Below are 57,671 nucleotides of genomic sequence, written 5' to 3'. Positions count from 1 at the left end.
CTCGTTGTAGATCGCACCCGATTCGAAGCCCATGAACGCGGCGATCGAGAACGCCAGCGCGGCTCCCACACCGGGAGCGAAGAGCTGATCGACCATGAGACCGTCGGCCGTGACGCCTTCGGGGCTGTGGATGAGGCCGATGAGGTCGAAGACGATGACGACGAGGAATTCGGCACCGACGACGATGCCGAGCACCTTCGCGGAGAAGTCGACGCGGAGGACACCCATGACGCCGACGATGACCCAGCCGATGAGGGCGCAGAGCCACCAGGAGACCTGCAGTCCGAATAGGGTGTCGAGGAACGAGGAGAAGACGAACCCGAACATTCCGGCGATGCCGATCTGCATCGCGTTGTAGGCGACCAACGCGGTCAGAGCCGCACCCATGCCGACCGGCTTGCCCAGCCCCTTGGAGATGTAGGCGAAGAAGGCGCCGGCGTTGTGCACGTGCCTGCTCATCGCGGCATAGCCGATGGCGAAGAGGATGAGGACGATGCCGAGGACGACGAAGGAGAGCGGAATCCCCGTCAGCGAGGTGACGGCGAAGTTGCTCGGCACTCCGCCGGCGACGACCGTCAACGGCGCCGAGGCGGCGATGATCATGAAGACGAGCGCGGGCACCCCGATGCGCCGCGAATCGAGACCCGCAGTGACCGCGTGCGTGGAGGGTTCCGTCGTTGGCGGGGCCTCTGCGCCCCGGGGATTCAGACCGTCATTGGTCGAATCCGAACTGAGAATGCTCATGTGATCCACCTCATAGTGATGACTGTTGCCAGTCTGGATCACCGAGGGGTGCGGAGTCTTGGCTTTGCAGGCGGAGTTCTTGACGATCGGCGCAGGCGACCGTCCACGGCCGCCCGGGCCGACGTCAATCGCGCAGGGCGCTCCGCCGGAATCCGGCAGGCGGCTGCCCGACGACGCTGCGGAAGAGTCGTGAGAAGTGTGCCGGATCGCCGAGCCCCCAGCGGGCGCCGATGGCGGCCACGGGCACCTGCCGCTGCAGCGGGTCGGCGAGGTCTTGGCGGCATCTCTCGATCCGACGGCGGCGGATCTCGCCGGACACCGACTCCCCCGAGCCCTCGAAGATCTGGTGAAGGGTGCGCACCGACATGAAGTGGGCGGCCGCGATGGTCGAGGGTGAGAGCTGCGGGTCGGCGAGGTTCGATTCGATGTGGTCGATGACCTCGGCGCGCAGGATCTGCTTCTCCTCCGGCGCGCCCGAGCCGGAGAGTTCGTCGGCCATGACGGTGGTGAGCAGGTCGACGACGTTGCCGGCCAACCGTACTCCGACCGATCGGCTGAGCGTCGGCAGCATCGCCCCCGCCTGCGAGATGACCTGGGCGGCCACGGCGCCGAGGCGGTGGTCGGCACCGATGGGCGTGGCGGTGAGCTGACTGACGATGTCGACGGGCATCGTCACCCGCGAGCGCGGGAACATCATCACATAGGAGGAGAAGTCGGAGTCGAAGCTGAGCGTGTACGGCCGTGAGGTGTCGTAGATGGCCAGCGAGCCCGGGGCGAGCGCCATCTCGCGGCCGTCCTGGATGAGCAGACCGTGGCCTTCGAGCTGGAGGGAGACCTTGAAGTAGTCGTCGCCGGCATGCACGGCATCACTGCGGGAGATGAGTCCCGGCGTGCGCAGCACCGCGTGCGGATCGGCTCTGATGTGCGACATCACGACCGCGTCGTAGTCGCGGGCGCTGATGCGTCCGGTGAAGCCGCCTCGGCGCTGGGGTTCGGTGTCGAGCGGCACGAAGGAGTCCGAGACCAGGCTCTGCCAGCCGTCGAAGTCCGAGGCGGTCCCTTCAAGCAACATGAACGTCCTTAGCGATTCCCTTGACCGCCGACCCCTGCGTCGGCGATCACCGTGCGGCCACTCTATCCCCAACCGGGCGGCCAGTCACGACCATCCGACGAATTACCGACTATTCGGTCGTTTTTTACCGCATGGCGCGTTGTCTCGTGTTCAGGCGCCGGCGCCCGGGTCTCCAGGCGCCCGAGCCCGTAGTCGAGCTGGGCACGGAATCCGTCGAAGTCGAAACGGCCACCGCCGACGATCGCCATCGTCTGCGCGCCGAGCAGGTAGGTGAGCAGAACATCGGCCTCCCGGGCCACATCGACCTCGGCGCGGAGGGAACCATCCTCACGCGCCTCGCTCAGCCACGCGACGATCCACCCCTCCCACAGCTCCATGGTCACCGCGGTCGTGCGCGCATGATCGGGATTCTGGGCCACCTCGGCGAGGTAGGACAGCACCACCCTCGCCTCCTCATGGGTCTCCTCGGTGACAGGCAGGACCTCACCGACGAATGCCCGCAAAGCGGCCATTCCGCGCAGACCGGCGGTGGATTCCTCCACCCGACGATTCGTCGCCTCGAACACGTCGAGGTAGGTCGCGGCGAGCAGATCGGACTTCGCACCGAAGTAGGTCTTGATGACACCGTTGGCGAATCCCGCCTCGGCGGCGATATCGCGCATCGTCGCTCCCGAGAGCCCCTGTCGCACGATGATCCGGCGGGTCGCGAGCACGAGGTCGCGGCGACGCTGGTCGTGATCGACGATCTTGGGCATGGCTCCTCCGGTTCGGTCGGTGTCAGTGTTTTGTCGGTGTCGGGTTCAGGGTCGGTGCCAGGGTTGCCGTCATTGTCGCAAATCGCACCACCGTCGACTGCGTAGTCCGAGGCGACCCCTTGACTTTATTTTCTACGAGTGTAGCTTTTAACATGAAACGAATCACAGACTCCGTTGCAAAGGTGCACCATGTCCTGTCACACGACCCCTCACGCCGCCACGGCCGAGACCCCCACGACGACGCCTTTCTCGCTGGCCTCAGAAGCCGAGATCACCGCCGTCACCGCGACCCTGCGCGAAGCCGGTCACTTCCCCGACACCGCCCGGATGGCCTACCTCGGCCTGCTCGATCCGGTTCGCGGAACCGAGCGATCCCCGGACGTCGTCGACCGTCGATTTCGCGCTCTCGTTCTCGACAAGACCGCCGGAACGGCGCTCGACATCGTTGTCTCCGTCACCCGCGGCACCGTCGATTCCGTCACCGAGGTGGACTCCACCATCGACGGCGAGTTCCCCGTCATGGAGGAGGAGTTCGAGGTCGTCGAGGCCGTACTCGCCGCCGATCCGACTTGGCAGCAGATCCTCAAGCGCCGCGGCCTGCCCCTCGAAGAGGTTCGCGTCGCACCGCTGTCGGCCGGGGTCTTCGAGTATCCCGAGGAATCGGGACGACGGATCCTCCGGGGACTGGCCTTCCATCAGCAGCATGAGACCGATTCGGCGTGGGCGCATCCGATCGACGGCCTCGTCGCCTACGTCGATGTCACGAATCGCACGGTCGATCAGATCCTCGACCTCGAGGACGTGCCCGTGCCGGTCGAGCACGGCAACTACACCGACCCGGAGCTGACGGGACCGGTGCGCACTACGCAGAGGCCGATCGAGATCACCCAGCCCGAGGGGCCGAGCTTCAGCCTCACCGACGGCAACCACATCGAGTGGGAGAAGTGGTCGCTCGATGTCGGCTTCGATATGCGAGAAGGCCTCGTACTCCACAACGTCAGCTTCGATGACGGCGAGCGCCGCCGCAGGGTGCTCGACCGGGCGGCGATCGCTGAGATGGTCGTGCCCTACGGTGACCCTTCGCCGGTGCGGTCGTGGCAGAACTACTTCGACACCGGCGAATACCTCGTCGGGCAGTGGGCGAACTCGCTCGAACTCGGGTGTGACTGCCTCGGCGACATCACGTATCTCTCCCCCTGGGTGGTCAACAACCTCGGCGAGCCCCGGCAGATCAAGAACGGCATCTGCATGCATGAGGAGGACGCTTCGATCCTCGCCAAGCACTCCGATCTGTGGTCGGGGGTGGCGTACACGAGGCGCAACCGTCGTTTCGTCGTCTCGTTCTTCACCACGGTCGGCAACTATGACTACGGCTTCTACTGGTATCTCTACCTCGATGGCACGATCGAGTTCGAGGCGAAGGCGACCGGAGTGGTCTTCACCTCGGCGCTGCCGAACGGGTCGAGCGACTTCGCGTCGGAGATCGCTCCGGGACTCGGTGCCCCGTTCCACCAGCATCTCTTCGGAGCCCGTCTCGACTTCGCCCTCGACGGCAGTCGGTGCCGGGTCGAGGAGGAGGACGTCGTGCGGCTGCCGGTCTCGGAGGACAACCCGCGCGGCAATGCGTTCTCCCGGTCGCGGACGGTGCTGAGCACCGAGCTGGCCGCTCAGCGGGACGCGGATCAGTCGAAGGCACGAACCTGGGTGGTGACGAATCCGGAGTCGACCAACCGCCTCGGCGAACCGGTGGGCTACAAGCTGCACCCGACGGGCCTGCCGACACTGCTCGCGGCCGAGGACTCGTCGATCCATCGGCGGGCGACGTTCGCGTCGAAGGCGCTGTGGGTGTCGCAGTATCACGAGGACGAGCGCTATCCGACCGGGGACTTCCCGAACCAGCACTCCGGACATGCGGGCCTGCCCGCGTGGACTGCGGCCGATCGCAGCGTCGACGGTGAGGACATCGTGCTCTGGCACAGCTTCGGCCTCACGCACTTCCCGCGGGTCGAGGACTGGCCGATCATGCCCGTCGACACCGTCGGCTTCAAACTCCGACCCGAGGGCTTCTTCGACCGCTCCCCCGTTCTCGATGTCCCGGCACCGGAATCCGGCGGCCACTGCTGCGAGTCCTAACCGTTATTGCTACCCGACGGCGGCCCAGATACCTCGCGCCAGGGTGCTGGGCCGCCGTCAGGTAGCAGGGAGAGGGCGAACGCCGCGGAATTGACGATCCGTGCGCGGCTGACCATCTCCACTTGGCGACGCGCGCGGATTCTCCGCCGACCACTTCCGCCTCGGTGACCTGCCTCACTAGCCTGACGGCATGACTTCCACAGCCGAGCACGCGAGCACCGCCGCCGCAGCCATCAGCGACCACCCCGAGAACTTCCCCACCGCGCTGCCGACCAAGCACTTCGACTACATCGTCGTCGGCGCCGGTTCCGCCGGCTGCGTGATCACCCGCCGCCTCCTCGACGCCGGCAAGAAGGTGTGCCTGATCGAGGCAGGCGGCGATGAGACGAACCCGAACATCGATCACCTCAACAACCTCGGCCTCATCTGGCACTCCGCCCAGGACTGGGACTACTACACGACCCCGCAGCCCGGCGCGATGAACCGAAAGATCCACCTCCCCCGCGGCAAGGTCCTCGGCGGATCCAACGCGCTCAACGCCGTCATCTGGGTCCGCGGCGACGCATGGGACTACGAACAGTGGGTCGCCGCCGGCTGCCCCGGCTGGTCCTGGGACGAAGTCTCCCCCGTCTTCCAGGCCATCGAGAACTTCGACGGCGAGATCACCGAGACCCGCGGCACCGACGGCCCCATGGACGTGCGCATCGACTACGAGCGCAACCCGCTGCAGAACGACATGCTCGAAGCCGCCCAGCAGACGGGACTGCCGCTCAACCCCGACTACAACTCCGGCAGCGTCGAGGGGGTCGCGAAGATCCAGCTCAACGTCCGCGACGGCAAACGGCTGAACACGTGGCGGGCCTACCTCAAGCCCCGCCTCGGCGATGGGAATCTCACGATCCTCACCTCCACCCACGCCCGCCGCCTCCTCATCGACGAGTCCAAACAGGTGACCGGCCTCGAGGTCGATTTCCGCGGTCGGGTGGGCACGCTCACCGGCACCGAGGTGGTGCTCACCTCGGGTGCGCTGGCCTCCCCCGAGCTCCTGCTCCGTTCCGGGATCGGCCCCGCCGAGGAGCTGCGCGAGGTCGAGGTCGAGCCCGTCCACGATCTGCCCGGGGTCGGCAAGAACCTCCAGGACCATTGGCTCTCTCCCGTCGTCTTCGCCACCGGAGACACCGAGGTGCCGATGGGTGAGGTCGCGCCCGCCGAGGTGCATCTGTTCTGGAAGTCGAAGCCCGAGCTGCCCGTGCCCGACACTCAGCCGCTGTTCTTCTCCGTGCCGATGTACGCGCAGGATTCGGCGCCGGCGGCACAGATCGGACCCGGGCCGGGTGGCGCGTTCACCCTGCAGGGCGGGCTGGTGCGTCCCGAGAGTCGCGGCGAGGTGCGACTGAGCGGACCGAATCCGCAGGATCCGCCGATCGTCGATCCGCAAGTGCTCTCCGAACAGGCCGACGTCGACGCACTCGTCGCCTCGGTCAAGCAGTGTCGTGAGATCGGCCGCGCCGAGGCCCTGGCACCGTGGACGCCGACCGAGATCTTCCCTGGTCCCGAGGTCGCCGATGAGGACCTCGAGGACTATGTCCGCGGATCCGTCGTCACCTATCACCACCAGGTCGGCACGTGCCGGATGGGCCGAGACGAGTCCGCCGTCGTCGATCCTTCCACCTTCGCCGTCCATGGGCTGTCGGGACTGCGCATCGCCGATGCCTCGATCATGCCGCTCGTGCCCACGGGCAATACGAACGCCCCGACGATCATGATCGCCGAGCGCGCCGCGGCAGCCCTCGTCGGCTCACCCGCCGAGGGAATCACCGCCCCCTGACTCCCCCTTTTGCTACCCGACGGCGGCCCAGATACCTCGCGCGAGGGTGCTGGGCCGCCGTCGGGTAGCAGGGACTGGTAGGTTCGTGTTCGTCGGTGGGCTGCGAGCGAAAGAGGAACCGAGTGGACGAGGGAAGCGATGCGAGCGTTCCCGCTCAGGACCTTCTCGTCACCATCGGGGCCGGTCTGCTCGCCGGAGGGATCTCCTCGGTCGATGTCGAAGACGCCCTGACCGGGCTCGCCCCTGCTGTCGGCCTCAGGTCCATCAACGTCGCGGCCCTGCCCAAGGGGCTCTTTCTCACCGTCGGGTCCGACAGCGCGACTCGGTTCGAACGCATCGGCCCGGACCTGCGCTTCGACCAGACCGCGAAGCTGCTCGACATCGTCGATGCTCTGAGATCCCGCCGGCTCGGCATCGATGCCGCGCGGAGGATGATCGACACGGAGGTCTACGGCACCGCCCCGCGGTGGCCGGTCTGGCTCTCCCACCTCGGCGCGGTCCCGATCGGCATCGGGCTGTGCCTGCTGCTCGAACCCGGACTCGTCAATCTCGCCTTCGCCGCGATCGGCTCACTCATCGTCGCCGGGGTGCTCGCCATCAACAGCCGCCATGCCAGCCTCGGCCCGCTGCTGCCCGTGGCCTCGGCGTTCATCGTCGGCGTCCTCATGCTCATCGGCTACCGACTCGACTGGCTGGAGAGCCCCCTGCGCACGATCGTCGCCACCCTGGCGCTGCTGCTGCCCGGCAGCGCCGTGGTCACCGGGCTGACCGAGATCTCCGCCGGTGCACTGTCCGCCGGCAGCTCTCGGCTCGTATCCTCCACGGTGCAGTTGGCCATGTTCATCGCCGGTGTCGCCGGGGCCGCCGTCGTCACGGGCACCGGCGCCGAGGCGCTCGCGAACTCCCAGCTGACCGACTCCACCTGGTGGCTCTCCGCCCTTGGGGTGGCCGCGGCGACCCTGGGGCTCATCCTCTACCTGCACACCCCGCTCGAACACACCGTGCCGATCGTGCTCACGATCGCCGCCGCGGCCCTTGCCCAGCTGGGTCTCGGTGCCGAGTTCGGTGCGGCCATCGGCGGTCTCGCCGGGGCGCTGACTGCTTCGCTCGTGGCCGTTGTGCTCTCACGGGTGCCGACAGGACCGATCTGGCGGATCAGCTTCGTGCCGGCCTTCCTCATCGTGGCACCCGGGTCGTTCGGCCTGCTCAACGCCTCGCAGATCGAATTCGGCGACGGATCCGGAGTCGCCGGCAGCCTGCTTGCCGCCGCGACGACGTTCTTCACGATCGCCATCGGCACCGTCATCGGCTCGGCGCTGGCCCACGCCGCCGAGCCCAAGGACGAAATCGTCGCCTGACAGCTCCGTGCTACCTGACGGCGGCCCAGCAACCTTGCGCGAGGGTGCTGGGCCGCCGTCAGGTAGTTTTGGGAGTGCGGGAGGAATCCTCAGGAAGTTTCTTCCTCGGCAAACGGTGCCGAGACCAGGTCGAGTCGTTCGATCTCATCCGCGCTGAGCTCGAGTGCGGGTGCGGCCATGAGCGAATCGAGCTGCTCGGGCGTACGAGCCGAGGCGATCGGTGCGGTCACATCCTTGGCCAGAAGCCAGGACAGCGCCACCGTCGTCGGCTCCACTTCATGCGACTTCGCGATCGCCACGAGGTCGTCGACGACCTTGAGTCCCGCGGAGTTGAAGTAACCCTGCACCATTCCACCGCGATCGACCCCCTCGAGATCGGCCTCCGTGCGGTATTTGCCGGTGAGGAAACCGGCAGCGAGGCTGAAGTAGGAGAAGACCGCGAGGTCACGACGCTGAGCCACCGGCCGCAGATCGGTCTCGTATTCGTGACGGTAGACGAGACTGTACTGAGGCTGGAGGGCCACCGGCTTGACCAGCTCTTCGTCCTCGCAGGCGGCGAACCACGCGGCCAGACGCGCCGGAGAATAGTTCGACACGGCGATGTGCGAGGCCTTTCCGGCACGCACGATCTCATCGAAGACCCGGGCCACCTCGGCGATGGGGGTCACCTCATCGTCACGGTGGGCATAGTAGAGGTCGACGTGATCGGTCTGCAGGCGTTCGAGCGAGGCGTCGATGGCGGTCCGGATGTAGTCGGGGTCCTGGGTCTGATGATCGGGATGATCGCCGACCTTCGTGGCGATGACGACGTCATCGCGGTTGCCGCGGGCAGCCAGCCAGGTGCCGATGATGGTCTCGGATTCGCGTCCGGTGTTCCCGGGCACCCACGCCGGATAGGACTCAGCGGTGTCAAGGAAGTTTCCGCCGGCGGCGACGAAGGCGTCGAGGACGGCGTGGGACTGCGCCTCGTCAGCCGTCCATCCGAATGTGTTCGTGCCCAGATTGATCGGGAAGATGGTCAGATCGGTGCCGGGGATGACTGTCTGCTGCGTCATGATGCTCCTGGAATCGTCGTACTGGATCGTGGTCCCAGCCGGACCACCTGCCAGGCACAACCCGTCGACCGCGGGGATTCATTCCACTGTCTCAGGATGCGATCAGCCGGCATGGGGCCGGAGCGCGGAGACGACGTGGCGTCGGCCTACTTGAGCAGTCGATCCATGCGCCGGTCGCTCAGCCGCTTCCCGCCGGTCTGGCAGCCGGGACAGTAGTTGAGTGATTTGTCGGCGAAAGACACCTCGGCGATGGTCGTCCCACACACTGGGCACTGCTGGCCGGTGTGACCATGGATGCGCATCAGGCGCTTCTTGGCGGCCTTGATCTTCGATGCCGGGAGGCCGATGAGTGCCTCACGCGCGTCCTCGAGCACCCGCACGATCGTCGCGTACAGGCTCACCGGGTCGACGCGCTCGGCCGGGGCGAACGGCGAGAGCCGGGCGGTGTGGAGGATCTCGTCGGAGAAGGCGTTGCCGATGCCGGAGATGAGCGACTGGTCCTCGATGACGGTTTTGATATGTGCCTTCGTCGACCGGAGAATATCGGCGAAAGCCTCGGCGTCGAGGGTGAGCGCGTCCGGGCCGAGGTGGGCGAGCGCGGGCACCTCGCCGAGGTCGCGGACGAGGGCGACGGAGGCATTCTTCTTCGTCCCCGCCTCGGTGAGGTCGAACCCGGCCCCGGAGGCCAACCGTACGCGCAGACCCAGCGGCCCCTTGCCCATCTTCACCGGTCCGACCGGCACCTCGTCATGCCAGACCAACCATCCGGCCCGGGCGAATCGGCAGACGAGGGAGAGTCCGTCGAATTCGATGATGAGGGCTTTTCCTCGACGTGTGAGACCGGTGATTTCGAGCCCGGCGAGGGCCTCGAGCGGTGGGTCGACGGTCTTGAGGATGCTCAGTTCGGCGACCATGGCGCGTTCGACGAAGTCGCCGACGATCCGCGGACGCAGGTCGGCGACGAGCGCATCGACCTCGGGCAGTTCCGGCATGGGACCAGTATGCTCCTCCCCCGGGACAAACCGATAGCCTCCTTGAGAACGCGAGTCCTCAGGACTAGCGTGGACGGACCACCGGAACCGGCGTGGTGTGAATGGACCACATGGTTCCGATGGACCGCACACCGCCGAAGGAGGCATGATGCCCGAAAATGTCGCGCAGAAGCTCATTCGATCGCACCTGGAGTCCGGAGACCTCTCTGACGGAGACGAACTCGGGATCCGGATCGACCAGACACTGACCCAGGATGCGACGGGCACGCTGGTCATGCTCGAGCTCGAGGCACTGGGACTCGACCGGATCCGCACGGATCTGTCAGTGCAGTACGTCGACCACAATCTGCTCCAGACCGATGAGAAGAACCCGGAGGACCATGAGTTCCTCCGCTCGGCCGCGCAGCGTTTCGGGCTGTGGTTCTCCCCGGCCGGCAACGGCGTTTCCCACCCTGTCCACCAGTCGCGGTTCGGCAGACCGGGTGCCACGCTCATCGGCTCGGACTCCCACACCTGCGCGGCGGGGGCGCTGGGGATGCTGGCCATCGGCGTCGGCGGCCTCGAGATCGCCATGGCCATGGCAGGCGAGCCCCTCTACATCAACGCCCCACAGATCATGGGTGTCGAACTGACCGGTCAGCTGCCCGACTGGGTCTCGGCCAAGGACGTCATCCTCGAAATGCTCCGTCGGCACGGGGTCAAGGGCGGAGTCGGCAGAATCATCGAATACCACGGTGAGGGGCTGAAGGATCTCACGGCCATGGACCGTCACGTGATCGCGAACATGGGTGCCGAACTCGGTGCCACCGCCACGGTCTTTCCCGCCGACGATGCCGTCCGCGACTACCTCGCGGCCAGCGACCGGGGTGAGGACTTCACTCGCATCGAAGCCGACGAGGATGCCGAATACGATCTCACCGACTCCATCGACCTCTCGCAACTCGAGCCGCTCATCGCCGCACCGTCGTCACCGGGCAACGTCACCCCGGTCCGCGAGGTTGCCGGCGAGGACGTCTACCAGGTCGTCGTCGGATCCTCGGCGAACCCCGGACTGCGGGATTTCGCAATGGTGGCCGAGACGCTCGCCGATCGGCAGATCCACCCGCAGATCTCCCTCGACATCAACCCCACCTCTCGTGAGGTCCTCGCTGACCTCATCTCAGGCGGATGGCTGACCTCGCTCGTCGGTTCGGGAGCCCGCATCCACCAGTCTGGCTGCCTCGGCTGCATCGGGATGGGTCAGGCCCCGGCAGTCGGACGCAACAGTCTGCGCACGATGCCGAGGAACTTTCCCGGCCGGTCCGGCACTGACGAAGACTCCGTATGGCTGTGCTCACCGGAGACTGCGGCTGCTGCTGCCTTGACCGGCCGGATCACCGACCCGCGCGAACTTGAGATGGCCTATCCGCAGGTGAGGCTGCCGGAGAAGTTCTCAGCGAATCGGAAGATGCTCGTGCAGCCGCTCGACCCGGATGAGTCCCGCACGGTCGAACTGGTCAAGGGCGCGAACATCTCGTCACTGCCGAATTTCGATCCGCTGCCCGATGATATCGACCTCGAGATCCTGCTCAGAGTCGGCGACAACGTCTCCACCGACGAGATCATGCCGGCCGGTTCCCGCGTGCTGCCGTATCGGTCGAACATCCCGAAGATCTCCGAGTTCGTCTACATCCAGGTCGACGACACGTACGCCACCCGGGCCGCCGACCACGAGGGCGGTCACGCGATCATCGGTGGCGAGAACTATGGTCAGGGTTCGTCCCGCGAGCACGCGGTCATCGCTCCTCGCTACCTCGGGCTGCGCGTGGTCGTGGCGAAGTCACTGGCGCGGATCCATTGGCAGAATCTCGCGAACTTCGGCGTCCTCGCCCTCGAGTTCACCGACGATGCCGACTATGAGGCCCTGTCGCAGGGGGATGTCCTCCAGTTCCGCGGCCTGCGCGATGAGCTGTCCGAGGGCAAGACCATCACCGCCGAGGCGGCCGGACGACAGTTCGAATTCCGCCATGGTCTTTCGCCCCGCCAGGTCGACATGGTCCTCGCAGGCGGCCGCATCGCCCAGCGAGCCGCCGCAGAATCCTAACTCCATACAACCTGACGGCGGCCCAGCAACCTCGCGCGAGGTTGCTGGGCCGCCGTCAGGTAGCAATGGGGAGGGTCAGCCCTTGACGCGGGCCTCGATAGCCGCACCCACCTCGGCGTCGATGTTCTTCCAGTACTGGATGGCGTTCGACAGCACGGGCTCCTCGACTCCGTCGGAGAGTGCTCCCACGACGGTCTCGATGAGACCCTGGCGTTCCTCTTCGGAGTAGACCTCCCGGACGAGCGTGTGTGCCTGACCGAAGTCGTCGTCCTCGGCGTGCAGGCTGTACGCGCTGCGCACCAATTCGCCGTCGGACTCCCACCCGTTGTCTACCGGGCCCTGCTCCTCCTGATAGGCCCGTCCGTACGAGTTCGGGGCGTAGACCGGCGCATTGCCCGAGTGGTGGTACTCCATCTGCCCCTCCTTGTCGTACGAGTTCGTCTTCGTCACCGGGGCATTGACCGGCAGCTGGTTGAAGTTCGTGCCGATCCGGTTGCGCTGGGCATCCGGGTAGGAGAACACACGGCCCATGAGCATCTTGTCCGGCGAGATGCCGGTGCCGGGCACCGTGTTCGACGGGCTGAAGGCGGCCTGCTCGATCTGTGCGAAGTGGTTCGACGGGTTCTTGTTGAGGGTGAACCGACCGACCTTGATGAGCGGGTAGTCCTTCTTCGACCAGGTCTTCGTGAGATCGAAGGGGTTGAACCGGTAGGTCTTCGCCTCTTCGTAGGGCATGATCTGAACGTGGACGGTCCATGACGGGTAGTCGCCGCGTTCGATGGCGTCGAACAGGTCCCGGCGGTGCATGTCCGCGTCCTCGCCGGCCATCCGACCGGCCTCCTCGTTGCTCATGTTCTCCACGCCCTGGTCGGTGTGGAAGTGGTATTGGACCCAGAACTTCTCACCCTCGGCGTTGATCCACATGTAGGTGTGCGAGGAGTAGCCGTTCATGTTCCGCCATGTCTTGGGCAGACCGCGCGGTCCCATCAGGTACGACACCTGGTGGGCCGATTCGGGTGAGAGCGACCAGAAGTCCCACTGCATGTTGTTCGACCGCAGGCCCGAATCGGGCAGACGCTTCTGCGAGTGGATGAAGTCGGGGAACTTCATCGGATCACGGACGAAGAAGACGGGCGTGTTGTTGCCCACCATGTCGAAGTTGCCCTCTTCGGTGTAGAACTTCAGCGCGAATCCGCGCACGTCACGCCAGGAGTCGGGCGAACCGAGCTCACCGGCGACGGTCGAGAAGCGTGCGAGCATCGGGGTCTTCTTCCCCGGCTGGAGGAAATCTGCCTTCGTATAGGCGGAGACATCCTCGGTGATCTCAAGCTCACCGAAGGCGCCGGAGCCCTTTGCGTGCGGGCTGCGCTCGGGGACGCGCTCACGGTCGAAGCGAGCTAGCTTCTCGACCAGGGCCACGTCGTGGAGCATCAGCGGACCGTCGGCGCCCACACTCAGCGAGTGGGCATCGGATTCTCTGCGCGCACCGGATTCGGTCGTCGACGGCTTCGTGGTGTCGTCTCCGGGGTACTCATGATCGGTATGTTGCGTCATCACATCTCCTTCACCGTTGGAGAACAGGCACGCTCGCGCCGCCCGCCATCGATCACCCACCGGTCAGATGCAATCCCACCGGTGCGGCGGGAGGGAGGGCTGCACGCGCCTCGCCTGATCTCGTTTCCCCGACTTCGGCAGATCACTGTCGGAGTTATTGTCAACCTAACGAGGTTGCTCACTGGGTACAACATAGGCAACCCTGCCTAAGATTCCCGGCCGTGGTGTCGAACCGATCACCCCTGCGCCGAGGCGGCTCCCCCTCCGCCGCTGCCCGACCCCGAGGACCCGGAGCCCGACGATCCGGAACCTGAGGAACCGGACCCGGACGAACCGGAGCCCGATGAACCGGAATTCGACCCGCCGCTTGCGCTGCCGCTGCTGTTCGACCCGCCGGATGAGCCCGCACTCGACGAGCCGCCGCTGCTCGTGCTCGTCCCGCTCGCCGTGTCGGTGCCGTCCGCGGTGGTCGAGCCGCTGGTGTCGCTGCCGCTGCCGGTCGTCGAATCCGTGCCCTGGTCGGTGCCGTCGGTGTTCGTGCTCTGCGTGCCGGTGTCATCCCCCGCCGAGGTGGACTGACCGTTCTGCGTGTCCGTTCTGCCGCTCGTCGAGCCCTGATTTCCGTCGGTGCCCGATTGGGAACCTCTGCCGGATCCGTCACCCGAGCTCCCGGAGTCGGAGGTCCCGGAATCGGTGCCCGATTCGTCGGCGGTCGAGGACTGCCCCGAAACCGATCGCGAGAGCTGCGAGGTGCCCGGCGAGAGGTCGGCGTCGGTGAAGGATTCGGCCATGACGACTCCGCCGAGGCCGATGCCGAACGCCGCGACCCCGATCGCCGCAGGGTAGAGGACGCGTTTGCGCCGCAGCTTCTGCCACCAGCTGCTCTTGTCCTCTTCGGTCTCGCCTGCAGCGTCGACGCCGGCCGAGCCGTCGCCTGCACCGCCGGTGCCGCCGGCGCCGTCACCGTCTTCCCTCGCCGAGGCGGCCGACCAGCCTGCACCCCCATCTGCGGCATGCGTTGCGCCAGGGGTCGGGAGGGCTTCGGTGGTGCCGGTCAGCGCGGTGCGTTCGGTGACCGGGTTCTTCGCGATCTGTGCCTTGACGGCCGGGGCCAGTTTGGAGCCGACCTCTTTGATCTTCTCCTTGCCCTTGTCGAGGCTGCGGCTGTAGAGGGTGACGGCGAGTCCGGTGACGATGCTGGCGATACCGGCGCCGATGACGGTTCCGGCGACGCCGAGCTGGCCGCCGATGACCGAGGAGGTCGCGGCGGCACCGGCGCCGGCGATGAGCTGGGTCGCGGAGATCCGTCCCTCCGACTTCTTCTCTTCACCGTCGCCGGCTTTCGCCTCCGCAGCCTCAGCGCCGGCCGCGGTGGCGGGGGCGCCGACGGCGGCACCCTGCGATGATGACTGCGATTCCGGGAGGCGAGCCGTTCCGGCACTGCTCGGCTGCGCCCGCTCACCCTGCTCCTCGCGGCGGATCGGGTTCGGCGGCATCACCGGGGTGGTCACGGGTTCACTGTTGGTGGCCTCGGTGCGTGCTGTGGCGTTGTTCGCAGCGATCTCCTCGGTGATGAGCGGCAGCGTCTGCGAGTGGTGCTGTGCGTTCGTCGGGGACTCGCCTGCGGGAGTCGTCCGCTGCTTGTTCGTCTGCTCGGGGTCGCGGGAATTCGATGCCAATGGTCCTCCAAAAACACGTGCTTCGCACCAGTATCGGACTCGAATGTCAGGGCATGCTGACCCACCCCCTCCGAGTCTGGGAGATCGCTGACCCACCGGTCCCCGAGTAGGCGCAATGACCTGCGATGACGCTCATCCGTGTGATGCGCAAGACATGTGTTTCCCACCATTTCCCCAGCCATCGATTCCCGGCGGAGGGGTGCTGTCCCACCTCAGTGCAGAAGCACCCCGCCGAGGTGGTCGGAAGCAGCATCGGAACCGGAGAGTTCGAGCAGCGTGAAGCGCGGGTATTCCGGGCTTGCTTCGAGGGTGAGCAGGAAGGCCGGGCGGGCCCCGGCCTCGGTCGGACAATCGGTTGGACCAACGACCGGGCCCGTCGACTGCCCCATGGCCGCCTCCTCGAGTGTCCGTCGCGGACCGACGTCGCCGGGCCCGCGCATCTGCAGCACCTCGCCCGCCCCAGCCTCGGCGACCATGAGATTGACCGCGAAGCACGAATCGCTCAGTTCTCTGAGCTCGACGTTCGCGCCGCCGTCGAAGCTCAACGGGGTGAACCGGGGGATCCGGTGAGTTCGACCATCGACGGTGAGGACCACCTCGGCGGTGGGAAGGAAGGTCCGAGCCATGCCGGGAAGGGCGGAGAACGGACCGGTGTGATCAAGTCGTGCGATGCTCAGCCGCCAGGGACTGAAAGTCAGGGTCAGATGCTCGGACTCGGCGAGCGAGACGAGCTCGGTCGTCTCCCCCGCACCATTGGCCCACGGGACGGGATCATGATCATCGAAGCTTGTGAGCACGCGCATGGGACCACTCTAGACGGATGCACGGCCAGGGTCACCGCCGTCGCCCAGCGAACCATCCCACGAGTGAAGACCGGACCACAGCGCCGTCGTCCGACCCCCTTCGCGAGGGGAGCCAAGCCCGCCAAATCGGGGGTAGGCGCCCAACTGAACTTGCCATGAGAGCTGAGAGGACTAGCCTTGAGTGGTGTTTTGCGTCGGGGCGACCCGGCTGAGAGCAACGACATCAACCAGAACGATGAGGGGCTCGCGGAGTCGACTGCGCGTGATTCTTATGCTCTGTGAGTTCGTGCCTGGCGCACGTCCCCGCGGTCCCTCACCGCCAAATGGAGGGAGGGGCATGTTCGGACCGGACAATGTCCGCCGGCGGTGGCGCCCGGAAGAGATCACAGTGACCAAGCCCGATGTGACGAAGCGGGCCATCGGTGCCGCGGCCATCGGCAACATCACCGAATGGTATGACTTCGGTGTCTACGGCTACCTGGCAGTTGTCATCGAGGGGATCTTCCTGCCGAAGGACTCAGGGCCGATCGGGCACGTCATCGTCGCCGGACTCTTCGCCGTCGCCTTCCTCGTCCGCCCTCTCGGCGGAATCGTCTTCGGACCCTTGGCCGACAAGATCGGGCGCAACAAGGTCCTGGCGATGACGATGATCATGATGGCCGCCGGCACCTTCCTCATCGGCGTCATCCCCGACTATGCCACGGTCGGACTGTGGGCACCGTTCCTGCTGCTCGCCTGCCGTCTCCTTCAAGGGTTCTCGACCGGCGGCGAGTACTCGAATGCGATGACGTTCATCGCCGAATACGCGCCCGACCGCCGTCGCGGCTTCCTCGGCAGTCTGCTCGAGGTCGGAACGTTCACCGGCTACGTGCTCGGCGCCTCGGTCGCGACGATCATGCAGGCTGTGTCGACTCCCGAGTTCCTCGAGTCGTGGGGCTGGAGGATCCCGTTCTTCGTCGCCCTGCCGCTCGGCTTCATCGGCGTCTACCTGCGGACGAAGCTCGCCGACACTCCTGCCTACAAGGAGATGGAGAAGCTCTCCGAGAAGGAGGAGGAGAAGAACCATGCCAAGGGCGAGCTCAAGAACATCTTCAAGCTGTGGCCGAACCTGCTCGCCTGCACCGGTCTGGTGCTCGCCTGGAACGTCACGAACTACATGCTCACCTCGTTCATTCCGACCTACTTCCCGATGGTCAAGGAGATTCAGGGCAGCGGCGGAGTCTCCGATCTGACCTCGCAGATCCTGCAGATCATCGTCATGGCCTGCTGCCTGGCGCTCATTCCCGTCATCGGCAAGCTCTCCGACCGGGTGGGCCGCAAGGCCATTGTGCGCACGGGTTCGATCTCGCTCATCGTTCTCTCGTTCCCCTCCCTGTGGCTCATCCGCGGGCACAGCGACTTCATCGTCTTCCTCGGCCTGCTCATCATGGGGCTGAGCCTCATCTGCTTCAGCGCCACGATGCCCTCGACCCTGCCGTCGCTGTTCCCGACGATGGTCCGAGCCGGTGCCCTGGCGATCGCGTTCAACGTCTCGATCTCCCTGTTCGGCGGCACGACCTCGTTCGTCATGACGTCGCTCATCGGCGCCACGAACAATCTGATGTGGCCGGCCATCTACCTCGTGGCCGCGGGTGTCATCGGGCTCATCACCATCCACTTCGTGCCCGAGAGCAATCGTCGTCCGCTGTGGGGTTCGACTCCGTCGGCGGCGTCGAAGGAAGAGGCGAAGGACCTCGCCCAGGAGCTCAACGAGGAAGCCGCAGCCGCACGCTGAGGCATCCGTGCCCTACGCGGTGGCTTCAGTAATGCCGCACGCTGAGGCTCAGTTCTGGCACAGGCAGAAGGGGTGGCCGGCCGGGTCGAGAAAGACTCGGAAGGTCTCCCCTGGCTGCTGTTCGGCCTTACCGGCGCCGATCTCGAGCACTGCCTTCTCGGCGATATCCAGATCGTCGACGATCACGTCGATGTGCATCTGCTGCGGATGAGCCTGACCGGGCCAGCTGGGCGCGTGGTAGTCCTCGACCTGCTGGACACAGATCGGCGGCCACGAGTCGGAGACGACTTCGGCCCAGGTGCCGTCGTCGTCGACGGTGACCTTCCAGTCGAGGAGCTTTCCGTAGAACTCCGCGAGCTCTGCGGCATCGGGAGCATCGAGCACGACAACGGGCTGCTTTGCGATAGCCATGCGACCAGTCTACTCCGCGGCACGGACACGATGGGAGGACCTCCAACCGAAGACGGGAGGCTCTCCAGCCGCACAGACGATCAGGCGTAGGATTGTTGAGCAGATCCGCCGTGCGAGTGATCGCGTCGGCACCCCAAACGAAGGTTCGCGATGAGTTCCCATACTCTGCCCGTCGGCGATGCTCCGGCGACGGTGTACATCATCCACGACAATCCGGAATGGATCCCGCCCTTTACCGAGGCGCTCGACCGCCTCGGCGTCCCCCATGTCGAATGGCTGCTGCCGCAGACGTCGATCGATCTCACGGCCGCCCCACCGCCGGGACTGTTCTGGTCGAGGCTGTCGGCCTCGGCGCACACACGCACGGATCCGCACGTCAAGGAGTACGGTCGCGCCGTCCTCGAGTGGTTGGCCGGGGCAGGACGCACCGTCATCAACGGTCGCGACGTCTACGAACTCGAGGTGAGCAAAGTCCGCCAGCACAGAGTGCTGACCGAGCACGGCTTCGATGCACCCCGCACCTCGGCGGTGTTCGGTGCCGATGCCCTGCCCGCGGCAGCTCGCGACTTCACTCCCCCGTTCATCACGAAGCACAATCAGGGCGGCAAGGGACTCGGAGTGCGCCGCTTCGACTCCCATGCCGAACTCGACGCCGCTGCCGCCGACTTCGCTCCTGAGGGCGCGAACGCTCCGATCGATGGGATCACCCTCGTACAGGAGTATGTGCAGCCGGCCGAGCCGTTCGTCACTCGCGCCGAGTTCATCGGCGGTCGATTCCATTACGCCGTGCGCGTCGACGTCTCCAACGGCTCGTTCGAACTCTGCCCGGCCGAGGCCTGCGAGATCCCCGGTCCCGGCGGTGCGGGTGCCACCACCGAGGCGGGCGCCGCCCCGACGAGCGCCGATGCGCCACTGATCGCACCTTTCGCCCTGCGCCCCGAGATCACCCGGGACGCTCCGCTCATCGGCAGACTCGAGGCACTGCTGGCGGACCTGGGCATCGACATCGCCGGGATCGAGTTCATCGAGACACTCGACAACCGGCAGGTCGTCTACGACATCAACACGAACACGAACTACAACCCCGCCGTCGAGGCAGCCGAACGCGAAGCCGGGCGCACGGCTGCCGCCGACCGGATCGCCTCGGTGCTGGCTGCACGGCTCGACGCGGCCGCCGCGACGGTGCCCTGAGCAGCACCTGAACGCTGAGTCGGCCCTCTGATCTGGCCCGATCGTCGGCTTCCTGCGTTAGTCTCGGGACATGACGGTGACACGGCAGGCGGTGCTGCGCGAGCTCCTCGACCATGTGCGCTCCGTTCGCCGAGGTGGTCGTGCCCTCATCGCGGTCGACGGCCTTGATGGTGCAGGCAAGTCCGTGCTCGTCTCCGAACTCATCGACCTCGCGTCCCGGGACGACGCCCGCCCACCGGCAGAGGACAACCGCCCGCTGGCCTGCGTGAGCATCGACGGCTTCCACCGCCCCAGGTCGGTGCGCTATGCCGAGGGCCGCGGTCCCGAATCCTTCTATCGGGATTCCTACGACTACCCGGCTTTCGTCGAATCGGTCGTCGAACCCTTCCGCACGGGTGAGGCGATCGCACCCGCGGTGTGGGACGTCGATGCCGATGAACCTGTCGCACCTGATCCCCTCAACCTGCCGGATGACTGCGTCCTCCTCGTCGACGGGATCTTCCTCCACCGCCCCGAACTGCGCGATCACTGGGATGCCAGCGTGTGGATCGAGGTGCCCTTCGCCGTCTCGGTTCCGCGCGGGAACGCGCGGTTTCCGCACCTGAATGATGCCGATCCCGAGTCCGAGTCCAACCGTCGTTACGTCGGTGGGCAGAGGCTCTACTTCGCCGAGGCGGCCCCGTGGGACCGTGCCACCTGGAATCTCGACAACACCGACCTTGACCGACCGAACCTGATCCGGTGAGCACCGGCGGAAGGAGTGGAACAGCAATGACCACCACAGATATCGACACAACCGTCACAGTGACCGCCGACGGAGCGGTATCGGCACTGCTGAGATCGACCCGCAGACAATGGACGGAGGCCGTCGACCACCGGTTCGTCCGGGAACTCTTCGCCGGCACCATCGACGACACCGTCATGCGGGACTATCTGGTGCAGGACTACCAGTTCTTCGAGTCGTTCCTGTCCATGCTCGGGGCGTGCGTCGCCCACGCCGATGAGCTCGATGCGAAGCTGCGGTTCGCGCGCCAGCTCGGCATGCTCGTCGCCGATGAGGACACCTATTTCGTCGACTCCTTCGCCGAATTGGGCGTCGGTCCCGCCGACTACCTCGACCCCGAGCCGGCGGCACCGACGGCAGGCTTCCGGGATCTCATGGATGAGGCCGTGGCGTCGGCGGATTATCCGCAGCTGCTCGTCGTCCTCGTCGTCGCCGAATGGCTCTACCTCGACTGGGCGGAGTCTCGCGACGCGATCCCTTCGCGTCAGGTGCACCGCGGGTGGATCGACCTCCACCGAGGCGACGCCTACCAGGGCGACTCTCACTGACGCGAGACAGCCCCGCTCCTCTAGACTGGCCGTATGAGCTCTGAGGTGGATGCAGTCGTCGTCGGATCGGGACCGAACGGCCTGGCGGCCGCGGTCACCCTCGCTCGCGCCGGACTCTCGGTCGAGGTGTTCGAGGCCCAGTCGACGATCGGCGGCGGTGCCCGCACCCTCGACCTCGGACTCGCTCCAGGCGTCACTCATGACATCTGCTCGGCCGTGCATCCACTGGCGATCGCCAGTCCCTTCTTCGCGGAATTCGACCTGCGTGCCCGCGGAATGGAACTGACGACCCCGGAGATCTCCTACGCCCAGCCGCTCGATGGCAAGCCGGCGGCGCTGGCCTTCCACGATCTCGAGACGACGGTCGACCACCTCGGCGAGGCGGGACCGGAATGGCGACGCTTCTTCGCACCCCTGCTCGAGCGTGCGGACGATTCCGTGTGGCTCTCGCTCGGTGACAAGCGGTCGGTCCCGCCGACCCTGCGTGACCTTCCCGGGCTCGCGAACGTCGTGAAGTTCGGGCTGCGTCTGCTCGGTCAGGCCACCCCCGCTTGGAACGTTCCGCTCTCCCACGAGTCCACTCAGGCCCTGTTCACCGGGGTCGCCTCGCATGCGATCGGCGGGCTGCCGGCGATGGGCACGGCTGCGACGGCGACGATGCTCTCGATGCTCGCCCACGACGTCGGCTGGCCCTCCCCCGTCGGCGGATCACAGGCGATCATCGATGAGCTCGTCGCCGATCTCGAGGCCCACGGCGGGAGGGTGCACACCGATGCGCGCATCGATCACGTCGCGGATATGCCCGCGGCTCGCGCGTACCTGCTCGACACCTCGGCGCTGAATGCCGCACAGATCTTCGCAGGACTCCTGCCCGCCCACGTCGACAAGGCGCTGCGCGGGTTCAAGAACGGCAATGCCGCGGCGAAGGTCGATTTCGTCCTCGACGGCCCCGTCCCATGGGCCGATCCCGCCGTCGGTCGCGCCGGAACGATCCACGTCGGCGGGTCGCGGGCGCAGATGGCCGCCGCCGAGGCGACGGTGATGTCCGGACGCATGCCCGCCGATCCCGTGTGCCTCGTCTCCGACCCGACCGTCTTCGATCCGTCCCGCGAGGTGAATGGGCTGCGGCCGCTGTGGACGTATTGTCATGTTCCCTTCGACTGCCCGCTCGACCCGACCGAATACATCACCGGTCAGATCGAACGCTTCGCGCCCGGTTTCCGGGATCGGATCGTCGCACACAATGCGATCCCGGCCTCGGAGATGGCCGGGCACAATCAGAACTACATCGGCGGGGACATCGCCACCGGGGTCGTGTCGTTCTACCGGATGATGGCGCGGCCGCGCACGAGCTGGGACAACTACAGCCTCGGCGTGCCCGGTGCATTTCTCTGTTCGGCGGCGACCCCGCCGGCGCCGGGCGTGCATGGGATGAACGGCTGGTTCGCCGCCCGCCGAGCACTCAAGTCCCGCTTCGGCATCGACGAGGCACCGAGTCTGGCTCCCTGACGCTGGAGTCGACCGGTCACGACGTCCCCGCAGGGACGTCGATCACTCACCGAGGCGGCACCTGACGCCACCCGTCGGCATCGTCGTCATAGGCCCATTCGGCCACCTCGGCGATGCCGGTGACGACATCGCCCAGCCAGAACGTCGTGTCCGGATTCCACCCGGCCATGAGGCTCGCTGTCCGCTCGTCCGTATCGCCTGCGGTCGGACGTGACGGTAAGTCCTCGCTGACGCTCGCCTCGCCGATGTCGACGACGGCACCGGCCGTGCGCAGATATCCGGCGAGGCTGACGTGCACGCCGTCGAACTCCTCGGCGACCCGCGACCAGTCGGGGATGACCCATCGGCCCCTGCGCCCGGTCGTTTCGAACCAGTCGGAGCGCTGCTGAGCAGTGACGTCGAGAGGGTACCGACGGCAGAGTTCGGCCCAGTCCTCAGGTCGGTGGATTTCGCAGATGCGCAGCTCTGGTCGAAGGCGGAGTCGGCAGGCGCGCGCCCTTTCGAAGCCGAGACTGTCCTCGACGAGGCTGAGGCCGATCGGTTCACCTGCACGCCACGTTGACGTGGACGACCAGAGTGTCAGAGGCGGAGTCGACCACCAGCTGCTGCTCAGCTGATGGAACGGGCTCTTGGCGAAGTCGCTGCGGCGCTCGGTCTCCGTGCTGAGCATGTCGGCCACCCAGTCGTTCAGCCCGCGGGGCACACTGCTGCCGGAATCGTCGTCGCCGGCGATGAGGTCGTCGAGGGCGATCACCCTGTCCTCAGCCACCTCGCCGAGGGGCTCATCGAACACCGGACCCACAGTGCCGTGAATTTCCGAATCATCCCAGGCCAGTGCCCATTGGCTCTCCTGATCAAGGGGACGCGACCAGTCGTCGAGGAGACCTGTGGCGAGGATCGTCTCGGCGAACGGCATCAGTGCCGTCCGCACCTCGTCATCGGCGGCAATGGACTCGACTCCATCCGGCGGCTGCCAGTATTCGGCGTCGTCGACGACCTCGCCGAGCTCCGATTCGACCTCATCCAGCGTGGGCGCCGATGGTGCCACCTCCCGCAGCTTCTCGACCACATCCGCCGCAGTGACGTCACCGGGCTCAGGTTCGACGAACCCCGCACCCAGATACATCGCCACCCCGGCCCCATCGGCCTTATCGGTGAGGAAGCCCGCGATGAGGAGAGAGTCACCGAGCTCGTCGTGGATCCGCGCCTCCGCGGTCAGCGGCTCACCTTCCTCGTCGAACGCATCCTCGAGGTGGTCGGGCACCCGGGTTGCGAGCCCGAGGATGAAGGACCGTCCCCGCGGGGATGCGAGGAGTTCCTCGGCGGTGAGCGGCTGGTTGTCCGATAGGGTCATGGGCACGACTCTAGTGCGTGCACAGACTCTGCCCTCGTTTCGGCGTTTCCGGTCCCCGCGACCCCGCAGGGATATCACCTGGCCCGAAGAGTCACCGCGTCCCCGCGGGGACGTCGGTCTCATCGCCGACTCCGCTTTCGCCGCCCGCGCCCTCCTGGGAATCAGAGGAAGGGAGTGCGGCCTCATCGGCCGGCACCGCCTCGGCGAGGATTCGTGCTCCCTTCGCCGCCTTGAGTCCGGCGCCGAGGACGCCGAGGACGACGAGCACGGCCCCGCACAGTTCGCCGACGGTGACCCGTTCGCCGAGGAAGACGAACGCCGCGCTCATCCCGACGACGGGCACGAGCATCGAGAACGGTGCGACGACGCCGGCCGGATTGCGCGCCATCAGCCATGACCAGATGCCCGAGCCGAGGATCGTCGCGATGATGACGGTGTAGAGGAGCCCGGCGATCGCCAGCAGTCCCGTCGGACTCGTCAGGCCGAGGAAGGACTCCCCGACGCGCTCGGGGCCTTCGACGAGGAGGGAGAGGATGAACATCGGCACGGGCGGGACCACTGACATCCACATCGTCAGTTTGATCGGCTCGGTCGAATGCGCCTGCCGGTTGCAGATATTGCCGATCGCCCAGCCGAAGGCACCTGCCAGGGTGAGGAGGAACGGAATGAAACTCGCATGAGCGTCAAGGCGCTGCCAGCCGACGACGCCGAGGCCGGCCATCGCGATGAGCAGGAAGACCATCTGCGAGCCCCGGACCTTCTCGCGCAGGAACGTCATCCCCAGCAGCACCGTGAACGGGCCTGAGGCCTGAAGCACGAGAGAGGCCAGACCCGCCGGCATTCCGGCGGCCATCGCCCAATAGAGGAAGAGGAACTGCAGCAGGCCGAAGCCGAACCCGTAGCCGATGATCCACCGGAACTTCACGTCGGGCTTCGGGACGAACAGCAGCGCCGGCAGAGCGAGGAGCGCGAAGCGGATCGCGGCGAGGAGGAACGGCGGGAACTGATCAAGCGAGACATCGATCGCGAGGAAGTTCAGTCCCCACATCACCGCCACCGAGGCGGCGAGCAGACAGTGTTTGAATGACATGACCTCATTCTGGGCCGCCGCGTTGATGAAGCACAATCGCAGAGTGCTTCACTGACTCTGTAGCATGGCTTCATGGTCATCGATCCGAGGCATCTCGAACTGCTGCGCCTGTTCGACGAATACGGCAGCGTCACCGCCGTCGCCGATGTCACCCACCGCTCCCCCTCCGCCGTCTCACAGCAGCTGCGGCAGGCCGGTCGCGAGTTCGGCCGCACCCTCGTCGAGCCCGCCGGTCGCGGACTCACGCTCACCGCCGCGGGACGACTGCTCGCCGACGGCGGGCGGGACGTGGCCCGCACGCTCGCCCGCGTGCAGGCCCAATGGGAGGGCCACCTCGGCGAGGCCTCCGGAGAGATCACCCTGACGGGACTCCCCAGCGCGCTCACCCACCTGCTGCCCGATGCGCTGCGCCGGCTGCGGGAGGACCATCCGGCGATCGGCCTGCTCATGGACGATGTCGACCTCGCCGAGCACGAATTCGCGGGGCTGACCCGGGATGCTGACATCGTCGTCGCGCACAGCCTCGTCGCCGAACGCCCGCTCGGCACGGACGGACTCACCGTCGTCCCACTCGCCCGCGAGCCCATCGACGTCGCCCTCGCGAGCGACCATCCGCTCGCCGATCGCACCTCACTGACCCCGGACGATGTCGTCGGCTGTCGCTGGGTGGGAGTGCCCCGCGGGTACCCGTTCGACACGATCCTCACCTCGATCGAGCACGTCTCCGGTCACGACCTCGACGTAGTCCAACGCATCCGGGACAACCGACTCATCGAGGCGATCGTCGCCTCCTCTGACCAGGTCGCGCTCCTCCCCCGGTTCACGACGCCGCGCGGTGCCGGGCTCTCGCTCGTCCCGCTGACCGGGGTGAGCACGACGCGGTGGATCGTTGCGGTGATGCGCCCGGACACGGCCGAGCGTGTCGCGGTGCGCGCGGTGATCGGCGCGCTCAGCCGAGTCGGGGACGCCGAGGTTTAGGCGGTGCCGGTGCTGGTGAAGCGCTTCGGGACGAGCTTCTCGAGCGGCAGGAACGCCGCCCAGCAGATGACGGTCGGCAGGAAGTGGATGCCCAGCGCCAGGTAGGTGAGCAGGTGGAAGAGGCAGAAGAACGCGACGACCCCGTAGAGCCACCTGCCCTTCGCGAGCAGGGCGAGCGGTGAGAGGAATTCGAACGCCAGCGTCGCCCACTGCCCGGCGATGAGGAAGCCGGGCATCTCGAGGAACGGCTTCGACCATTCGGCCCCGCGGCGCATGAGCGCCCAGATGATGACGGCCCCGTTGCCCCAGTCGGCGATGTTGCCCGAGGCGATCCATTTCATCACCGCCGAGTAGAAGTAGGTGAGGACGACCGCGATCTGGACGACTCGCAGTGCCCATCCGGCCTTCGCCGAGGTGGTGCCGACGTCCCGGAACCGCGCGACGCCGACCGTCGGCAGGACGAGGGCGGCGATGACCAGCGCCATGTGGTCGTGGGCGACGTAGCCGTAGCCCTGCGTGTAGAACATCCACAGCCCGAAGGTGATCGCCACGACCCAGCCGCTGATGCGCTGGAGGATGCCGGCGGCCGCGAGCAGGGAGAAGACGATGACGGCGGCGAGCAGGAGCTGGGCGCCGAGGACGCTGACGGCGGGGATGTGGAGGAACCGGGCCAGCCACAGCGGCTGGTAGAACTCCGGCGTCCAGCCGTGGGCGATGACGTCACCGGAGATGGTGAGCACATCGATGATGATGAAGAGGTAGATGAAGACGCGGAACATGGCCACCCGGGCCAAGGGGAGCTCGGGGGTGAACCAGCGCAGGAATGCGTTGGTGGGGGCCGCCTCGGCGGGTGTCGTCGTCAGTGTCGGGGTGCGGCTCATCGCACCTCCCAGGTCGCCAGGGTCGATTCTTCGGGTTCGCCGACGCTGATGCCGTTCTTGAGCTGGGTGGTGGTGCGGCAGAGGATCATCGTCTCGGGCTTCGGTTCGTTCGGGTGCAGCCGCACGTACGAGTCGGCCATGGACTGCATGAGTTCGGGGTGGGCGATGACGCGGTCGAGCTGGGATTCGACGTCTCCGCGTTCGATGCCGACGGTGGCCGCGTTGAACCCGAGTCGGCGCGGTTCGTCCTCGCCGGGGAACTGGGCGGCGATGCATGTCGAACCGACCGTGCCGTTGAGGTCCTTGGCGGTCGCGTACTGGGTCAGCGAGCCGAGCGGGAAGAAGTCGTTGGTGTTGAGGAACTGCCCACAGGTGAGGATGACGAAGGCCAGCGCCGTGATCGCAAGGCGCCACCCGATGCCGACCTTCGACAGCGGTCGCACCCGAGTACGGGACTTCGGCCGGGTGCGGGGCTTCGGTCCTGCGGTCGGTTCTGCGGTCGGCTCTGCGGTCGTCCCGATGGAGGACTCGGCCGACGTGGACTCGCCGGAGGCGGCGGTGCCGGACGAGCCGGCGTGATCCGGGCCTTCGGCGGCGGGATCCTGGCTCGTCAGGAGACGGCGCTTGTGCTTTTCCATACGCTTACGCAGCTCGTCCTCTCGGGTGCGGATCGTTCGCAGACAATCCTATCCGCCCTTATTGCTACCCGACGGCGGCCCAGCAACCTGGCGCGAGGTTGCTGGGCCGCCGTCAGGTAGCAAGAAGGGTCAGGAGCTGCGGGCGTAGAGGTTGAGCTGCTCCCAGGCCGCCGCGTACTTCTGGAATGCGGCGACCGCGGACTCATGGTCGTCATTGCTCAGTGCGGTCACCCACGAATCGACGAGTTCGGGGGCTTCATTCGGCCACAGCACATCCGACATTCCGCCGAGGTCGAGTTCGAGGATCGAGTTCATGTCGAACATGTCGATCCATTCGGCCAGGGCCGATGTCTGCTCGACCATGTCGACGACCTTCGAATTGTCCGCGACCGTCTCCGCCGCCCACTCCATCCGCGCCGAAGCGGCGAGGATGTCCGTGCGGATGATCACACGCAGACCGGCATCGGTCTCCTCGGTGATGATCTGGTCTTCCGACAGGGAGAAGAACAGCCACCACGCCGGCGGCACGTCCCAGGCCGAGACGCGGGTGAAGATCCGGGTGTCCTTCGCGTCCTGCAGCCATTCGGCGCGACGGCTGGCCGCACGCCGGCGGGCGGATTTCGGGGCGATGATGTCCAGGGTCGCCTTGGAGGTGTGCTCGGTCAGCGATTCGAGCGCCTCCCAGCCGCGGATGTCCTCCTGAGCAGGGCAGAAACGGTCGACACCGTCCGCTGTCTGAGACGCCGGAAGGAAGATCGGAGTCCGCCGAAAGGAATCGGCCACAGGACTCGGCGGCAGGGAGATCAAGCGCTTGTCGGCGTCCTGAGAGATCTGCCGCTCGACCCGCGAACGGTTGTCCTCCACCTGCCTGTCTTGCAATTCGGAATGCACCACAAGAGGTTCGAAGATCCGCAGGGTGACGACATAATCGCGACGGTAGGCCATGGGTTCAGCCTATCCAAGGTCCGCCCTCAAAATGGAACTTCACAGTACGAACAGGTAGGATTTAAGCGCATAGCAGAGATCTAGTCCGGGGCCATCTGCCCCACATGACGACGGAGGGGGTCACGCCAGTGGGTCGCGGCCGCGCAAAGGCAAAGCAGATCAAGGTAGCTCGGAAGCTGAAATACTACAGCCCGGATACCGACCTTAATCGACTCCAGGAGGAGCTGGGCGCCGACTCTCGTCAGTCCGGTCCGTCGGATCCGTATGACGATGAACCCGACTACTCCGACTACGCCGATAAGTACAACGTCGACGATGATGACGAGTACGACGAGAAATGAGCGCATAGCAGCCGCACACGTCTGAACAGACTTATGTGAGGGCGGGGACTTCGGTCCCCGCCCTCAGTCGTGCCCGCGCACTGTCGTCGACCGCGGTATTCCCCCGGGATTCCATCGCCGAGGCGGCTCCCACCCCAGGTGCGTCCGCGCGGAAGCATTCCGCACCGTTGCCGAGGCAGGGCTTCCTATTGCAGGATCGCGGCGCCGCCGTCGACGCCCTTGGCGCCCTGCACATAGGAGGGCTCGGAGACCAGGGCACCGTCGTCAGCGGCGACGTCGCCGAGCACCCAGGCTCCGGGGCTCGCGGCCAGCACACCGTCGACCGCGGACGGGTCGACGACGAGGACCATGCCGACTCCGAGGTTCCAGGTGCGTTCACGGTCGGCCCGCGGCACTCCGCCGAGGTCCCCGAGCACGGAGAACACTGCCGGGACCTCCCACGTCGACCGCGACATCTGCGCGACCAGACCCTGCGGGAGCACGCGGGCCACATTGGCCGAGAGTCCCCCGCCGGTGACGTGGGAGACCGAATGCACGGCCTCGGGCAGGGCGTCGAAGAGTGCGGCGAGCTCACCGGTGTAGACATGGGTCGGAACGAGCAGCTCCTCGCCGAGGGTGCGGCCGAATTCCTCGACCTGCCGATCCAGGCCCCACCCCGCCTCGGCGATGATGTGACGGACGAGGGAGTAGCCGTTGGAGTGGATGCCCGACGACGGCAGACCGATGAGGACGTCACCGGCCCGCACCTTCTCCGGCCCGAGGAGATCCGCAGCCTCGACGACACCGGTGGCGGCACCGGCGACATCGTATTCGTCGACACCGAGCAGACCCGGATGCTCCGCGGTCTCGCCGCCGACCAGCGCCACACCGGCGGAGGCACAGGCGTCGGCGATGCCGCGCACGATGTCGGCGATGCGTTCGGCCACGACCTTGCCGCAGGCGATGTAGTCGGTCATGAACAGCGGACGGGCGCCGCAGACGATGATGTCGTCGACGACCATGCCCACGAGGTCATAGCCGATGGTGTCGTGCTTGTCGAGGGCCTGCGCGATGGCAACCTTCGTGCCCACCCCGTCGGTCGACGAGGCCAGCAGCGGACGGTCGTAGTCCTTGAGCACGGAGACGTCGAAGAGTCCGGCGAATCCGCCCATCCCACCGATCACCGAGGAGTTGTGGGTCGCGGAGACGGCGGCCTTCATGAGTTCGACGGCGCGATCACCGGCCTCGACGTCGACGCCGGCGGCGGCATAGGTGGTGGACTTCGGGTTCGCGTCGGAACTCAACTCAGCATCCTTTGTCGGCGGGGGTGTTGTTGACGGGAATCGGGTACTCGCCCGAGAAGCACGCGGTGCACAGCTGACTGCGCTCCTGCTGGGTGGCGGCGATCATGCCGTCCAAAGAGATGTAACCGAGGGAATCCGCGCCGAGGTTGTCGCAGATCTCGTTCGTGGTCAGTCCGTTGGCGATGAGCTCGGCCCGGGTGGCGAAGTCGATCCCGTAGAAGCAGGGCCATTTCACCGGCGGGGAGGAGATGCGGACATGGATCTCCTTCGCCCCGGCCTCCCGCAGCATCCGCACGAGCGCCCGCTGGGTGTTGCCGCGCACGATCGAATCGTCGACGACGACGAGACGTTTGCCTTCGATGTTCTCTCGCAGCGGGTTGAGCTTGAGGCGGATGCCCAGCTGCCGCAGGGTCTGCGAAGGCTGGATGAAGGTGCGGCCGACGTAGGCGTTCTTCATCAGCCCCTGGCCGAAGGGGATGCCCGAGGCCTCGGCGTAGCCGACGGCCGCCGGTGTTCCCGATTCGGGTGTGGCGATGACGAGATCGGCATCGACCGGATACTCCTCGGCCAGCTGCCGGCCCATCTGGGTGCGGGCGGCGTGGACGTTCTTACCGGCGAGCATGCTGTCCGGGCGGGCGAGATAGACGTATTCGAAGACGCAGCGGGCCTGGCTCGGTTCGGCGAAGCGGTGGGAGCGCAGTCCGTCCTCGTCGATGGCGATGAGCTCTCCGGGTTCGACGTCGCGAACGAACTTCGCCCCGACGATGTCGAGTGCCGCGGTCTCCGAGGCCACTACCCAGCCGTTCTCCAACCGACCCAGCGACAGGGGGCGGACCCCATGTCGGTCACGGGCCGCGTAGAGGGTGTTCTCGTCCATGTACACCAGCGAGAACGCTCCGTCGACGTGGGGGAGCAGGCTCAGCGCCGCCTCGGTGAGGTTCTCCCCCTGCTCGGTCGCGAAGAGTTCGGTGACCAGCGAAGTGTCGTTCGAGGAGTCGCGGAAGGGTCGGGTGCGGGAGGTCTTCTTCGTGGCCTCCTCGACGACCTTCGTCGCGTGGTCGCGGCGGCCGTCGGCCATGGCCTCGAGCTCGTCGAAGTTCGTGAGGTTGCCGTTGTGGGCCAAGGCGACGGTGCCGAACGGGGTCGGTCCGAGCGTGGGCTGAGCATTTTCGAACGAGGGCGAACCCGTCGTCGAGTACCGCGTGTGGCCGACGGCGATGTGCCCTTGGAGGAGTTCGAGGTCGCGTTCGTGGAACACCTGAGAGACCAGGCCCATGTCGCGGTAGATCAGGATCTGACGCCCGTTGCTGGCGGCGATTCCGGCGGATTCCTGCCCTCGGTGCTGCAGGGCGTAGAGCCCGAAGTAGGTGAGTTTGGCGGTTTCTTCGCCGGGTGCCCAGACTCCGAACACACCGCATTCATCCTGCGGTCCGCGGTCCTGGGGGTCGATTTCGTGCGTCAGCTGCCCGTCTCCTCTTGCCACGATGGAAATTGTCTCATACCCGATGAGCCGCTTCGCCACCGCGCTCAGACTGTGGAACTCCAATCAGTGGGAGGTTCCCGGAGCTGAGCCGGGCTCGGCATCGCGCTTCGTGACTCCGGGTTCGGAGGCTGGCTCGGCGGCGGCTTCGTCGGCAGCTTCGTCGACGTCCTCGGCGTCGGCCCCATCGGCACTCGCGTCCGGGTCCTCCCCGCGCGCTTCGGCCAGCCGCCTGCGGGCGATCTCCTTCGGGTCGTCGACCATGTCGATCTGCGCGTCCACCTGGTACTCCTTGGCCCGTCTCCGGCCCGCCCAGTCGAGGATGAGGGCGACGAGCCCGCCGAGGAACAGTCCCGCCGTGCCGAGGACGAGCAGCATCAGACCCAGACCCTTGGACACCGTATACCCCATCGGCATCGCAGCCGGGTCGACGAAGAGCGCGAGGACGCCGGAGGCGATGACGCCGAGCACCGCGCCGATGCCCATGAACACCGAGTACTTGGGGCTGCGACGGACGGCGACGTCGATCTGGTCCTTCATGATCTCCTTGGGCACGGGGCCGCTCACGGCCGATGGGACACCGGGCGGATACCCCGGCAGAACAGGTCGCGAACAGTCTAGTCGAGTCAGCCTGAGCCGCCTCCCAGACAGTCTCACGCCCGTTCCCATAAACTGGACTCACCAGTTGACCGGTCCAGCAGACAGAGGTTCTGACATGTCCCACACGATCATCGTCGGCATCGACGGCTCCGACAACGCCCAGTGCGCACTGAAGTGGGCGATCTCCCACGCGCAGAAGACCGACTCCCAGATCCGCCTCATCTCCGCGTACACCGTTCCCGGGGTCAATATGAGCCAGGCCGATATCGTCTACCCCGCCGATTTCGACGCCGCCGTGAAGAAGACGATCGAAGACACCGCCGAGGCGGCCGCCGCCTCGGTGACGGAAGCCGGGGTTCCCGTGTCGACCACGATCGTTCCCGGGGATGCCTCTGGGGTGATGGTCGAACATTCGAAGACCGCCGATCTCGCCGTCGTCGGAGCCCGCGGGCGCGGCGGATTCGCCGGTCGCCTGCTCGGTTCCGTGGCGCTGGCCATGCCCGCCCACTCCCACTGCCCGACCGTAGTCATCCCGAGCACCTGGCCGACCCGGGTGATGCCCGATGCTCCGCTGCCGATCGATCTGCCCGTACGCGCGAGCGGAGCCCGAACCGCCGAGGCGGACGGCAGGGATCGTCCCGACTTCTCCGGTGAGATCGTCGCCGCCGTCGACCCGTTCGAGACCGACACTCCGGTGCTGCGTGCGGCCGCCGCGCAGGCGGCGATCTACGGCACCCCGCTGCGCCTCGTCGGGGTCACCGCCACGCACATCCTCGCCCCGGAATGGATGCCGAGCGAAGATCACCTGGTGAAGATGTACGACGAGGCGGCGAAGTCCTTCGACGCCGCCGTCGAATCGCTGCGCGCAGACTTCCCCGACCTCGAGGTGCGGTACTCGATCTTCGATGCCCCCGCCACCGAGGTGCTCGTCTCCGCGACCTACACCGCCGACCTCGCGGTCATCGGCTCCCGCGGCCGCGGCGGCTTCGTGTCGACGATCCTCGGGTCGACCTCGCAGGGCGTGCTCTCGCACGCCGTATGCCCGGTGCGGGTGGTGCGCGTGACCAGGCGCCAGCCCGGCCGCCGCCGCTGAACCGGCTCCCACACCGCGGGCTGGCGTGGATCTTTCCGCGCCTGCCCTGCACACCTCACCCGAGGCCACACCTCGCCCGAGGCGGCCGGCCCCTCTCACCCGAGGGCGATGAGGCCGATGCCCGTGACGACGACACAGGCCCCGACGATCTTGAGGCCGATGTTCTTCTCCCCGAAGAACCACCAGGCCAACAGGGTGCCGATGATGATCGAGGTCTCCCGCACCGGGGCGACGAGGGCCACCGGTGCCTGCTGCATCGCATACAGGACGAGCACATAGGCCACGGGCGAGAGGATCGCCACGGTCACGAGTGCCCGCTTGTGGTCGGCGAGTACCGCCCGGAAGTCAGCGCGCCGGGCACCACCTCCCGGCAATGTCACGATTCCGGCGGCCATGACCAGGCCGACGCAGGCCTCGGACACGGCGAAGTAGAGCAGCGGGGAATCGCTGACGTGATTGACCGCGAAGTCGTCCCACAGTGTGTAGCAGGCGATGAACGCCCCGATCAGTCCGCCCCAGGCGAGTCCTCGGCGCAGCCCGGAACCGCTCGTGGGATTCTCCCCGATTGCTCGGGGCCGGACGGTGACCACCGCGATGCCGGCGATGACGACGAAGGCACCGGCCACCTCGGCGAGGGTGGGACGTTCACCGAGGAAGGTCACGGCGATGATGATCGTCACGACCGGCCCGGTGCCGCGGGCGGTCGGGTAGACGACGCCCAGCGGGGCGTGGTCGTAGCCGGACTGCAGGGAGACCGAATAGGCGATGTGGAACACGGCGCTCAGCACGGCGGCACCGACGAGAGTCCAATTCAGCGGCTGGTCCCCGGTGGCGATGAGGACGATCGCGACCGGAGCGAGCAGGACCGCCGAGAGTCCGTGATAGGCCAGGACGAAGGCGTAGCCCTTGCCGGACACGGACTTCGCGGCGAGGTTCCACACGGCGTGCGCGACGGAGGCGATGAGGACGAGGCCGAGCACCGAAAACGTCATCGTCGCACCCCGTTCCGAACCGTCCGCACGGTTCCGCGGCCTGCGCAGTACGCCCGGCACACCGACCGCGCGTTCCGGCCGCACGTCACTGTCATCTGAAAGTGCATACGCACTGCACAAATGTTGGCCGCATACACCTCAGCTATACAGTCGCGTTTGCAGCCGTGGCCCCAGCGCACGCAGCTCCCACATCCGCGCCAGTGCCCGCGACCGCAGCGGTCCCGCCGCAGGCGCCGTGCCAGCGTCCGCAGGCGCAGTGCCGACTGCGCAGTCACAGCTTGAGAGCAGTCACAGTTTGATGGCGACGGTCTTCGTCTGGGTGTACTCATCAAGGGCTTCGATGGACTTCTCACGCCCGTACCCGGACTTCTTGAACCCGCCGAAGGGCAACTCGACTCCCCCACCGGCGCCGTAGGTGTTGACGAAGATCTGCCCGGCCTCGACCTCGGCGGCGAGTCGGTGGGCCCGGGAGATGTCCTTGGTCCACAGCGCAGTGACCAGCCCGTAGTCGGTGCCGTTGGCCAGCGCCACCGCCTCGTCGTCGTCCCCGAACGGCATCGTCACGACGACGGGGCCGAAGACCTCCTCCTGTGCGATCCGCGAGCGCGGGTCGACCGAATCGACGAGAGTGGGGGTGATGAAGGCACCCGCGGCGAGGTCGTCGGCCAGTCCCTCGGGGCGCGTGCCCCCGGTGACGATCTGCCCGACCCCGGCCCCAGCGGAGCCCACAGACCCGGACCCGGCAGCGCCCGACCCGGCCCCCGCCTCGGCGAGGAACCCGGCGACGCGGTCGTGCTGCTTGGCCGAGATCAGGGGTCCGAGCATCGGGTCGTCGAGGCCGTAGCCGATGGTCACCTGGTTCATCGCCGCGGCCATCTTCTCGACGACCTCGGCGTGAACATCGCGGTGTACGAGCAGCCGGGATCCGGCCGAACAGGTCTGCCCGGCGTTCTGGATGATCGACCGCAGCAGGGACGGCACGGCCGCATCGATGTCGGCATCGGGAAAGACGATGTTCGCGGACTTCCCGCCGAGCTCGAGCACTGTCGGAATGACCCGGTCGGCGGCGGCATGGGCGATGGACGATCCGGTCTGCGTCGACCCGACGAAGCCGAGGTGTGCGATTCCCGGGTGTGCTGCGAGTGCCGCCCCCGCCTCGGCGCCGAGGCCGGTGACGACGTTGAACGCACCGGTCGGGAACCCGACCGAATGGATGAGTTCGGCCAGGCGGACGGTCGAACGCGGCGTCTCGTCGGCGGGTTTCGCCACGGCGCAGTTGCCCGTGGCCAAAGAGGTCGCGGCGGCGCGGCCGATGAGCTGCAGCGGGTAGTTCCAGGCGACGATGTGCCCGGTCACCCCGTAGGGTTCGCGCCGGGTGTAGACGTGCATGTCGTCGGCCATCGGGATCGCGTGGCCGTAGTAGGACTCGATGGTGTGGCCGTAGAACTCGAAGTAGCGGGCGCAGACGTCGACGTCCGCATAAGCCTGGGTGAGTGGTTTGCCGGTGTCCTCGGACTCGAGCCGTGCGAGGTCGTCGCGGTGTTCGGTGATGACGGCGGCGGTGGCCACGAGCAGCCGCGAACGCTGTTCCGGGCTCGACTTCCGCCATTCCCGCTGCGCCCGCGCCGCTGCCTTGACCGCACGATCGACCTCGTCGGCGCCGCCGCGAGAGACATCGCCGAGGAGGCCGCCGGTCGCCGGGTCGATGTCGGGGTAGGTGATGAGCGAGGGCACGTGCCGCCCGCCGATGAAGGATGTGGTCTGGGTGATCTGTGCGCTCATCGCCGGTCCTCGAGTTCTGCCGTGGTGAAGAGGGGGAGGTGGTCGCCGAGGTCGGCCCGGGTTCCCGAGGCATCGATCCGGCCCGCCGCGAGTGCCGCGGCGAAGTCGGTGCGTCCGGTGACGAGTTCGAGCCACACCTCGGCGGAGGTCTCGACGACGTTCGGCGGGGTGCCGCGTGTGTGCCGCGGACCCGCAATGCACTGCGTGACCCCGAACGGCGGGACCCGGACCTCGACGCTGTTGCCTTCGGCGCGAGCGGCGAGCTCCTCGAGGGTGAAACGGACGGCCGTGGCGGTCGTCGACCGATCGGCCGGGGCGGCGTCGAGCGCGCCGTGCGCCACCCACATCTCCAGTGCGCTGCGCCCCTGATCGGGGTCGATCCTTCTGCGAATCGCCATCAGTTTCTCTTCCTCTCACTGATCTCGGCAACATCTTCCCCGAGCGCCAGCCGCCCGACAACGCTCGTCCGCCCCTCGGAATCCGTGCCGCCGGTGACCGGTTCCGCGATCGCGGCGATCGTCGCAGCGGGTTCTTCCGCCGAGACGGCCCCGCGGTCACCGTCGAAGGCACTGTCGAAGGCGCCGGCCCGGTCGAGCAGGGTGAGTGCGACGAGCCCGGTGGCCCGGGAGGACCCGTCGAGGCACTTGAGCGCCACCGAGTACCCGGACTTCGTTGCCATGACGATGACTCCCTCGGCCCCGCCCTTGGCGAAGACGCCGAGTCGCTCGATGACCGTGGTATTCGGTCGTCCGTGGCCTTCAATCGCCCACGTGTCCGCGAAGACCGCGTCCATGAGCGTCCGGGCTTCGGACTCGTAGGTGCTCCACTCCCGCCCCGGCTCCCCCGCCTTCGCCGAGGCGGGTCCTCCGTCGCCGCGCCCGCCTGCGTCGGCAACCGCACCGAGCCGCGCACTGCCCATGCGCACCACGCGCCCGATTGCTCGTGCCAGACCGACCAGGCTGAGCGCGAACACGGGTGCCCCGCAGCCGTCGACCCCGACCGCGGCCGGGGTCTCGGAGGCAAAGGTTTCGACCACCTCGGCGACCCGAGTCTGCACGGGATGGTCGGGCGAAAGGTAGGAGTCGGTGTCCGCACCGATCGCGCGGGCGGCCATGAGGAAGGCGGTGTGTTTGCCGGAGCAGTTGAAGTACAGCGGCGAACGCGGGTCCGTTTCGGCCTCGCCCGCAGCGCGCAGCCGGTCCTGGAGCTGACGGCGGAAGGCTCCGTCGGCCGGGTGGGCCGCCGGGCACTGCAGGTCATCGACGCTCAAGTCCGCGGAATCGAGCATGGACGACACCACTTCGACGTGCGCGGCTTCGGACTTGTGCGACGCCGTGGCCAGGACCGCAGCCGGACCGGTCAGCTGCGCGCCGAGGCTCATCGCCGCGATCGCCTGCAGCGGCTTGAGACTCGACCGGGTGAACACGGGAGCCTCGGGGGCACCCAGCCGGATCACGGGTGCACCGTGGGGGTCGAGGACCACAGCGGATCCGATGTGCCGGGATTCGATGACACCGGAACGGATGACGACGGCGAGCTCGGCGGCCTGCGCGGGAGTGAAAGTCGAGAGGGTCACGCGTTCAAGCCTACGACCCTTTAGGCTGGTGGCGTGAAGGTTCTTGTCATCGGTTCGGGCTCCCGTGAACACGCCCTCGTCCTCGCTCTCTCGCGCGACCCGCAGGTCGACGCCGTCATCGCCGCTCCCGGCAATCCCGGAATCGCGCAGATCGCCCACACCGAGGCCGTCGATGCCTCCGATGCGGCCGCCGTGACCGCGCTGGCCGAGTCCCTCGACGTCGACCTCGTCGTCATCGGCCCCGAGGCGCCGCTGGTCGCCGGCGTCGCCGATGCCCTGCGCGAGGCGTCGTTCCCCGTCTTCGGTCCCAGCGCCGAGGCGGCCCACCTCGAAGGGTCGAAGGCGTTTGCGAAGGAGGTCATGGAGTCCGCGAATGTGCCGACCGCGCGCGCCCAGGTGGCCTACTCCCCCGACGAGGCGGCCGCCGCTCTGCGCGAATTCGGCGCCCCGCACGTGGTCAAGGCCGACGGTCTGGCTGCGGGCAAGGGCGTCGTCGTCACCGACGACTTCGATGCGGCGCTGGAACATGCGAGCTCGTGCCTCGAGGTCTCCGACCGGGTCGTCATCGAGGACTACCTCGACGGGCCCGAAGTCTCCCTGTTCGTCCTCTGCGACGGCGCGCACACTCTTCCCCTGGCGCCCGCTCAGGACTTCAAACGCATCGGCGATGGCGACACCGGCCCGAACACCGGCGGCATGGGTGCCTATTCGCCGCTGCCGTGGCTGCCCGCCGGCACCGTCGACGAGATCGTATCGAAAGTCGCACAGCCGGTCGTCGACGAGATGGCCCGCCGCGGCACCCCGTTCACCGGGCTGCTCTACTGCGGACTCGCACTGACGTCGAAGGGGCTGCGCGTCGTCGAGTTCAATGTCCGCTTCGGCGACCCGGAGACCCAGTCCGTGCTCGCCAGGCTGAACAGCCCCCTGGGGCAGACGATGCTCGCCGCGGCCGAGGGCCGACTCGACGAGGTGGGTTCGCTCGAGTGGGATCCGCGCACCTCGGTGACGGTCGTCATGGCAGCGGAGAACTACCCGGGCACGCCGAGCACCGGGGACATCATCCGCGGACTCGACACCGTCGCGAACCTGCCCGACATCAGCGTTCTGCATGCGGGCACGAAGCTCGCTACCGGCCCCAGCGGAGGGTTCGCCCCCGAAGATGCGGTGATCACGAAGGACATCGCCGAAACCGGTGACATCGTCACCTCCGGCGGTCGTGTGCTCTCCGTCGTGTCGCTGGGCACCGATCTGCATGAGGCACGCGCAAAGGCCTACGCCGCCGTCGATGAGATCAAATGGGACGGTGAGCAGCACCGCACCGACATCGCCGAGGCGGCCGCGCGCGGTGCCATCGCGCTCGCCGACATCTACCCCGCCCCCGAGGCGAGCGCACCCGCACCGGCCACGGCATCGAATGCAACGACCACGGCCGCCTCGGCGGACTCTTCGGCTCCATCTGCGGCCGGCCTCAAGACCGTCGCCCCCGAACTGCCGGGCTGGACGCACGTCTATTCGGGCAAGGTCCGCGATCTCTACATTCCCGCGGATGCCGCCGACGCCGCCTCGGCGGACCGACTGCTGATGGTCGCCTCCGACCGGATCTCCGCGTATGACTGGGTACTCGACTCCGAGATCCCGGACAAGGGCAAGGTGCTCACGGGCCTGAGCCTGTGGTGGTTCGATCAGCTCGCCGAGGTCATCGGCAACCACGTCATCAGCTCCGATGTCCCCGAGGCCGTGCGCGGTCGCGGTCTCATCGTAGAGAACCTGACCATGCTGCCCGTCGAGTGCGTCGCCCGCGGATACCTCACCGGTTCAGGCATGGCCGACTACCAGGCCACCGGGTCGGTGTGCGGCATTCGCCTGCCGGCGGGTCTCGTCGAGGCCGACCGGCTCGAACCGCCCATCTTCACCCCGGCGACGAAGGCCGAGCTCGGTGACCATGATGAGAACGTCAGCCTCGAACAGATCGCGGAGACGGTCGGGGACGGGACCGCCTCGGTGATCCGCGATCTCACGATCGAGATCTATCAGCGCGCCGAGCAGGTCGCTCGCGAGCGCGGCATCATCCTTGCGGACACGAAGTTCGAGTTCGGTACCCTGGCCGACGGCACGATCGTGCTCGGCGACGAGGTGCTCACCCCGGATTCCTCCCGGTTCTGGGATGCCGAGAGCTATCAGGCGGGTCAGATGCAGGAGAGCTTCGACAAGCAGTTCGTCCGCGACTGGCTGACCCAGGAGTCCGGCTGGGACAAGTCCTCGGACACGCCGCCTCCGGCCCTGCCCGCCGAAGTGATCGAGAAGACCCGCGCCCGTTACATCGAGGCCTTCGAAAAGCTCACCGGGGAGACCTTCCCCGGCTGAGCCGCCCCGGCCGCAGCTGACCGCTCCTCCCCGCGGCGCTCCCCGGCCGCAACACCCTCTGCGACGCCCACCGACGAACCGGCCCACTCTACGCCGAACAGCCCACTGAAAATCTTGGGCCGTTCAACGCAGAGTGGGCCGCTTTGCTGTCGTTGCCGACCTCGGCACGCAGCACACCCCTCCCCGAAGCCATCTCCCTATCCTGCGAATATCGTAGTGTGAGACACCGATCCAGCATTGTCAGTAACAGACATTGCGCTTTCCGGCATTCGCAGATAATTCCTGCGACGAAATCAGTGGAATCACGGCACGACATCCGTTAGAGTGTCGTCTGGTGACGCAGGACACACCCGGTTCTCCGTCACTCGCAGCGACACGAACCGGTAACGGCTGTAGACGGGATCTTGCGGTCCCGACTCTCCGAGCCGACAATGACATCCAGCAAGGAGCGGACGCCGCGCATCTGCCCTTATCACGTCGACGCAGTCGGGAGGCAGCAGTGGACCCAGTGGACCTCGATATCCTCGATGTCACCATCTTCGACGGGCACGCGATTCGGCCCGAGAATCGTGTGAGCATTCGCTCGGGCCGCATCGCCGAGATCGGCACCGGTCCCGCAGCCTCTCCCGCCGGCCGCACCATCACCGCCGCCGGGCGCCTGCTCACCCCCGGTTTCGTCGACGCCCACGTGCACACGGCCTTCGGCGGTCAGGAGTCCCTGGCCTGCGACGTCAGCGGCGCCGACGGACTCGCCGATGCCCTGGACACGATCCGCCGCTTCGCCGCCGACACCCCGGCAGACAGCTCGCCGGCCTGGATCACCGGCGGCGGGTGGTCGATGGCCGACTTCCCCGGCGGCAACCCGACTGCACAGATCCTCGACGGCGTCACGCCCGACCGCCCCACCATCCTGCTCAGCGCCGACCATCATTCGGCCTGGGTGAACACAGCAGCCCTGGCGATCTCCGGCGTCGACTCCGAGACTCCGAACCCGGAGGGCGGGATCATCGTCCGTGACGACTCGGGCGCACCGACCGGATGCCTGCACGAAGCGGCTATCGACCTCGTCTCCGCTCACGTTCCGCCCGCCGATGTGGAGGCCGTGCGGGCCGGTCTGCTCGCCGGCCAGGATTATCTCAGCGCTCTCGGCGTCACGGCCTGGATGGACGCCATCGTCGGCGATTACGGCGGTCACCGTGACCCCTTCGACACCTACGTCCGCGCGGACGAGACCCACGACCTGCGCTCCGAAGCAGTCGGCAGCCTGTGGTGGCCGCGCGGCGTCGAGGACATCGACGCCGAGGTGGCCCGCCTCCGCGACCGACGCCGCACCGACGGACGCTTCCGCACCACCTCGGTGAAGTTCATGCTCGATGGCATCGTCGAGTCGCAGACGGCGGCGATGAGGGCCGAATACACGTGCACCTGCGGCGGATACGGCACGAACTACTTCACCCGCGACCACCTCGAGGCATCCTTCGCCGCCCTCGACGCGGCCGGCTTCGACATCCACTGCCACGCGATCGGCGACGCCGCGGTGAAAGCCGCCCTCGACGCGTTCGAGGCGATCGGTGCGAACCCGAACGACGGGCGTCGCCATCACATCGCCCACGTCCAGGTCGTCGACCCCGCCGATGTTCCCCGTTTCGCCGAACTCGGGATCACCGCGAACCTGCAGGCGCTGTGGGCCTGCTTCGATCAGCAGATGATCGACCTCAACATTCCGGTCCTCGGCCCCGAACGCACCGCGTGGCTCTACCCTTTCGGCTCCTTCGCTAGCACCGGCGCACACCTGGCGATGGGATCGGACTGGCCTGTGTCGACGGCAAACCCCTGGGAGGCCATCCATGTCGCCGCCAACCGCTCACACCCGGCCGCCGCGGACACCGCACCGCTGCTGCCCGACGAAGCCCTCGACCTGATCACCGCGCTGCGCGCGTACACGGCGGGATCCGCTCACCTCCTGCGCTCTGACACGAACGGGCACATCCGCCTCGGCGAGCGGGCGAACCTCGCTCTGGCGAGTGCGAATCCCTTCACACTCGCCCCCGGTGAGATCTCGACGATCACGAACACGCTGACCATCGTCGACGGCCGCATTGCCTTCGAAGCGGCGTCCCCACCCGATGCCACCGCGCCACCGGCTCCGTCCGACACCGCCGCGCCACCGCCGAACACCCCGCCTGCTGCCCCGCACGTCGTACCGCCTGCCTCGACCGAAAGGCCATCATGACCACCACAGCCGCCACCGAGACGACACCGTCCACCGGACTCGACCACCTCGAGATCCGAGGGGTGAAGAAGGTCTTCGGCGACAACACCGCCATCGAACGCCTCGACCTCACCGTGCACAAGGGCGAGTTCCTCTCCCTGCTCGGCCCCTCCGGCTGCGGCAAGACCACCCTGCTGCGAATGATCGCCGGCTTCGAGACCCCAACCGACGGTGCGATCCTGCTCGCCGGCCGCGACATCGTCTCCCTTCCGCCGCACCGCAGGCCGGTCAACACGGTCTTCCAGTCCTACCTGCTCTTCCCCCACATGAACATCGCCGACAACATCGCCTACGGGCTCAAACAGGCGAAGGTGCCCAAACCCGAGATCGCCCAGCGAGTCCGCGAGGTCCTCGCCCTCGTCCAGATGGAGGACTTCGCCGGACGCAAGCCCGAGCAGCTCTCCGGGGGCCAGCAGCAGCGCATCGCCCTGGCCCGCGCGCTGGTCAACCGCCCGCAGGTCCTGCTCCTCGACGAACCGATGTCGGCCCTCGACCGCAAGCTGCGCGAGGAGATGCAGCTCGAACTCAAACGGCTGCACACGAAGCTCGACACGACCTTCGTCTTCGTCACCCACGACCAGGACGAGGCACTGGCCATGAGCGACCGCATCGTCGTTATGTACAACGGCGTGATCCAGCAGATCGGCAGCGGCGAGGACATCTACGCGAATCCGCACAACGGGTTCGTCGCCGGCTTCATAGGCAAACAGAACTTCGTCCCTGCCGAGACGGTCGGCACCGAGTCCGGCACCGCTCGCCTGCGCACGGCGAACGCGATCATGGAGACCACATCACTGGACCGCCGCCCCGCCTCTGCGACAGGAACCGCCGGGACCCTCACGGTCGGCGAGCGGGTGCGGGCGGCTATCCGGCCCGAACGCATGCGAGTGGCCCCGGCCGCACAGGAGAGACCGGGAACGAACTCCGCCCGCGGGACGGTGATGTCCGTGTCGTTCCTCGGCGACGTCATCCAGTACATGATCGTCGTCGGTGACAACGATGAGATCCTCGCTCGTGTACCCGCGGCCGGCAATGAGCTGCTGGCCTCCGGCACCGAGGTGGATCTCAGCTGGGAGGCCGAGGACGTGGCCGTCTACGACTGCGAAGACGGAGTGCCCAGCGCCGAGGACGGTGTCTGAGATGGTGCGAGAACGAGCCGACGTGACGTTCCTGGCCCCCCGCGGCGCCTCGAAGAGGCTGAGCCGGCGCGCACTGTTGGCCGGATTCGGGGTTGTTGGCCTGGGGGCGCTGTCCGCCTGCGGACGGACCACGAAGATGGCGGAGTCCCCGCCCACGGACGGGACATTGGAGTCGAAGCTCAATCTCTACTCCTGGGGCGACTATGACAACCCTGAGCTCATCGCAGCGTTCAAACAGCAGAACGATGTGCTCGTCCAAGTCGACTCCTACGGGTCGAACGAAGAGCTCATCGCAAAACTCTCGACCTCACGTGGAACCTCGGGTTACGACGTGGTGGTGCCGACGGGATCGAATATTCCGCAGATGCTCGAACACGAGCTGCTCCAGGAACTCGACCTCAGCCTCATCCCGAACTTCAGCCACATGGATCCGAACTTCACGAACCAGTACTTCGATCCCGACAACAGCTACTCGATCTGCAAGGCGTGGGGGACCACCGGCTACATCTACGACACGACCAAGATCGACCGATCGATGACGAGCTGGCAGGACTTCATCGACGCCGCTCAGAAGGAGGCCGCCGGCACCACCTCGCTCCTCGAAGACCCGTGGGAAGTCAGCGCGATCGCCTTGGCGGCACTCGGCTACAGCCTCAACACGGAAGATGAGCAGGAGCTCGAGAAGGCACGCAGCGTCGTCGTCGACCAGCTTGCACCGAACACAAAGGCCTACATCGGCAACGTCGCCACCGGCATGATCCAGGGAAGCTTCACGCTCCTGCAGGCCTTCAACGGGGATGCCAGACAGGGCCTGTCCGAAGTCAAGAATCCCGAAGACTGGACATACGTCTTCCCGACGCCTTCGGCGAACCTGTGGACGGACTGCTGGGCGATCGCCACGGGCGCCCCGCACCCGGATTCCGCGCACGCGTTCATCAACCACATGATCTCCCCGGACACCGCGATCGAACAGCTCGACTACATCGGGTACCCGATCGGCACGAAAGGGTTGGCGGAACAGGCGGAGGAGGCCGACATCGACGAGCGCGATCTCATCTTCCCCACCCAGGAGGTGCTCGACCGGCTCGAACCGAGCAAGCAGACCCCGGCCGACCAGATCCGCACGAAGATCTTCGCCGACGCCCAAGCAAGGAGTGGAGCATGAGCACGCAGGCAGCTCGACCTACACCACCGGTGAACAGGAGTGCGAACACCGGCCAGACGAAGGAGAAGGAGAAGAGACCCGGCGGTCTCTCGTCAAGGTTCTTCGGAGCCTCGGCGATGTCGTTTCCCACCTGGGCCTACGCGCTCTTCTTCTTCGTCATTCCGGTGGCCCTGGTCATCTTCTACAGCTTCGGCTACAAGCCGGACCAGTTCACTGCCATCGCCACGGACCATCTGTCCTTCGACCGATACCCGGAGGCGATGTCGGCGAGCTTCGTCTCGACGTTCTTCGCCACCCTGCGGATCTCACTGTTCGGCACCTTCCTGTGCCTGATCATCGCTCTGCCCTTCGCCTACTGGCTGGCGATCAAGGTCTCCCCGGCCCGGCGGTCGCTTGCCCTGGCACTCGTCATGGTGCCGTTCTGGACGAACTTCCTCGTACGCACCCTGGGGTGGCAGATCATGCTCTCACCCGATGGCTTCCTCTCCCAGTGGATGCAGGGACTCGGGATCCTCGACGGGCCACTCGACATCCTCTACACACGATCCGCTGTGCAGATCGGCGTCGTCTACAACTACCTGCCGTTGATGATCCTCCCGCTCTTCGTCGCCATCGATGCCTCCGGGCAGAAACTGCGCGAAGCCAGCTATGACCTCGGTGCGGGGAAAGTGAAGACCTTCCTCCGGGTGACCCTGCCGATGGCTATGCCCGGGGTCGTCTCCGGCTGTCTGCTCGTCTTCATCCCGCTCAACGGCGACTACGTCACCGCGACCGTGCTCGGCGGGGCAAGCGGCTCCATGGTCGGACAGCTCATCGCCAACCAGTTCAACACCGCCCAGAACTGGGCAGTGGGAGCGGCCATGGCGATGATCCTCATCGTCTCCACGTTGGTCGTCGTCGGCCTCGGATTCACTCTGCTCAAGCTCGGGCAGACGATCACTGCCAGACTCAACAGCGTGCCGCTGAAAGACGGGAGGGCCTGAGATGTCACGGAAGAACACATTCGCCCGACGGACTCCGACAGACATCGGACTCCACATCTGGGGCATACTCGTCTTCGCCTATCTCTTCATTCCGATCGCGGTGATCATCGCCTACTCGTTCAACAACGGCAAGGTGCTCGCGAACTTCCGCGGTTTCGGGCTCGACGCCTACATCTCCGGACTCAACAACGACGTCATCATCTCCTCCATCGTCACCAGCCTCCAGGCCGCGGTGGGAGCGGCGATCGTCTCCACGGTCTTCGGGACGCTGGGCGGGGTGGCTCTGGCCAGGGCACCGAAGGGAGCATGGTGGGCGCTCGGCCTCACGGCGATCCTCGGACTGACCCTGGTCACCCCCGAGATCGTCGACGGCATCTCGTTCCTGCCGTGGTTCGTCACGGTCGGCGTCGACTGGGGCATCACTCCGCTCAACAACGGCCTGGTCAGGCTGATCATCTCCCATGCGATGTTCTCGATGGCGATCGTCACCTTCATCGTCCGTGCCCGCCTGGCCGGCATCGACACCCAACTCGAGGATGCCGCGGCCGACCTCGGGGCGAGTCCGTGGAAACGCTTCAAAGACATCACGCTGCCGATCGCAGCCCCCGGCATCCTCGCCGGTGCGCTGATGTCGTTCACGGTCAGTCTCGACAACACGATCCTCTCCAGCTTCGTCCAGCAGCCCGGGTACACGCCGTGGCCGGTCTACATCTTCTCCGCCGTGCGCGTGGCCCTACGCCCCGAAGTCGCAGCGATGTCGACCGTGATGTTCCTGCTCACCCTTCTGGCTCTCGCCTTCGTCGGCTTCGTGCTGCGCAAGGCGGGCGGAAGCTCGACGGAGATCATCAAGACCATGGCCGGGTGAGCGTCGTTTCAGGCGCGCCCGCCCCAGCTGCTGACGAATCTCTCAGCGGACCAGCTCAGACACTCATGCTCCAAACCCACATGCCCGCGGGCAGAAAGAGAAGTGACATGGACGTCAACGCCGCTTTGGCCGACGCCTCGACCGTGCCGTTCTGGCTCGACACCGAAGAGCGCCCACAGCCGCTCCCGCCGCTGACTCGAGACATCGAGGCCGATCTCCTCATCGTCGGCGGAGGATTCACCGGCCTGTGGACGGCTCTTCAAGCCAAGGAACGCGACCCCAAGCGACATGTGGTCCTGCTCGAAGCGAACTCGACCGGATGGGCCGCCTCGGGGCGCAACGGAGGCTTCTGCGCCGCCAGCCTCACACACGGCTACGACAATGGGCAGGCCCACCTGCCCACGGAGAACGAACGCCTGGCCCAACTCGGCAGGGAGAACCTCGACGCGATCGCGGCGGCCGTGGACCGCTACGGCATGGACTGCGAGTTCGAACGCACCGGCGAACTCGATGTCGCGACCGAGGACTATCAGGTCGCGGCGCTGCGGGAGGCCCACGACCCCGCAGCGGGTTTCATCTTCTACGACCAGCAGGAGCTGGCGCAGATCGTGAAGTCACCGACCTATAAGGGAGCCCTGTGGGAGTCCCGAGAAGTCGCAATGGTCAACCCCGCGAAGCTGTGCTGGGAGCTGCTGCGCGTGATCCGCGACCTCGGTGTCGAAGTCTACGAAGGCACGAAAGTCACCGACCTCAGCGACCGGCGCTCCACCGTCCTGGTCACGACGGAGGTGACTGGTCAGGCTCTCAGTGGTTCGCGGGCGTCTGCCCGAAGCACTGTCAGCGCTGCGCACGTGGCACTGGCGACGAACGTGTTTCCCTCGCTGCTCAAGCGGGTGAGCCTGCATACGGTGCCCGTCTACGACTATGCGCTCATGACCGAGCCTCTGACGCCGGCTCAGCTGGAGGCGATCGGCTGGCAGGGGCGCCAGGGAATCGGCGACTGCGCGAACCGCTTCCACTACTACCGGCTGAGCGCCGACAACCGGATCCTCTTCGGCGGCTGGGACGCCGTCTATCATTTCGGGCGGCAGATCTCGTGGAAGTACGACCAGCGACCCGAGACCTTCGAGACCCTGGCCGAGCACTTCTTCGCCACCTTCCCGCAGCTCGAGGGGCTGCGGTTCACGCACAAGTGGGGTGGGCCGATCGACACCTGCTCGCGGTTCTTCTCGTTCTTCACCAGCGCGTATGGGAAGAAGGTGGCGATGGCGGCGGGCTTCACCGGACTCGGCGTCGGCGCCTCCCGCTTCGCCGGCACCGTCATGCTCGATCTGCTCTCCGGGGAGTCGACGGAGCTCACCGAGCTCGAGATGGTGCGCCGACTGCCCCTGCCGTTCCCACCCGAACCCGCCGCGTGGTTGGGGATCAGGATGACGACGCAGGCGCTGATCAAGGCCGATGAGAACGAGGGCAGGCGCGGCCCGCTGCTCAAGGTCCTCGACGCCGTGGGCATGGGCTTCGACTCCTGAGACAGTGGCCCTTGGCACCGGGCGTGCTTGATAGACTTTGGGCGAGCACGGGAGGAACTCCCGAACACTTTCACAAAGGAGCAGTACACGCATGGCACGTGTCGTCGTTGAGGTGATGCCCAAACCCGAGATCCTTGACCCACAGGGCAAGGCGATCTCCGGCGGACTGACTCGCCTCGGCTTCACCGGGTTCGGTGAGGTCCGTCAGGGCAAGCGGTTCGAACTCGAAGTGGAGGGCGACGCCACCGAGGAAGTCCTCGCCCAGGCGCGCGAAGCCGCCGAGAAGCTCCTGTCCAACCCGGTCATCGAGAACGTCGTCGCCGTGCGTGTGGCCGAGGACGCATCGTGACCGCTGTGGCCACCGATCCCACCATCGCCGAGGCGGGGGCTGAGACCGGAGTCTCGATCGGTGTCGTCACCTTCCCGGGAACGCTTGATGACCGTGACGCCGCCCGCGCGGTGCGCCTGGCAGGAGCGAAACCGGTCAACCTGTGGCATGCGGATTCGACGCTGAGCGGTGTCGACGCGGTCATTCTGCCCGGTGGGTTCTCCTACGGTGACTATCTGCGGTGCGGAGCGATCGCCGGCTTCGCCCCGATCATGGAGTCCGTCGTGGCTGCGGCGAACGTCGGACTGCCGGTGCTCGGTATCTGCAACGGCTTCCAGATCCTCTGCGAGTCCCATCTGCTGCCCGGTGCGCTCATCCGCAACGACCACCAGCACTTCATCTGCCGCGACCAGGATCTCCTCGTCGAGAACGCGGACACCGCTTGGACCGGCGACTATGAGCAGGGCCAGACGATCCGAATTCCGCTGAAGAACGGTGAAGGCGGTTACGTCGCCACCGACGAGGTGCTCGACGAGCTCGAGTCCACCGGTCGAGTGGTCTTCCGCTATCAGGGCGGCAATCCCAACGGCTCGTTGCGCGACATCGCCGGAATCACGAACGAAGCGGGCAACGTGGTCGGGCTGATGCCGCACCCTGAGCACGCGGTCGAAGCAGGATTCGGCCCCGAGGACGGCACCGGCATCGACGGTCAGGGCTTCTTCTCCTCCGCGGTGCGCACGCTCGTCGCCAGGGGCTGAGCGCGCGTCGGGGCCCCGAGTCTCGGATTCACTCCGAGCTCGGGGCCCGATCTGCATGTGGAGCGCACGCCGTCGGGCCGAGAGGATTCACCGACCCGACGGGGCACCGGCTACGTTCAGCCCCTGTTCTTCCGACGTGCCAGGACGATTGCTGCGGCACCGCCGAGGATGAGCAGGGCCCCCGCGGTCAGTCCGGTGAGCTCGGCACCGGTGCGCGGCATCGACCCGCTGTCGCCGGCGTTGCCGGATTCGTCCGAGCCGCCGCTCGAGCCTCCGGATCCATCGCCGGTGACGACGAACTTCCCATTCATGGCCTGCTCCATGCAGACCGCGGTCACCTTGTATGTGCCGACGTAAGCACCGGGGTCACTGTCGAGCCCGTAGACCTGGACAGCGGCGGCACCGTTGTCCTCGGCCTCGGCCGTCTGATCGTAGAGCTTTTCGCTGGGGTCATGGCCCCAGACCTGGAAGTTCACATCAGCACCCGGTTCACACTCGGTCACGGTGAGGTTCACGCCTTTGTCCCGGTTGATGAAGTCCTCACCGGACAGCTTCTCCGGATCGACCGAGAGCTTCGGATCGACGACGCCGCCGTCATCGGTCACGGAGAAGGTCGTCTCGGCGCTCTTGTCACCGCAGGAGGCCGTGACGAGGAATTCGTCGGCCCAGCCGGCTCCTCCTTCTTCCGGAGTGAACTGAACGGATCCGGCCGCATCTTCTCCGGCCCTCTGAGTCTCTTTCCAGACCTCGGTGTCGGGATCCCGTTTGGTGCTCACCCGGAACGTCACATCGGAATCTGCGCGGCAGTCGACCAGGGTGATGTTGACACCGTTCTTGAGGAAGTCGCTCAGCGCCTGACTCTTCGGGGTGACGCTGAGATCAGCGTCGGCATTGTCGCCGTCTTCGGTCACGGAGAAGGGTGAGTCGGCGCTCTGGTCACCACAGGTGGCCGTGGCGAAGTAGTCACCCACCCAAGCGTCTCCCCCGGTTCCCGGGAGGAAGGTCATGAGGGATGTGCCGTCCTCATCGGCCTTCTGTGTGTCCTCCCAGTAGAACTGGTCAGGGTCGTCGGTGTTGTGGATCTCGAACTTCACATCCTGTCCGGGCTCGCAGTTCGACATCGTCATGGCCACACCGTTGCTGAGGAAATCGTCGACGCCTGAGGACTTCGGCGAAACACTCAGTGCTGCGGCCCCGCCATCATCGGCGATGATCTTCACACTGCCGGAGTATGTCTTTGACTCGGCTCCCTCGCGGGCGACGGTCACGGTGATGTCGAGTGTGGCGCCTTCCTTCAGTTCGGTATTGCCGCGCAGCTCTGACTTGAACGTTCCGTCGCTGTCGACGGTGTGTGCACCGCCCTCACCCGGTTCAGCGGTCACGATGTCCCCGGCTTTGAGACCGGTGACGGTGTACGGAATCGCCTCGGCCGCCTCCTCGACGGTCATCTCCTTCTTGTCGAGGGAGAACGAGGCATCGATCGGCGTCGAGTCCGTCGGTTCGTCGGTGTTCTCGTCCGGATCGGACGGTTCTTCGTCGTCACCGGATTTCGTGGAATTCTCATCATCTCCCGGGCCGGTGCTCTCGTCGCCTTGACCCGGATCCGATGCGCCTTCACCGTCGGTGGGGTCTGAAGGCTCCGGAGATCCGCTGGCCGGCGAGCCCGTGTCGTCGTTCCCGGCTTCGCCGGCGGCGTGGATGTCCGCCGCTTGCCGAGCCGTGCTGTCATCTGCCTGTGCGGCGCCTTGACCCCACCCTCCGATGGAGAGTGCGAGAGCGAACGTTGCTGCCATTGCCAACCGTTTCATGATGTTCCTTCCAGAGGTCTGGCCGGTGTCCGTTTTCAGTTGTGCCAAGGACCCTACTCAGACGATCGGGAAGGCACGACTTTTGGTCATTTCGGTCATGACAGAAGTGATATCCGCGTATTGCCGAATGTATATCGCATCGCAACATCTGATTGCAGACGGCCCGCGTGATGCTTGTCGTCTGATTCGGATGATTGACCTCTGACCAGCACAACCGTCGGTCCGAGCCGCCTCATCGCGCGGTCCGGGCCGTATGACATATCCTTTGATTTCGGCATTCTCGGCTGAAAAAGTGTTATCCGCGCTTTCTGCTTGAGGCGCGTTTTCGGGGCTGAATATGCCGCGGGTCCCCGTACCTGAGCTCGGGGACCCGCGGTCGAAATGTCGGCCTGCGACGACTATGCCGGCCGCGTCGGATCGTCGTTCGCCGAACCTGCCGAAGAACTGTCCGACGTTTCTGCCGTTGGTCCGGCGGAGTCACGCGTGTCGTCGCCACCGCCGTCGGCCGGACCGTCCTCTCCAGCGTCCCCATCGGCGATCCCGGAGTCCTCGACCACAGCGCCGGCCGCGGTCTCGGCCAGCACCTCGGCGGTGAACTGCTCCTCGGCGTCCTCCCCGCGGAACTGCGACGTGTACAGCCGGTGGTAGGCGCCCTCGGCGGCGAGCAGATCCTCATGGCTGCCGTGTTCGACGATGGCACCGTTCTCCATCACGAGGATGGTGTCGGCGTCGCGGATCGTCGACAGCCGGTGGGCGATGACGAAGGACGTCCGATCCGTGCGCAGGGCCGCCATCGCCTGCTGCACGAGCACCTCGGTGCGGGTATCGACCGAGGACGTCGCCTCGTCGAGGATGAGCAGGGAGGGATCCGCGAGGAATGCCCTCGCAATGGTGATCAGCTGACGTTCGCCTGCCGAGACGCTGCCTCCATCGGAGTCGATGACGGTGTCGTAGCCGTCGGGCAGCTGCCTGACGAATCGGTCGACCATCGTCGCCTTGGCCGCGGCGCCGACTTCCTCATCGGTGGCGCTCAGTCGGCCGTAGCGGATGTTGTCGGCGATCGAGCCTTCGAACAGCCACGCATCCTGGAGCACCATGCCCACGTGAGAGCGCAGGTCGGCGCGGCTGAGGTCACGGGTGTCGATGCCGTCGAGGAAGATCGCACCGCCGGTGATCTCGTATAAGCGCATGACGAGGTTGACCAGGGTGGTCTTGCCGGCCCCGGTCGGTCCGACGATCGCCACGGTGTGGCCGGGTTCGGCGGTGAAGGACACCTTCTCGATGAGCGGCGTCTCCGGGGTGTAGCGGAAGCTGACCTCAGAGAATTCGACCTTGCCCGGGGTCCGCGGAGGAAGCGTCTGGCTCACCTCGTCGGGATCCTCTTCTTCGGCGTCGAGGAGTTCGAACGTCCGCTCGGCCGAGGCGACGCCGGACTGGAGCATGTTGGCGACTCCTGCCATCTCGGAGATCGGCTGGGAGAACTCACGCGAGTACTGGATGAACGCGGTCGCATCGCCGAGTGTCATCTGCCCCGTGGCGACCTTGAGCCCGCCGGCGACAGCGATGAGGACGTAGCTCAAGTACGACACGAACTGCATCGAGGGCATGATCATGCCGGAGACGAACTGTGCCCCGGCCGAGGCCTTGTACAGCGATTCGTTGCGGCGGTCGAACTCTTCGAGCATCACTTCGCCGCGACCGAAGGCGCGGACGATGTCGAGACCGGAGAACGACTCCTCGACGTGGCCGTTGACCTCTCCGGTGTGCTTCCACTGGGCCTTGAACAGCTTCTGCGACCGGGTGCCGATGACTCCGGCGATGATCGCCGACAGCGGCAGGGCGATGAGCGCGAGCAGCGCGAGCTGCCACGACACGACGAACATCATCACGCCGATGCCGATGATCGTCAGCGCCGACTGCACGAGCTGCGAGAACGCCTGCTGCAGGGCCTGCTGGATGTTGTCGACGTCGTTGGTCACCCGCGACATCACGTCGCCGCGCTGCCGGGTGTCGAAGTACCGCAGCGGCAGGCGGTTGATCTTGCGTTCGATGTCCTCACGCAGTCGGTAGACCACGCGCATGACCAGTGCGTTGAGGATGTAGCCCTGCGCCCACATGAGCATCGAGGCCACGAGGTACATGAGGAGGACGATGATGATGATCTGTCCGAGCGCAGTGAAGTCGATGCCCTGTCCGGGCACCACGTCGGCGGTGGCGAGCATATCGGCGAAGTCGTCACGTCTATGCGCACGAGCACCGGCGATGATGTCGTCGATGTTCGCACCCGCTGGAAGCTGGGCGCCGATGACTCCGGAGTAGACGACGTCCATGGCCTTGCCGAGGACCTTCGGAGCGATGACGGTGAGGACCACGGAGCCGACGACGAGTGCGACGACGTTGAACAGTCCCAGCTTCTCGCGGGACATGAGCCCGAACAGCCGTTTCACCGACGGCCAGAAGTGCTTGGCCTTGCGCGGTGGCGTGCCGCCTGCGGCTTCGAGATCGTCTCCGGTGGGGATGTATTCGTCGTCGGCAGTCACGACGGCTTCGGTCGAGGTGTCGTTCGCCATGTCAGTTCACCTCTTCCGTCGTCAGCTGGGATTCGACGATTTCCCGATACGTCGGGTTGGTCTCGGCGAGATCCTCATGGGTGCCGCGCCCGACGATCTTTCCGGCTTCGAGGACGATGATCTGGTCAGCGCTGCGGATCGTCGAGACGCGCTGCGCGACGACGATGACGGTGGCATCGCCGGTGGATTCGTCGAGCGCTGCGCGCAGCCGTGAGTCCGTGGCGACGTCGAGGGCGGAGAAGGAGTCGTCGAAGACGTAGATCTGCGGTCTCACGGTCAGTGCCCGGGCGATGCACAGTCGCTGCCGCTGTCCGCCCGAATAGTTCGTGCCGCCCTGGGCGACCCGCTCGTCGAGCCGGTGTTCCTTCTCGGCGACGAAGTCATCGGCCTGGGCGATGCGCAACGCCTCCCACAGCTCCGCCTCGGTGGCGTCCTCATTGCCGAAGCGCAGGTTGGACGCGATCGTGCCGGAGAACAGGTAGGGCTTCTGCGGGACCAGCCCGATCAGCTGCGAGAGCTGCCGACGGTTGAACTCGCTGACGGGGATGCCGTCGATGAGCACCTGACCGTCCTGCGGGTCGATGAGTCGGGGGACGAGGTTGACGATCGTCGACTTGCCGGCGCCGGTGGAACCGATGATCGCGGTCGTCGTGCCCGGACGGGCGGTGAAGTCCAGTCCCTCGAGGACGGGCACCTCGGCGCCCGGATAGCCGAAGGTGACGTTGCGGAACTCGAGTTCGCCTCGGCGCGGGATCTCGTCGACCCCGGCGGGAATGGTCATGGTCGAACGGGCGTCGAGGATCTCCGCGATGCGCTCGGCGCACACGACGGCACGCGGAATCATCATCATCATGAACACGCCCATCATCACCGCCACGAGGATCTGCAGAAGGTACTGCAGGAACGCCGTCAGAGAGCCGACCTCCATCTGTCCGGCATCCACGCGGTGACCGCCGAACCACAGCACGGCCGCGGTCGCGAGGTGGAGGATCATCATGATCGCGGGGAACATGAGGACGAAGAGGTTGCCGACCTTGACCGAGGTCTCGGTCAGGGCACGGTTGGCGTCGGCGTAGCGGTCGGTTTCGAAGGGTTCCCGGACGAAGGCGCGGATGACGCGGATGCCGGTGATCTGCTCGCGGAGGACTCCGTTGATGTCGTCGACCTGGCCCTGCATGCGCCGGAACAGCGGCATGAGGAGGTAGACGAGGATGGCGACGACGACGAAGAGGACAGGCACGGAGACCCATACGAGCCACGACAGGCCGACGTCTTCGCGCAGGGCCATGATGATGCCGCCGATGCACATGATCGGGGTCGAGACCATGAAGTTCAGGGTCATGAGCACGAGCATCTGCACCTGCTGCACGTCGTTGGTGTTGCGGGTGATGAGGGTGGCGGAGCCGAACTTTCCGACCTCGAGCATCGACAGATCGTCGACCTGACGATAGATGGCCCTGCGGAGGTCGCGCCCGACTCCCATGCCGGTCTTGGCGCCGAAGTAGATCGCGGTGATGGCGGTGATGACCTGGACGAAGCAGACGAGCAGCATCCGCATTCCCGTCGACCAGATGAAGTCGGTGTCGCCCTCGGCGACGCCTTCGTCGATGATTCGGGCGTTGAGGCTCGGCAGGTAGAGCGCCGCGATCGTCGAGGCCAGCTGCAGGATCACGACGAGGACGATGAACGGCCAGTAGGCTTTGGCGTATTTCAGGGACAGGCGGAGTAGGGCCACGATGTGAGTCCTGTGTGATGAGTGACTGATGATGGAGCCGTGAGAGGCGCAAAGCGCAACAGAGTACTCTACACGCGTTCTCCCTTCTTTGAAAGACATCTGATCTCTCCACTCCACCACGCGGCACTGACACAGCCCTGCGCCCCTGATTCTCCGCACCGCCAACGTGCCCCGTCAGAACGCCGACGTACGCGTCTCACCGCGTGCCTCCTCGATTCTCGCCCGCGCCCGCCTAGGCTTGAGACCATGAGCACAACTCTGCAGGACCTGGTCAACCACGCCGTCTTCTACTCCACGGAGGTGCAGACGCACTTCGGTGGGCTCATCGCCGACGCCGAATGGGAAGTCGACTTCACCGCGGACCCGCACCTGACGTTCACCGCGGACGGAGACGTCGTCCTGCGCGGGCGCCCGCACCTGCTCGGGTCCGAGTCGAGCCGGGACACGACCTGGCTGTGGGGTTGGGAGAATGTCAACGACTTCCCCGATTCCGTGGTCGGCCTCTCCCACGACGTCCGCAAGTTCGGCGCCGCCGAGGAGGTCCCGGAGCTCACGACCGCCGAGCTCGACCTCGACGAGGAGTTGGCGCTGCGCCTGACCCTGGCGGCGAAGGAGGCCACCGGCAAGTGGGCCCACTATCCGGCCGAGGCAGGTGCCGGCACGACGGTGTGGCTCCTCGTCGATGCCCCCGAGATCGCCCTGCCCGAACCTCAGGTCAAGGTCTCGGTGCGCGCGCTCATGCAGGGCCTGACGCAGACGACGGTGAGCGACCACCGTGCGGCCATCGAATCCTATGTGGGCAAGCGCGGAATCCCCGTGCATCAGCTGCCCTACGGTGGGCTGCGGATGCTCTTCGCCGACGGGTCCGCGGACCTGTCCTTCGACGAGGAGCGCCGCATCTCCAATTGCGATATGAACACGCCCCTCGAGGGCGAGGCCGCTGAACAGTTCGCCGCCGCATCGTCTGGCACCCCCGCCGAGGCTGCTTCCGCTCCCGGCGCAACGACCGCAGGTGCGCCGATCCCCCGGACGGCAGCCGCCGCGACTTCGGAGCCGTCCGCAACCGAGACACCGACCACCCCCGCCGAGGCGACTTCCCCGACCCGAGCGGGCGCACCGACTGGGGACAGTGCTCAGACCAGTGCGGGCGCTGCCTCCGGAGCCGATACGACGAGAACCGATGCCGCGGCTGCCGGCACGACTGCAGACGAAGCTGCCGACGAGGAGACAGCGGCTGCCTCGGCGCAGGCGACACCCACAGGGAAGGCGTCTGCGGACGTCGATGCCCCGGGTGCAGATGAACCCGAGTCAGCTGCCGACAACGAAGCACCGGTTGAGTCCCGGTCCGAATCCGGTACCGCAGATCAGCAGGAGCCGACGGACGATTCGGCCAAGGACGGCAAGCCGAAGAAGAAGGGACTGTTCTCCAAGCTCTTCGGACGCTGAGTCCGCGACAGGCCTGTCAGCGGTTGATCGGCGTATCCGGACCCCAGCGGAATCCTCGGTCGAAGAGGAATCGGCGTTCGGCATCGCTGCTGAGGGTCAGTTCCGTGTCTCCGGTGCGCAGTGAGAATTGCCCTTCGCCGATCTTATCGGCGGTGAATTCGAGCGATCCGGAGTAGTCGCGCATCAGGCCCTGAGCTCCTTTCCGGATCGGGAAGAGCTTGACGGCGATCCTGTTTTTATCGACCGTGTAGGTACCGTCCTGGTAGTCGCCGTTGTCGAAGCGAATGCTCATGCGTTTCGTGTCTTCACCGATCTGCCCGAAGGCGACTTGGGTGATGTCGTCGGTCGTGTGGTCTGTGCCCTTGATCGCGGTTGCCTTGCCGGCCGTTTCGGCAGCATAGACCCCGGAGATCTCGGCGGGGTCTCCGGGGCGGCCCCAGTTGAGACCGATGCCGACAGCGCACCCGCTGCCGACGATGATGATGACGGCGAGGATCGGTGAGGCCCACCGGGTGATTCCAGCGAAGATGCGGTTGTGGGAGATGACCCCGCCGATCGCGGGTCCTGTCGCTCGACCGAGGACGAATCGAACGACACGCGGAACATTGGGGATGAGCAGGACGAGGCCGGCCAGCGCCATCGCTCCCGAGAGCTGTTTGACGGGGACGTCGAAGGTGAGATTGAGGAGAAAGACGATGCTCATGTCCATGGCGGCGATGAGTGCGCCGAGCCAGGCTGTGCGGCGGAACAGCAGGAGGACCACCGCGATGAGCTCCGCTGCACCAGCCAGTGCCTGCACGGTCGGTGAGAAAGCCATGAACCGCCAGAGCAGTCCCATCGGACTCATCTCTCCGTATTGCACGAGGGCGTCGGCGGAGTCCGCGTATCCCATCTGGGTGTGGAAGACCTTCGTCCACGCGTAGGGCAGGAGCGCGATGGCCAGGGCCAGGCGCAGAAGCCAGTGAAGAGCCCATACAGCACCGACCCAGCGGGGTCGCGCTGACGGTGCGCTCGAAGAGGATCTGGAGGCGGAGGCGGGCTGAGCGTCGGTAGAGTTCTGGCCGTCGGAACTGTTGTGGGCTCCGGAAGAATTCCGGGCGGCCTCCCCGGGCACTCCCGGAACGTTCTGCCGGCTGTCTTTGGTATTTGTCGAATCTGATGAAGACATGGTTCATACGCTACCGACAAGATGCCCTGCCTGTAGTGTGGTCTTCCCGCCACTCGAGGTCGAGAAGCCCTGTCGTTCAGACTGCATTCTCGTCGTTCAAGGCGCACCGCTTCTATGGTCGACAACCCGGTGAATACAGGAAAGGCCCCACCCAACACCACACGTCAGACAGGACCACACAAAGAAGAAGAGGGAGCCTGCCGAAACAGACTCCCTCCACCAAAAAATATTGCGG

Annotated in this window: 47 protein-coding genes (1 of these 47 running past the window's edge); 22 read left to right on the top strand and 25 right to left on the bottom strand. The window is 66.4% G+C overall.

Features of this window, described 5'->3' with window-relative positions; all coding sequences use genetic code 11:
* From HK401_RS09685 to HK401_RS09675, 3 genes are all read right to left on the bottom strand, one after another.
* Positions 1-744 carry the beginning of an APC family permease gene (locus tag HK401_RS09685; protein WP_181274472.1) on the bottom strand. It extends 789 nt beyond the left edge of the window, so the window shows 744 of its 1,533 coding nt (coding positions 1-744); its start codon is at positions 742-744; the stop codon falls past the left edge of the window.
* 124 nt (positions 745-868) lie between these two features.
* Complete coding sequence (locus HK401_RS09680; RefSeq protein ID WP_181274471.1) at positions 869-1,816, bottom strand: AraC-like ligand-binding domain-containing protein; 948 nt, start codon at positions 1,814-1,816, stop codon at positions 869-871.
* 62 nt (positions 1,817-1,878) lie between these two features.
* Positions 1,879-2,571, bottom strand: a complete 693-nt coding sequence (locus HK401_RS09675) for a TetR/AcrR family transcriptional regulator (protein ID WP_181274470.1) — start codon at positions 2,569-2,571, stop codon at positions 1,879-1,881.
* Between the two features lie 189 nt (positions 2,572-2,760).
* Between HK401_RS09675 and HK401_RS09670 the strand changes: the two genes are divergently transcribed.
* From HK401_RS09670 to HK401_RS09660, 3 genes are all read left to right on the top strand, one after another.
* The gene (locus HK401_RS09670; protein WP_181274469.1) at positions 2,761-4,704 is read left to right on the top strand and encodes a primary-amine oxidase; all 1,944 of its coding nucleotides are present in this window, start codon (positions 2,761-2,763) and stop codon (positions 4,702-4,704) included.
* 190 nt (positions 4,705-4,894) lie between these two features.
* Positions 4,895-6,532: a GMC family oxidoreductase gene (locus HK401_RS09665; RefSeq protein ID WP_181274468.1), complete on the top strand. Its 1,638-nt coding sequence runs from the start codon at positions 4,895-4,897 to the stop codon at positions 6,530-6,532.
* Positions 6,533-6,654: 122 nt separating this feature from the next.
* Positions 6,655-7,890, top strand: a complete 1,236-nt coding sequence (locus HK401_RS09660; RefSeq protein WP_181274467.1) for a threonine/serine exporter family protein — start codon at positions 6,655-6,657, stop codon at positions 7,888-7,890.
* Positions 7,891-7,979: 89 nt separating this feature from the next.
* On the opposite strand, the gene HK401_RS09655 is transcribed toward HK401_RS09660, so the two are convergent.
* Both HK401_RS09655 and HK401_RS09650 read right to left on the bottom strand, forming a co-directional pair.
* On the bottom strand, positions 7,980-8,945 hold the full coding sequence (locus tag HK401_RS09655) for an aldo/keto reductase (protein ID WP_181274466.1): 966 nt from the start codon (positions 8,943-8,945) through the stop codon (positions 7,980-7,982).
* Positions 8,946-9,091: 146 nt separating this feature from the next.
* Entirely contained in the window at positions 9,092-9,937 is an 846-nt protein-coding gene (locus HK401_RS09650; RefSeq protein WP_181274465.1) for a DNA-formamidopyrimidine glycosylase family protein, read from the bottom strand.
* A 148-nt stretch (positions 9,938-10,085) separates the two neighbouring features.
* Between HK401_RS09650 and HK401_RS09645 the strand changes: the two genes are divergently transcribed.
* The gene (locus HK401_RS09645; protein ID WP_181274865.1) at positions 10,086-12,020 is read left to right on the top strand and encodes an aconitate hydratase; all 1,935 of its coding nucleotides are present in this window, start codon (positions 10,086-10,088) and stop codon (positions 12,018-12,020) included.
* A gap of 75 nt (positions 12,021-12,095) precedes the next feature.
* On the opposite strand, the gene HK401_RS09640 is transcribed toward HK401_RS09645, so the two are convergent.
* The 3 genes from HK401_RS09640 to HK401_RS09630 form a co-directional block, all read right to left on the bottom strand.
* Positions 12,096-13,574, bottom strand: coding sequence for a catalase (locus HK401_RS09640; protein WP_181274464.1), 1,479 nt, complete (start codon positions 13,572-13,574; stop codon positions 12,096-12,098).
* Positions 13,575-13,810: 236 nt separating this feature from the next.
* On the bottom strand, positions 13,811-15,253 hold the full coding sequence (locus HK401_RS09635) for a hypothetical protein (RefSeq protein ID WP_181274463.1): 1,443 nt from the start codon (positions 15,251-15,253) through the stop codon (positions 13,811-13,813).
* A gap of 212 nt (positions 15,254-15,465) precedes the next feature.
* Complete coding sequence (locus HK401_RS09630) at positions 15,466-16,056, bottom strand: HutD family protein (protein ID WP_181274462.1); 591 nt, start codon at positions 16,054-16,056, stop codon at positions 15,466-15,468.
* A gap of 337 nt (positions 16,057-16,393) precedes the next feature.
* Between HK401_RS09630 and HK401_RS09625 the strand changes: the two genes are divergently transcribed.
* Positions 16,394-17,830 carry an MFS transporter gene (locus tag HK401_RS09625; protein ID WP_181274461.1) on the top strand — a complete coding sequence of 479 codons (1,437 nt, stop codon included), beginning with the start codon at positions 16,394-16,396 and terminating at the stop codon, positions 17,828-17,830.
* 48 nt (positions 17,831-17,878) lie between these two features.
* Here the strand turns inward: HK401_RS09625 and HK401_RS09620 are convergent, their stop codons facing one another.
* Entirely contained in the window at positions 17,879-18,241 is a 363-nt protein-coding gene (locus HK401_RS09620; protein WP_181274460.1) for a VOC family protein, read from the bottom strand.
* A 150-nt stretch (positions 18,242-18,391) separates the two neighbouring features.
* Between HK401_RS09620 and HK401_RS09615 the strand changes: the two genes are divergently transcribed.
* The 4 genes from HK401_RS09615 to HK401_RS09600 all read left to right on the top strand — a co-directional run bounded on the left by HK401_RS09615 (position 18,392) and on the right by HK401_RS09600 (position 22,273).
* Positions 18,392-19,432 (top strand): ATP-grasp domain-containing protein, encoded by a 1,041-nt coding sequence (locus HK401_RS09615; RefSeq protein WP_181274459.1) that lies wholly within the window; start codon positions 18,392-18,394, stop codon positions 19,430-19,432.
* Between the two features lie 70 nt (positions 19,433-19,502).
* Complete coding sequence (locus tag HK401_RS09610; RefSeq protein ID WP_181274458.1) at positions 19,503-20,177, top strand: nucleoside/nucleotide kinase family protein; 675 nt, start codon at positions 19,503-19,505, stop codon at positions 20,175-20,177.
* A 26-nt stretch (positions 20,178-20,203) separates the two neighbouring features.
* Positions 20,204-20,764, top strand: coding sequence for a TenA family protein (locus HK401_RS09605; protein WP_181274457.1), 561 nt, complete (start codon positions 20,204-20,206; stop codon positions 20,762-20,764).
* A 33-nt stretch (positions 20,765-20,797) separates the two neighbouring features.
* The gene (locus HK401_RS09600; protein WP_181274456.1) at positions 20,798-22,273 is read left to right on the top strand and encodes a phytoene desaturase family protein; all 1,476 of its coding nucleotides are present in this window, start codon (positions 20,798-20,800) and stop codon (positions 22,271-22,273) included.
* A 46-nt stretch (positions 22,274-22,319) separates the two neighbouring features.
* Here HK401_RS09600 and HK401_RS09595 read toward each other — a convergent pair whose 3' ends face one another.
* Positions 22,320-23,627, bottom strand: a complete 1,308-nt coding sequence (locus HK401_RS09595; protein WP_181274455.1) for a hypothetical protein — start codon at positions 23,625-23,627, stop codon at positions 22,320-22,322.
* A gap of 91 nt (positions 23,628-23,718) precedes the next feature.
* Positions 23,719-24,717 (bottom strand): EamA family transporter, encoded by a 999-nt coding sequence (locus tag HK401_RS09590; RefSeq protein ID WP_181274454.1) that lies wholly within the window; start codon positions 24,715-24,717, stop codon positions 23,719-23,721.
* Positions 24,718-24,789: 72 nt separating this feature from the next.
* Between HK401_RS09590 and HK401_RS09585 the strand changes: the two genes are divergently transcribed.
* Complete coding sequence (locus tag HK401_RS09585) at positions 24,790-25,695, top strand: LysR family transcriptional regulator (protein ID WP_219921867.1); 906 nt, start codon at positions 24,790-24,792, stop codon at positions 25,693-25,695.
* On the opposite strand, the gene HK401_RS09580 is transcribed toward HK401_RS09585, so the two are convergent.
* The 3 genes from HK401_RS09580 to HK401_RS09570 all read right to left on the bottom strand — a co-directional run bounded on the left by HK401_RS09580 (position 25,692) and on the right by HK401_RS09570 (position 28,159).
* Positions 25,692-26,576 (bottom strand): HTTM domain-containing protein, encoded by an 885-nt coding sequence (locus HK401_RS09580; protein WP_258234134.1) that lies wholly within the window; start codon positions 26,574-26,576, stop codon positions 25,692-25,694. The two genes, HK401_RS09585 and HK401_RS09580, sit on opposite strands and share 4 nt — an antisense overlap.
* Entirely contained in the window at positions 26,573-27,214 is a 642-nt protein-coding gene (locus HK401_RS09575) for a hypothetical protein (protein WP_181274453.1), read from the bottom strand. Before HK401_RS09575 ends, HK401_RS09580 begins: the two co-directional genes overlap by 4 nt.
* A 129-nt stretch (positions 27,215-27,343) precedes the next feature.
* Positions 27,344-28,159, bottom strand: a complete 816-nt coding sequence (locus HK401_RS09570; RefSeq protein WP_181274452.1) for a DUF8083 family protein — start codon at positions 28,157-28,159, stop codon at positions 27,344-27,346.
* A 128-nt stretch (positions 28,160-28,287) separates the two neighbouring features.
* Here HK401_RS09570 and HK401_RS09565 point away from each other — a divergent pair, with 128 nt between their 5' ends.
* The gene (locus tag HK401_RS09565) at positions 28,288-28,500 is read left to right on the top strand and encodes a DUF3073 domain-containing protein (RefSeq protein ID WP_181274451.1); all 213 of its coding nucleotides are present in this window, start codon (positions 28,288-28,290) and stop codon (positions 28,498-28,500) included.
* 185 nt (positions 28,501-28,685) lie between these two features.
* On the opposite strand, the gene purM is transcribed toward HK401_RS09565, so the two are convergent.
* From purM to HK401_RS09550, 3 genes are read right to left on the bottom strand one after another with little or no spacing between them, the layout of a single operon-like run.
* A complete protein-coding gene (gene purM, locus HK401_RS09560; RefSeq protein WP_181274450.1) occupies positions 28,686-29,783 on the bottom strand; it encodes a phosphoribosylformylglycinamidine cyclo-ligase in 1,098 nt (365 codons plus the stop codon).
* A 1-nt stretch (position 29,784) separates the two neighbouring features.
* Positions 29,785-31,269 (bottom strand): amidophosphoribosyltransferase, encoded by a 1,485-nt coding sequence (gene purF, locus HK401_RS09555; protein WP_246490728.1) that lies wholly within the window; start codon positions 31,267-31,269, stop codon positions 29,785-29,787.
* A 60-nt stretch (positions 31,270-31,329) separates the two neighbouring features.
* A complete protein-coding gene (locus HK401_RS09550) occupies positions 31,330-31,803 on the bottom strand; it encodes a hypothetical protein (protein WP_181274448.1) in 474 nt (157 codons plus the stop codon).
* Positions 31,804-31,978: 175 nt separating this feature from the next.
* Here HK401_RS09550 and HK401_RS09545 point away from each other — a divergent pair, with 175 nt between their 5' ends.
* Positions 31,979-32,956, top strand: coding sequence for a universal stress protein (locus tag HK401_RS09545; RefSeq protein WP_181274447.1), 978 nt, complete (start codon positions 31,979-31,981; stop codon positions 32,954-32,956).
* A 95-nt stretch (positions 32,957-33,051) separates the two neighbouring features.
* Here HK401_RS09545 and HK401_RS09540 read toward each other — a convergent pair whose 3' ends face one another.
* The 4 genes from HK401_RS09540 to HK401_RS09525 form a co-directional block, all read right to left on the bottom strand.
* A complete protein-coding gene (locus HK401_RS09540) occupies positions 33,052-33,948 on the bottom strand; it encodes an EamA family transporter (RefSeq protein ID WP_181274446.1) in 897 nt (298 codons plus the stop codon).
* 288 nt (positions 33,949-34,236) lie between these two features.
* Complete coding sequence (locus tag HK401_RS09535) at positions 34,237-35,730, bottom strand: aldehyde dehydrogenase family protein (RefSeq protein WP_181274445.1); 1,494 nt, start codon at positions 35,728-35,730, stop codon at positions 34,237-34,239.
* Entirely contained in the window at positions 35,727-36,128 is a 402-nt protein-coding gene (locus HK401_RS09530) for a sterol carrier family protein (protein WP_166969885.1), read from the bottom strand. The genes HK401_RS09535 and HK401_RS09530 overlap by 4 nt, the downstream gene beginning before the upstream one ends.
* The gene (locus tag HK401_RS09525; protein ID WP_181274444.1) at positions 36,128-37,306 is read right to left on the bottom strand and encodes an asparaginase; all 1,179 of its coding nucleotides are present in this window, start codon (positions 37,304-37,306) and stop codon (positions 36,128-36,130) included. The genes HK401_RS09530 and HK401_RS09525 overlap by 1 nt, the downstream gene beginning before the upstream one ends.
* Positions 37,307-37,339: 33 nt before the next feature.
* On the opposite strand from HK401_RS09525, the gene purD reads away from it, so the two are divergent.
* The 9 genes from purD to purQ all read left to right on the top strand — a co-directional run bounded on the left by purD (position 37,340) and on the right by purQ (position 48,709).
* Complete coding sequence (gene purD / locus HK401_RS21040) at positions 37,340-39,670, top strand: phosphoribosylamine--glycine ligase (RefSeq protein ID WP_181274443.1); 2,331 nt, start codon at positions 37,340-37,342, stop codon at positions 39,668-39,670.
* Between the two features lie 499 nt (positions 39,671-40,169).
* Positions 40,170-41,903, top strand: a complete 1,734-nt coding sequence (locus HK401_RS09515; protein WP_309135953.1) for an amidohydrolase — start codon at positions 40,170-40,172, stop codon at positions 41,901-41,903.
* Positions 41,900-43,081: an ABC transporter ATP-binding protein gene (locus HK401_RS09510; protein ID WP_181274442.1), complete on the top strand. Its 1,182-nt coding sequence runs from the start codon at positions 41,900-41,902 to the stop codon at positions 43,079-43,081. Before HK401_RS09515 ends, HK401_RS09510 begins: the two co-directional genes overlap by 4 nt.
* 22 nt (positions 43,082-43,103) lie before the next feature.
* Entirely contained in the window at positions 43,104-44,246 is a 1,143-nt protein-coding gene (locus HK401_RS09505; RefSeq protein ID WP_309135952.1) for a polyamine ABC transporter substrate-binding protein, read from the top strand.
* Complete coding sequence (locus tag HK401_RS09500) at positions 44,243-45,229, top strand: ABC transporter permease (RefSeq protein ID WP_181274440.1); 987 nt, start codon at positions 44,243-44,245, stop codon at positions 45,227-45,229. The genes HK401_RS09505 and HK401_RS09500 overlap by 4 nt, the downstream gene beginning before the upstream one ends.
* A 1-nt stretch (position 45,230) precedes the next feature.
* Positions 45,231-46,094 (top strand): ABC transporter permease, encoded by an 864-nt coding sequence (locus HK401_RS09495; protein WP_181274439.1) that lies wholly within the window; start codon positions 45,231-45,233, stop codon positions 46,092-46,094.
* A 107-nt stretch (positions 46,095-46,201) separates the two neighbouring features.
* Positions 46,202-47,623: an NAD(P)/FAD-dependent oxidoreductase gene (locus HK401_RS09490; protein WP_181274438.1), complete on the top strand. Its 1,422-nt coding sequence runs from the start codon at positions 46,202-46,204 to the stop codon at positions 47,621-47,623.
* A 91-nt stretch (positions 47,624-47,714) separates the two neighbouring features.
* Positions 47,715-47,972: a phosphoribosylformylglycinamidine synthase subunit PurS gene (purS, locus tag HK401_RS09485; protein ID WP_181274437.1), complete on the top strand. Its 258-nt coding sequence runs from the start codon at positions 47,715-47,717 to the stop codon at positions 47,970-47,972.
* Positions 47,969-48,709 carry a phosphoribosylformylglycinamidine synthase subunit PurQ gene (gene purQ / locus HK401_RS09480; RefSeq protein WP_181274436.1) on the top strand — a complete coding sequence of 247 codons (741 nt, stop codon included), beginning with the start codon at positions 47,969-47,971 and terminating at the stop codon, positions 48,707-48,709. The genes purS and purQ overlap by 4 nt, the downstream gene beginning before the upstream one ends.
* 116 nt (positions 48,710-48,825) lie before the next feature.
* Here the strand turns inward: purQ and HK401_RS09475 are convergent, their stop codons facing one another.
* From HK401_RS09475 to HK401_RS09465, 3 genes are all read right to left on the bottom strand, one after another.
* A complete protein-coding gene (locus HK401_RS09475; protein ID WP_181274435.1) occupies positions 48,826-50,517 on the bottom strand; it encodes an LPXTG cell wall anchor domain-containing protein in 1,692 nt (563 codons plus the stop codon).
* A gap of 398 nt (positions 50,518-50,915) precedes the next feature.
* On the bottom strand, positions 50,916-53,087 hold the full coding sequence (locus HK401_RS09470) for an ABC transporter ATP-binding protein (protein ID WP_181274434.1): 2,172 nt from the start codon (positions 53,085-53,087) through the stop codon (positions 50,916-50,918).
* A gap of 1 nt (position 53,088) precedes the next feature.
* Positions 53,089-54,822 (bottom strand): ABC transporter ATP-binding protein, encoded by a 1,734-nt coding sequence (locus HK401_RS09465; protein WP_181274433.1) that lies wholly within the window; start codon positions 54,820-54,822, stop codon positions 53,089-53,091.
* Between the two features lie 246 nt (positions 54,823-55,068).
* Between HK401_RS09465 and HK401_RS09460 the strand changes: the two genes are divergently transcribed.
* Positions 55,069-56,268 carry a DUF6882 domain-containing protein gene (locus tag HK401_RS09460; RefSeq protein ID WP_181274432.1) on the top strand — a complete coding sequence of 400 codons (1,200 nt, stop codon included), beginning with the start codon at positions 55,069-55,071 and terminating at the stop codon, positions 56,266-56,268.
* 16 nt (positions 56,269-56,284) lie between these two features.
* Here the strand turns inward: HK401_RS09460 and HK401_RS09455 are convergent, their stop codons facing one another.
* Positions 56,285-57,436, bottom strand: a complete 1,152-nt coding sequence (locus HK401_RS09455) for a DoxX family protein (protein ID WP_258234132.1) — start codon at positions 57,434-57,436, stop codon at positions 56,285-56,287.
* Between the last annotated feature and the right edge of the window lie 235 nt (positions 57,437-57,671).

Origin of the sequence: Brevibacterium oceani (assembly GCF_013623835.1) — a bacterium.
Classification (GTDB): domain Bacteria; phylum Actinomycetota; class Actinomycetes; order Actinomycetales; family Brevibacteriaceae; genus Brevibacterium; species Brevibacterium oceani.
This window is presented reverse-complemented; position numbering and strand designations above follow the sequence as displayed.

Excerpts from the sequence above, each read along its gene's own strand:
- HK401_RS09680 (WP_181274471.1), bottom strand. The coding sequence starts at position 1,816 with ATGTTGCTTGAAGGGACCGCCTCGGACTTCGACGGCTGGCAGAGCCTG.
- HK401_RS09675 (WP_181274470.1), bottom strand. The coding sequence starts at position 2,571 with ATGCCCAAGATCGTCGATCACGACCAGCGTCGCCGCGACCTCGTGCTC.
- HK401_RS09670 (WP_181274469.1), top strand. The coding sequence starts at position 2,761 with ATGTCCTGTCACACGACCCCTCACGCCGCCACGGCCGAGACCCCCACG.
- HK401_RS09665 (WP_181274468.1), top strand. The coding sequence starts at position 4,895 with ATGACTTCCACAGCCGAGCACGCGAGCACCGCCGCCGCAGCCATCAGC.
- HK401_RS09655 (WP_181274466.1), bottom strand. The coding sequence starts at position 8,945 with ATGACGCAGCAGACAGTCATCCCCGGCACCGATCTGACCATCTTCCCG.
- HK401_RS09650 (WP_181274465.1), bottom strand. The coding sequence starts at position 9,937 with ATGCCGGAACTGCCCGAGGTCGATGCGCTCGTCGCCGACCTGCGTCCG.
- HK401_RS09645 (WP_181274865.1), top strand. The coding sequence starts at position 10,086 with ATGCCCGAAAATGTCGCGCAGAAGCTCATTCGATCGCACCTGGAGTCC.
- HK401_RS09640 (WP_181274464.1), bottom strand. The coding sequence starts at position 13,574 with ATGACGCAACATACCGATCATGAGTACCCCGGAGACGACACCACGAAG.
- HK401_RS09630 (WP_181274462.1), bottom strand. The coding sequence starts at position 16,056 with ATGCGCGTGCTCACAAGCTTCGATGATCATGATCCCGTCCCGTGGGCC.
- HK401_RS09625 (WP_181274461.1), top strand. The coding sequence starts at position 16,394 with ATGTTCGGACCGGACAATGTCCGCCGGCGGTGGCGCCCGGAAGAGATC.
- HK401_RS09620 (WP_181274460.1), bottom strand. The coding sequence starts at position 18,241 with ATGGCTATCGCAAAGCAGCCCGTTGTCGTGCTCGATGCTCCCGATGCC.
- HK401_RS09615 (WP_181274459.1), top strand. The coding sequence starts at position 18,392 with ATGAGTTCCCATACTCTGCCCGTCGGCGATGCTCCGGCGACGGTGTAC.
- HK401_RS09610 (WP_181274458.1), top strand. The coding sequence starts at position 19,503 with ATGACGGTGACACGGCAGGCGGTGCTGCGCGAGCTCCTCGACCATGTG.
- HK401_RS09605 (WP_181274457.1), top strand. The coding sequence starts at position 20,204 with ATGACCACCACAGATATCGACACAACCGTCACAGTGACCGCCGACGGA.
- HK401_RS09600 (WP_181274456.1), top strand. The coding sequence starts at position 20,798 with ATGAGCTCTGAGGTGGATGCAGTCGTCGTCGGATCGGGACCGAACGGC.
- HK401_RS09595 (WP_181274455.1), bottom strand. The coding sequence starts at position 23,627 with ATGACCCTATCGGACAACCAGCCGCTCACCGCCGAGGAACTCCTCGCA.
- HK401_RS09590 (WP_181274454.1), bottom strand. The coding sequence starts at position 24,717 with ATGTCATTCAAACACTGTCTGCTCGCCGCCTCGGTGGCGGTGATGTGG.
- HK401_RS09585 (WP_219921867.1), top strand. The coding sequence starts at position 24,790 with ATGGTCATCGATCCGAGGCATCTCGAACTGCTGCGCCTGTTCGACGAA.
- HK401_RS09580 (WP_258234134.1), bottom strand. The coding sequence starts at position 26,576 with ATGAGCCGCACCCCGACACTGACGACGACACCCGCCGAGGCGGCCCCC.
- HK401_RS09575 (WP_181274453.1), bottom strand. The coding sequence starts at position 27,214 with ATGGAAAAGCACAAGCGCCGTCTCCTGACGAGCCAGGATCCCGCCGCC.
- HK401_RS09570 (WP_181274452.1), bottom strand. The coding sequence starts at position 28,159 with ATGGCCTACCGTCGCGATTATGTCGTCACCCTGCGGATCTTCGAACCT.
- HK401_RS09550 (WP_181274448.1), bottom strand. The coding sequence starts at position 31,803 with ATGAAGGACCAGATCGACGTCGCCGTCCGTCGCAGCCCCAAGTACTCG.
- HK401_RS09545 (WP_181274447.1), top strand. The coding sequence starts at position 31,979 with ATGTCCCACACGATCATCGTCGGCATCGACGGCTCCGACAACGCCCAG.
- HK401_RS09540 (WP_181274446.1), bottom strand. The coding sequence starts at position 33,948 with ATGACGTTTTCGGTGCTCGGCCTCGTCCTCATCGCCTCCGTCGCGCAC.
- HK401_RS09535 (WP_181274445.1), bottom strand. The coding sequence starts at position 35,730 with ATGAGCGCACAGATCACCCAGACCACATCCTTCATCGGCGGGCGGCAC.
- HK401_RS09530 (WP_166969885.1), bottom strand. The coding sequence starts at position 36,128 with ATGGCGATTCGCAGAAGGATCGACCCCGATCAGGGGCGCAGCGCACTG.
- HK401_RS09510 (WP_181274442.1), top strand. The coding sequence starts at position 41,900 with ATGACCACCACAGCCGCCACCGAGACGACACCGTCCACCGGACTCGAC.
- HK401_RS09500 (WP_181274440.1), top strand. The coding sequence starts at position 44,243 with ATGAGCACGCAGGCAGCTCGACCTACACCACCGGTGAACAGGAGTGCG.
- HK401_RS09495 (WP_181274439.1), top strand. The coding sequence starts at position 45,231 with ATGTCACGGAAGAACACATTCGCCCGACGGACTCCGACAGACATCGGA.
- HK401_RS09490 (WP_181274438.1), top strand. The coding sequence starts at position 46,202 with ATGGACGTCAACGCCGCTTTGGCCGACGCCTCGACCGTGCCGTTCTGG.
- purS (WP_181274437.1), top strand. The coding sequence starts at position 47,715 with ATGGCACGTGTCGTCGTTGAGGTGATGCCCAAACCCGAGATCCTTGAC.
- HK401_RS09475 (WP_181274435.1), bottom strand. The coding sequence starts at position 50,517 with ATGAAACGGTTGGCAATGGCAGCAACGTTCGCTCTCGCACTCTCCATC.
- HK401_RS09470 (WP_181274434.1), bottom strand. The coding sequence starts at position 53,087 with ATGGCGAACGACACCTCGACCGAAGCCGTCGTGACTGCCGACGACGAA.
- HK401_RS09460 (WP_181274432.1), top strand. The coding sequence starts at position 55,069 with ATGAGCACAACTCTGCAGGACCTGGTCAACCACGCCGTCTTCTACTCC.
- HK401_RS09455 (WP_258234132.1), bottom strand. The coding sequence starts at position 57,436 with ATGTCTTCATCAGATTCGACAAATACCAAAGACAGCCGGCAGAACGTT.